Genomic DNA, 57,671 nt, shown 5'->3' on the forward strand with positions numbered 1-57,671 from the left:
ATGCGAAACTTCGTGAGAAATTTATAGAAGCACTTAAAGCTGTGCTGCCTATAGTTGCAATTGTTCTGATTTTGGGATTTACAATCGCCCCGGTTACACCGAGTGTACTTCTTTGCTTTCTGGTAGGAACTGTAATGGTAATGGCTGGAATGATGTTTTTTACATTAGGTGCGGAGATGTCAATGACGCCGATGGGAGAAAAAGTCGGTGCATGTATGACAAAAAGTAAAAAAATAGTATTCATTGTTATCATGTCATTTGTACTTGGCGTGATAATTACAATATCAGAACCTGATTTACAGGTTTTGGCTTCTCAGGTTCCATCCGTTCCCAATATGACACTTATATTGTCAGTTGCGGCAGGAGTAGGAGTCTTTTTGGCGATAGCTCTTATTCGTATGCTAATAGGAATTGCACTTCCGCCATTGCTCGCATTCTTTTACATTATAGTATTTATTCTTATGGCTTTTGTGCCTGAAAGCTTCAGGGCAGTAGCGTTTGATTCCGGTGGTGTTACAACAGGACCGATGACGGTACCATTTATAATGGCATTGGGAATTGGTATTGCTTCCATAAGAAATGATAAACATGCAGCGGATGACAGTTTTGGACTTGTTGCGTTATGCTCTATCGGACCTGTTCTTGCTGTAATGACACTTGGCATGATTTACAGACCGGCTGAGAGCAGTTACAGTGCTGCTGTGGTACCGGAAGTGGCTGATTCTGTGGAATTATGGCATCTTTTTGGGAGTGGTATGCCATCTTATATAAAAGAGATAGCAATATCAATGCTCCCTATTATAATAGTATTTGGAATTTTTCAGCTGGTTTCATTGAAACTTACAGGCAGAAGTCTCTTGAAAATCGTGATAGGACTTTTGTATACATATATAGGACTTGTACTTTTTCTTACAGGAGCAAACGTAGGATTTATGCCAGCGGGTAATTATCTTGGAAAGGTACTTGCGTCTCTTAATTATAAATGGATACTTGTCCCGATAGGTGCGTTGATTGGATATTTTATTGTTAAAGCAGAACCGGCGGTATATGTGCTTAATCATCAAGTTGAAGAAATTACAGATGGTGCAATATCAGCGAAAGCAATGGGAATAAGTCTTTCGGTCGGCGTTGCGTTGTCAGTGGCACTTGCTATGGTGAGAGTATTATGGGGGATTCCTATAATGTATTTTCTGATACCGGGATATGTGCTGGCTATAGGGATATCATTTTTTATACCAAAGATCTTTACGGCAATTGCATTTGACTCGGGAGGGGTGGCATCGGGACCGATGACGGCAGCATTCCTTCTTCCACTTGCACAGGGGGCATGTGCAGCTGTCGGAGGCAATATTGTTGAAGATGCATTCGGGGTTGTTGCAATGGTTGCAATGACGCCTCTTATTACAATCCAGATTCTCGGCGTTGTATACAAAATTAAACAGCATACGTCTAAAGGTGAAGCGGTATATGCTTATGAAGCCATGGATGAAGATGCAATTATTGAACTTTAGAAATGCACAAATAAGATTGACGGAGTGTAAATATGAGTGAATTATATCTGATGGTTACTATTATCAATCGTAATCTTACAAAAAAGTTTATGGATTTTTATACAGATACCGGACTTGAAGTATCCATGACGGCAGCGGGCAGCGGAACAGCCGCCAATGAAATACTTGATTATTTTGGGCTTGAAGGCAGTGAGAAAAGTGTATTATTTCATGTTGTGACAGATGGTAAGTGGAGTGAAGTGAAGCGAAAGCTTTCAAAAGAAATGAAGATTGACATTCCCGGAGTTGGGATTGCATTTGCAATCCGGATAAGCAGTATAGGGGGCAAGAAGACACTTAACTATCTGACATGCGGGCAGGAATTTGTGAAGGGAGATGAATCTGTATTGAAAGAGACAAAGTATGAACTTGTTGTAGTTATTGCAAATCAGGGATATTCTGAAGATGTCATGGATGCGGCAAGGAAAGTGCATGCGGCAGGAGGAACAGTTATTCATGCAAAGGGAACCGGTGCAAAAAAAGCAGAAAAATTTCTCGGAGTTACACTTGTTCCTGAAAAGGATATGATATTTATTGTTACAAAGACAGAGAATAAAAATGATATTATGAGAGCAATAATGGATGAAGCGGGATTTGAGAGCAAAGCCAAAAGCATCGTATTTTCAATACCGGTTACAGATACGGCAGGTATGAGGCTTATGGAAGAAATAGAGGAAAGCATGCACTTGACAAATAATAATACATAATATACAATATTATGAGTGCTTTGATGTTAATAACAGGCATCGGTTGTATATTTGCGGAAGTGTCGGAATGGCAGACGAGCAAGATTCAGGTTCTTGTGTGGATTATCCACGTGTGGGTTCAAGTCCCATTTTCCGCATTAATAATGTTTTGAGAAAGTCCCGTTAAGGGGCTTTTTTCTTATCACCGGGATGGGAAATATTAAAAAATAACATTGAATTGGTGGTGCATATGGCAGTTGATTATTCGAAGATTATTACGGATATATGTAAAGATATATTGAAACTGACGGATATGTTTCCTTATTTTATAATTGCAGCAGTTCTTATTACATGTTTTATATATACGATATTCAGATGGCATAAAAAATTAAAATTCGTATTGTGGTGTCTGTTTATATTTTATATTGAAGCATTATTGTGGATTACATTCTTTTCAAGGGAACCCGGAAGCAGAAGGGCAATTGATATGACATTTCTGTATACATGGGGATATACGGCTCAGGAACATGCTTTTTTTATAGAAAATATAATATTATTTGTTCCATTTGGCTTTATGATGCCATGCATTTTCAGAATGTTCAGGAAGATGCCGGTATGCGTTATGGGAGGATTTATATTCTCGGTTATGATTGAAGTTGTGCAATATATAACACAGAGAGGATACAGCCAGCTCGATGATGTTGTTACTAATACGGCCGGTGCACTGGCAGGCTGGATTGTGTGGGCTTTGATTGCAGGAATTATATATATGATAAAAAGAGTAATAAGAATATTGATGGGAAATATGTACAGCGTACATTCGCACAGAAATTTCAGAAGATATTAGGTACTTTTTACTTAACAGGTTTAGTAAAATTAGCACTTATTTACGTGCTGAATATGGCAGAAGTGCACAAAAATCAAAACAATTTTGATATATTTTCACGATTTTATTGACACATTTTTCTAAAGGTGGTATCTTAGTAGAGAACTAAAAAATACCATAAGAAAGAGAGATTTTATCATGAAGATTAAAAAGATTTCAGCTTTAGTATTATCTTTAATGCTCGTATTTGCTATGTCAATTTCAGCATTCGCAGCTTCTAAGGATGATATTATCAGCAAACTTCAGAGTGCAGGCGTTGCTACAGAGTATGTTAACGCTGCAAAGCAGTTCTTAGCAGACAACACAGTAAGTGATGCAGATGCTGCTTACGTTATCGCTAAGATTGATGCTGCAACAGCTACAGCTAATGGTGTAAAGGATATCGCTTCTCTTACAGCAGACCAGAAGTCAGCTATCATGGCAGATATCAAAGATGCAGCTGCTAAGCTTGGTGCTACAGTTTCATTTGATGCATCAACTAACACAATCACAGCTGTTAAGGATGGCAAGTCATATGTTGCTGCTCCTTCTGCTAAAGTAGTTAAGGATACAGGTTTCACAACAGCTGCTACAGTTGGTGTTGTTGCTGTATTAGCAATGGGATTAGTTGTTTGTGCATTCGTTAGCAAGAAGAAAGTTGCTTAATTGAATAATTATGCATAAACGTAAAAACGTTAAAAGAATACTGGCATATATCTATATGCCAGTTTTTCTTTCTTTAATTGGTTTTTTATTAGTTTTCATTTGCTTGTCACCATATATCAGTGCGGTATATTCAGTTATGTCGATTCTTTCAGGAGAGACAACTGAAACGACTGTTGATGTGTCAGGTGTTCCTGATTTTAAATTAGAGAATGCACAGAATCAGGAAGAGGAGATACCTTATTCATCTGATATGTATCCGGCTCTCGGTGAACTGTATGCACAGATTACATGTGAGAGACTTGGAATTAAAGAGAATATCTATTTTGGAGACAGCAGAACAGAATTAAGGAATGGTGTCGGTCAGTATGCCGGTACACCTATATTTGGTTTTGGTGCACCTATTCTTCTTGGCGGTCATCATGCCACTTCGTTTGCTCCTTTGGAATATGTTGAAATAGGCGATGTTTTTACAGTAGTTACTTCTTATGGAAAGTATACATATGAGGTATATGATACAAGAATTGCAGACCAGAATGACAGGTCAGCATTTGGTTTTGATAGTAATGAAGAGATTATAACGATGTATACATGTTATCCATTTACTCCACTTACTTCATATACACAGAGATTGTATGTATATGCAAGAAAAACATCCGGACCTAAGCTGGTATATTAGGAGGAGGTAGCATATGAAGAGAAAGTCAGAAAAGAAATCTAACTCAAAGAGAAAGTTTTATCCTTTGAGCATTATATTATCTTTTATATTAGCTGGTCTTCTTGCGATTGCCGGTTATCTTGTCGGAGCAAGCTTTGGGATATTCAGAAGCAATATCTTCCTTGAAAGTGCTGCAAAGACAGGATATTATGAGAGTGTCCATGAAAAATTCATTGAAAACGCAATGGATTTAGGTAAGCCGATGATGCTTCCTGATGAAGTATTTGAAGATATAGTGGATGTTGACAAGATGACATCTGATATAAAGCAGGTGTATAATTCAAGAATAGATAAAAAAGATATATCTGTTGACACAAGCAGTGTCAAAAAGAAACTTACAGATAACATATATAAATATGCACAGGATAATAATATTGCAATAGGCGACGAACAGAAGTCTGCTATTGAAGAATTTGTTACATCTATTGAAAAAGAGTATAAGACAGATGTTGATATAACATATATTAATTATTATGTCAGCTTCAGAAATATGTATAACAAGTTCTTTATCATACTTATTGTAATTCTGTTAGTGCTTGCTGTTGTAGACATAGTAATTACAATAAAAGACCATCATTATGTTCACAGAGGTCTTAGATATGTAACTTATGCTACGCTTGCAGCAGCTATAATGACAGGTGTGCTTCCGTTGTTTTTGTTTATTCAGGGCAGATATAAGCATCTTAATATCAAACCTGTTTATTTCTATAATATGTTTGTTGATGTTATTAATAAGAGTCTCTACTCATTTATGGCTGTATCAGTATTTTTTATACTTGTATCAGTAGGTTTGATAATAGCAACTGTTATATTAAGAAAAAAAGCAGAAAAAGGACATAATTAATAAAATAATAAATAACAAGAGCCGCACGGTATGATTGAATAATCAGCTGTGCGGCTTTTTTAAATGAACATTTTTTCAAATAAATAGTTTTTATAAAACTGTAGATAAAATGATACTATTTATTTGTCATTTTATGGAAATAAACAGAAGGGTAACTTCGTGAATCTTTTTCACACAACACTTACAAGATTTGGTGATGAATTTCTGGCATGTACAAAACAGACTATTTCGACACTTGACGGAGGTGTGGATTCCATACAGAGAGAAGCGAGAGGTGTTGGTGTTATAAGGGTAGGGTTTCTACGTGCATTTGGAACACAGTTTGTTCCACAGCTTGCGTCACAGTTTTTAAAAGAAAATAAAGATAATGAGATAGATTTTACATTTCATAGCGGAGCGACCAGAAAGCTGCTTAACGAGCTTGAACAAAAGAAGTATGACCTTGTATTCTGCTCAAAACCGCCGGCTGAGTATAGATTTACAAGTGTTGCGGTAGAATTTGTATTTGATAAATATAAAAAACATGAAAATTAAACTTTTTGCTTGAATAACGCATAAAAAGGTGGTAAAGTTTATTTTAAAGGAAATGAAAAGAATTAAAAATAAACTTTCTGATATGAAAATAAACTTTTGGAGGGCATTATGGCTGACGGAACACAATTTACAGAACGCTTTAATGAACTTTTAAAGCAAAAAAACATGAAGCAGGTGGATTTGCTTACTGCGGCGGCAAATGAAGGAGTTAAGTTGTCGAAAAGCCAGATAAGCCAGTATGTAAGCGGTAGAGCAGTGCCGAGAAGAAATATTGGCGAATTTATTGCGATGACATTTGGCGTTGATGCTGACTGGCTTTATGGAGAAAAAATAGCTGAGAAAGGAAATATTAATATGCGTGAATTCAAGAAATCATCAAAGTTAGATAATGTCTTATATGATGTGAGAGGTCCTGTTGTTGATGAGGCAAACAGGATGGAAGAAAATGGTACACATGTACTCAAGTTAAATATAGGTAATCCTGCACCATTCGGATTCAGGACACCTGATGAAGTTATATATGATATGCAGAGACAGCTCACAGATTGTGAGGGATATTCAACTTCAAAAGGACTTTTTTCTGCGAGAAAAGCAATTATGCAGTATGCACAGCTTAAAAATATACCTAATGTTTCAATAGAAGATATATATACAGGAAATGGTGTAAGTGAACTTATAAATCTAAGTATGTCAGCATTGCTTGACAATGGCGATGAAGTGCTGGTTCCGGCTCCTGATTATCCGCTATGGACAGCATGTGTAACACTGGCCGGTGGCAAGGCTGTTCACTACATCTGTGATGAGCAGTCAGAGTGGTATCCTGATATTGATGATATTAAGAAGAAAGTTACTGACAGGACAAAGGCTATTGTAATAATCAATCCAAATAATCCGACAGGTGCGTTATATCCAAAAGAAGTTCTTGATCAGATTGTTGAAGTTGCAAGAGAACATCAGCTTATAATATTTTCAGATGAAATATATGACAGACTTGTCATGGATGGCGAAGAACATATTTCAATTGCATCGCTTGCACCGGATTTGTTCTGCGTTACATTCAGCGGGCTTTCAAAGTCGCATATGATTGCGGGTTACAGAATCGGCTGGATGATTTTAAGCGGCAACAAGAGCATTGCAAAAGATTATATGGAAGGTCTTAACATGCTTTCTAATATGAGACTTTGTTCAAATGTTCCGGCACAGTCAATAGTACAGACAGCACTTGGCGGACATCAGAGTGTCAATGGATATATAGTTCCGGGTGGAAGAATTTACGAGCAGAGAGAATATATTTACAAAGCACTTAATGACATTCCGGGAATCAGTGCAGTTAAACCAAAGGCGGCATTTTATATTTTTCCTAAGATTGATACAAAGAAGTTTAATATATATGATGATGAGAAATTTGCACTCGACCTCCTTCGTGAGAAGAAAATTCTCATAATTCATGGTGCTGGATTTAACTGGGGCGAGCCGGATCATTTCAGAGTTGTATATCTTCCTAGAATTGAAGTTCTTAAAGATGCAGTAGAGAAGATGGAAGACTTTTTAAAGACTTATAAGCAAAGATAATACAGATTTTAATATGCTGTAAGAATATATTTATTTTAATTGCAGTGTGTATATGCCATATGGGTGTATGCACACTGCTTTTTTGCCGTATTAACAAATAGCTGAATTAACGGATATTAAAAAAGATTGATTAATTGTATTTTGCAGGGTATAATTTTTTATATGAAATAAGACTAATATTGCGGATGATCGGAGAAGACGGATATGAAAGGAAGTAATGAAAAAACTATAAAATCACTGCCAATTGGTATCTCGGATTATGTGCGTGCACAATCGGAATATTATTATGTTGATAAGACGCTGTTAATAAAGGAGTTTCTTGATAGGAGACCATTGGTGTCATTGTTTACAAGACCGAGAAGATTCGGAAAAACTTTGAATATGGATATGCTCAGGGTATTTTTTGAAATATCGGATGAAGATACCAGCAGATATTTTGCTGATAAAGCTATATGGAATTGTGGGGAAGAGTATCGGGCGTATCAGGGAAAATATCCGGTTATATTTCTTACTTTTAAAGATGTCAAATTTGATACATGGGAAGCGACAATAGATAAGATTCGCGGGCTGCTTCAGGAAGAGTATGGAAGACATCAGGAACTGCTTGATAGTGAAAAGCTTTCGCAATATGAAAAAATTTATTTTACAAAGATTCTGGATTCTTCTGCAAATGAGGTTGAACTTACTTCTGCACTTGAGAGATTATCAAAAATGCTTGCAGCGCATTATGGGAAAGCTCCAATTATAATTATTGACGAATATGATACCCCGATTCAGGAAGGATATTCAAAAGATTTCTATGATGAGATAATTGGCTTTATGAGGAATTTTTTTTCGGGTGCATTCAAGGATAATAAAAATCTGTCATATGGTTTTCTGACAGGAATATTACGCATTGCACAGGAAAGTATTTTCAGCGGACTTAACAATCTTTCTGTAAATACTGTGATGGATGAAGAATATGACAGTTTCTTTGGCTTTACCAGTGATGAAGTAAAGAAAATGCTTGAGTATTATGGAATGTCGAAAAAAGAAAGTGAATTAAAGGATTGGTATGATGGTTATTTATTTGGCAGCGAAGAAATATATAATCCATGGTCAGTAATTAATTATATTTCAAGAGGCGGTATTCCGCAGGCATATTGGGTAAATACAGGAAAAAATGAAATCTTGGAAGACCTCTTGAAAGTTGCGACTGATGATATAACTGAAAGACTTTATGCTCTTTTGCATGGAGAACGAATAATTGCACGTATAGATCAGAATGTTGTATACAGTTCACTTACTGAAGAGCCAGCCAATATTTATAGTCTGTTGTTGGTTGCCGGTTATTTGAAGGCACCAAAGAAAGAACTGCAGGCAGATGGTTCGTATCTGTGCGAGGTTTCGATTCCAAACAGGGAGATTGCGGCTGTCTACAAGAGTGAAATATTATCACATTTTTTACAGGTTGGAGTTATAACAAGGAATACGGCAAATAAAATTGCAGAAAGTCTTTATGCAAATGATTATAAGAAGTTGCAGAATTCCGTTGCCGAATATATGGATAAGTCTATCAGCTTCTATGATGGCGGCACAGAGGGATTTTATCATGGATTGATGCTTGGATTAATTGCATTGATGGATAATCAGTACAAAATTAAATCCAACAGAGAATCAGGAGACGGAAGATATGATATTTGTCTGATTCCGAGAGAAGAAAAATATCCGGGAATTATCATGGAATTAAAATGGAAAGAAAAGTTAAGCGAAGCAGCACTTGTGAGTCTGGCAGAAGAGGCGTTGGTTCAGATTGACGAATTGCGATATGATTCAGAACTGACGGAAGATGGAATTGCGGATATTATAAAGTTTGGAATAGCATTTTCTGGTAAAAAAGTATGCATAAAAACAAAATAATCACAGAGCTTTTGTGTAAAAATAAGTTCACGGCGTGCGTGTACCGTAAAGGTGCACACACGCCGTTTGCTGTCTGTGTCTGATTCTGCATAACTAAAAATAACAACCTGTTATTTTAGAGCGTGTATAATACGAAGAATACGTTCTTTATCATCATCCGAAAAAGTCTGGATTTCTTTAAGAATTTCTCTGTCAATTGACGAATTATCTGCGGTATATTCACCGGATAAAACATAATCAACAGTAACGCCTAAGGCGTTGCAGATATAGATAAGTGTAGGCAGTGAAACCTTCACATGGTTATTTTCAATATTGCTTATATGTGAAGTATTGACTTCGGCGGCACCGGCAACAGCGTCCTGCGGAAGTCCTTTTGATAAGCGAATCTCTTTTAATCTTTTACCAATCTTTTCAAAATCAATCTCTTTCATTAAATCCTCCACAAAAAGAGTCAAAATACTAATACATAATTGTAATATTGTTTTTGTAATGATATAATTATCTACAGCTAAAAGAAATTTAGTTGTAGATGATAAAAATGCCTAAATTGCTATAAAAAAATGCATTTTATGGACAATATGTGTCTATATAAACTGCTATCATTTAAGTATGCAAAAAATAACAGATTATGCAAATAAAATATTGGTAATTGTCATAGTAAAGTGATACACTGTTAGTAGATTAAAGCGTGAACAATTATGAGTATTGAAGTTGCTCAAAGGAGAAAACAGCATATGGAGAATGACTATAACGACAAGGTAAGCAGAGTACTGAATCTGTATCAGCGTTTTATGGATGGAGAGGTGATTAATAAAAATATTGAGGCAGAAAGGCTGGGCGTAAGCAGCAGGACAATACAGCGTGACATTGGTGCGATAAGAAATTTTCTTGATGAGGAAGTAGGAAAAAGCGGTGTTGTTAATTCAATTATATATGATGAAAAGCTGGACGGGCATCGTCTTGAGCAGATATATAAGATGAAACTAAGCAACAGTGAGATACTTGCAATATGTAAGATACTTCTGGACAGCAGGGCATTTACAAAGAGTGAGATGACAGGGATTCTTGACAGGCTCATTGAATGTTGTGTGCCAAAGACAAGCCAGCAGCTTGTGGAAAAGCTTATCAGCAATGAAGAATTTCATTACGTTGAACTTACGCATAAAAGCGAGATTATGGATAAAATGTGGGATATAGGACAGGCAATATACCAGAGCCGATATCTTGAGATGGATTACCGGAGAACCAAAGATGGAGCTGTTGTTAAAAGAAAGGTAAAGCCCGTTGCGATAATGTTTTCGGAATATTATTTTTATCTGACCGCATTTATCGATGATGAAGCTGTACGTGCGGATTTTGATGTTATAAATGATGCCTTTCCGACAATATACAGAATTGACAGAATCGAGGATTATCATGTTCTTGAAGAACATTTCAAAATCCCATACGGAGACCGCTTCAAAGAGGGCGAGTTCAGAAAACGTGTCCAGTTCATGTATGGCGGAAAGCTTCAGAAGGTAAAGTTTAAGTACAAAGGCAGCAGCGTTGAAGCTGTGCTTGACCGTCTTCCGACAGCCAAGATACTTGATAAGGGAGACGGCGTATATACCATATCGGCAGAGGTGTTCGGCAAGGGCATCGACATGTGGTTGCGGAGCCAGGGCGATATGGTGGAAGTGATAGAATAAGGTGGGGAAGTACTATGAATAGATTCGATAGATTGAGGCAACAGTCCGATGAAACATATAAAGTTAGCGATAAAGTTTTTAGAAAAGAAAGTGCATGTAGAGAGGCGTATGGAGGTACATTATATAAATATATTGAGATACGTGATTCATATATAAGAAATGGTTCGTCAAATTATGTTGGATATAAATTGGTGGATTTTTATAAAGATATAATAGAAAGTGATACTAATAAAATAATAGACTATATCAATATTAATAAATTTAATATGGACATGCAGGATGTTTTGGATATAAAAGATAATTACAAAAAGAATATAATAGAAACTTTTGATGAACAAATTAGGAATGTTGATACTTGCTTTAGATTAAAAAGTATATATGAATATATTTATAGATTGTCTATTGAGGAGACCACAGACTATATTGATACATTGTTTGGTGGAGAGAGAAGTAACAGTTTACGAAGAAGGTTATGGTTATGATTGTACTGAGGCGGTTAGTGATATGGAAGAGGAATTGATTGCGTTAATAAATTATGTTTCTATAGATATTTATAAATTGGTAAAAAGTTATATGGATAGATTATCATATATAGTAAATCAAATAAATGCTAATTTACAAAATTAAAAAATGAGATATATTTTAACATAATATTATTAGCTAAAAATTATATAGAATTTGGTGAAAATATGAATGAAGAAGAAATTGCTATTATAGCAAATAAAATAATAAAACATCCTAATTATGGAAAAATGAATCCAATAGATATAGGAATGGAATATGGATACAAAAAAGATGAAATGTTGAAATTTATTAACTATATTAAGCAAAAGAAAAAAGAGATTGAACCAGAATATGTATTTATGACTAATGAGCTGCATTATTCGGATGCCACAAAAGTGTATTTAGTTCGCATAAAAGATTATTCAGTTGTAAAATTCAAAGAGAGAGATAGTAACTACAGGACGATAACAAAAAAGAATATTTTAGTAGAATATGATAAATATGAATTGTTTTGGTATGATGCATGCTCTGAACAAAAAGAAAGCCATCATTTTGTGACTTATGCTAATTCAGAAATTATAGGAGTTTATATATTAAAGTCAGGGATATTGGTTAAAACAGAATTAGCTAAAACAAGAGAGAGAGAAGTGTTTTTATTATATTGGGATGGTAATGTTAGCGATAAATTTAAAATTTATGATGTGTCATATGCCTGTGAAAATAGAAATGGTATATATATTTTCTATAAATATTATGGTTCGGAATTAAAAAAATTTGTTGGAATTGAACATATAGACTTTATATTAGGTAAAATTGAAAAATTGTCCGATAAAACAGATGAATTAGATATATGGGCAGTAGAAGTGTTAGATGATGAAATTTATTATTATATTGATAAAAAACGTATAAATGCAGACACAGGAGAAAGGCAATATGTTGAAGATGCTAAATTGTTTAATTTTTACCATAGAGAAAAAGATTATATAGCGGAATTTAAAAATTTAAATGATTATGTAATATGTGAATTTGGAATAGTAAAGTATAAAAAACAAGTTTCCAAACACTTAGTGGATTTATGTTTTTCTGAAACCGAAAGTAATACGTATTCTGGCATTTTTCATGATACTGAATTTTATTTAAAAGATGCGGTGGCAATACCGTCAAGAAATTGTATTATAGGAGTTGTTAAAAGAGATAGAAAATGGTTTATTGCGGAACTTGATTTTGAAAACAATAGATATACAGAAATATTTTGTATAGAGTCACAGTAAATATTATTGTTGTTAGATAATGAGGTTAATGATTATGAATAAAAAAATAAAATTTCCATTGATTATGCCTGACGGAGTACAAGTTAAAGAATTGGAAGAATTACAGGAAAATTTTGATTTGGAAACTGTTATACGATATTTTGGCAGTGGGCAGCTGCAACAGTGGCTGGAAAATAATTATAATGATGAAATATTGGAAGAAATAAAAGAACTTACGGGGGATGAGGACGATTTTGTCCTAAAATTAACCTCTGCACTCGGTGTGGATTACAGTAATCAAAATATAGATATACAAGATGCGTTTATGAAGTCAAGATTGAAAAATGAATTGGCTGAATTGTACGAGTCTGAAAAGTTAGAAGAAATATTGGATTGTATAGTGGAAAATCAAAGCCAGTTAGATAAAATGCTGACAGATGGTAAAAGAAAAATATATTTATATGCCAATAAATTTGATATACACAGTAATGTTAAATATGTAAGTTTTTATGGAATAAAAAATCCTCAGGTAATTATAGAAAATTATGATGAAAAGAAGTTTTTGATGCGTGGGTTAAGCTTTAAAGATATTGAAATTATGGATTCAAACGGTGAACTTATAAAACAAAACAGTTATGTTGCAATAATGGATTCTGTTCTTGATATTTTTAGCAAGTTTGTAATGGGAGGCAAATCATAATGGATGAAGAAAAACTTAGACAATATATAGATGCTAATTTGCCGATTATATACATAGTTGGATATGATGAAGTAAGTATAATGGAATCTATATTAAATGTAACCGGAAGAAGAAAAGTATGGGAATGGAATTTGCTAAATGGGCTTGTTAATAGAAAAGAAATAAATGGTAAAGATATAGAATTCACAGAAGATATTATGGAGGATTACAATGAGATTTCATTAGAAGAAAGTATTGTTATGGGTGTTAGAGAACGTGGGTTTGACAGGAAAGTTATAGTTGTAAAAGATATAGCAGCTTTTTTGGATGATTCAAAGATTGTTTCTTTGTTTAAAAATGCTTGTGTAAAGATAGAAAACGGAGATTTGGATACTGTTTTTATATTTGTGTCACCTGTGCTTAATATTCCTAAAGAATTAGAAAAGTATATAACAATCTTGGAAGAAGGATTTTTGTCTGAAAATGAAATATACCAGCGAATAGACCAATTTGTATCAACGATGAATAATCCGGTATATAAGGGGTTGAAGAAAAAAATGGCTAATGCGTTTAAGGGGCTTTCTTCCATAGAAATTGATACTATATTAGCTCTCGGATATGCACAAAATGGTGAAAATGGAATTAATGAAGATATACTTGAACTTATCTCAGAACAGAAAATGCAGCTTATAAAAAAAGATGGTATTTTGGAAATGATTCAGGTAAAAGAGAGTATAGATGATATAGGCGGATTGGATACATTAAAAGATTGGCTTAAAAAGAAAGCAAAAGTAATTAATAATATGGAAAAAGCGGAGGACTTTGGTGTGGAAATGCCAAAAGGTGTTCTTATTGCCGGCGTTCCGGGCTGTGGCAAATCGCTTAATGCAAAAGCATCTGCAAAATTATTCAATATTCCGTTATTAAAACTGGATATGGGACGGCTAATGGGTAAATATGTTGGTGAGTCCGAAAGTAACATGAGAAGGGCTATAGCATTATCGGAAGCTATAGCTCCATGTGTGCTGTGGATAGATGAGTTGGAAAAAGCTTTTTCAGGAATCGGAGGAGATGGTGGAAGTGCAGAGGTAACAACAAGATTGTTCGGACAGTTTTTGACTTGGATGCAGGATAAAAATAGCTCGGTTTTTGTTGTAGCAACTGCTAATGACATTATGAAATTGCCGCCTGAGCTGATGAGAAAGGGCAGATTTGATGAAATATTTTATGTACAGCTTCCTAATGAAGAGGAACGCCGTAAAATATTTGAGATTCATATAAAAAAGCGTAGGGAAGAGGATTATAAAGATATAGATATAGATAAATTGGTTCAAAAAACAGAGGGATATAGCGGAGCCGATATTGAAGGGGTTGTCAGAGATGCTATAGAGAGTGCATTTGTAAGAGGTGATAGTAAGGTTGAGACACAGGATTTTCTGGATGCAATCCAGTCAACACATTCACTGAAAGAAATAATGGGAGAGTCAATTAAAAAACTACAGCAGCAGTACGAACAAAGAAAATTTAAGAGTGCTTCATAAGGAGAATATTTATGGAAAACCAGAATACAGATGAAATTACATTTGATGATTTGTCAGAAAAAGAAGTAAAAGAAGTTAATGAAATATACAAAAGATTCATAAAAAAATATAAAGAAAATAAAGACAGAAAAGTAGAGGAATGGCTTAAAGAACAGTTGCAGGAAGAAATGCCTGACATAGATAGTGATGAAGCAGAAAAGTTATCAAAAGACATTGTTAATTCAATTCAGGAATATGATAAGGATTATGCGGATTTAAATGAAAAAAGCAAACATGGTGTAACAAAAGAAAAATGGTTATCAGATAAAATAACAGATGCAACTAAGGGAATGGCTGTTAATTCTGTCGGGCAGCAGTTGGATGAAATAAATGCGGTTCTTGAAATGGGAAACAGACAGATGGAAAGAGTCGTTATGAACATGGATGGAAATATTAGTCAAAATCCGTGTTTAGATGGATATATGGCAGAGCAGTACCATGTTAACAGTTTTAATGCAAATGCTGTATTGGAAGGAAGTCAATACAGAGCAAGAGTTTGTGAGCCTGATGGGGCATATGGCAAGAATTCGGTTGATATAGCTGTTGATAATATAAAAACAGGAGAAAAAGGAATATTAAGGTATCAGTCAAAATATGGTAAGGATGCTGCTGCAACGGAAAAATTACTTGCTGAGGGAAATTATAATAATCAAAGATTATTGGTACCTGAAGAACAGTTAAAACAATTAAAAGAAAAATTTCCGACTAAATCGGTTACCGACAGAATTGGTGGAGTTGGAGATGTAAAAACGCAATCTAATCCGATAACAAAAGAAAAAATTAAGGAGTTACAAAAGCAGGTTCAAAATGAAAATAATATTCCAAAAGAAGATTGGAATCAATATAAAAATGAAAAACTTGCATTGGAATTAGGAAAAAAAGCAGGACAAGCAGGCGTAAAAGCAGCTCTGTTTGCTTCAGGCGTTGGAATAATATCAAAATTATATAAAGGTGAAGAAATAGAAGCAGATGAAGTTGTGAAAACAGCTTTGGAAACGGGTGCTGATACAGGAATAAAGGCAGCTGCCGGTGGAGCTTTAACAGTTGCATCTAAGAAAAAAATAATAAATATATTTCCTGAAGGAACATTACCGTCTACTATTGCTAAAGTTGCGTGTGTGGCAGTTGAGGATGCTAAGATAATGTTAAAAGTTGCAAAAGGTGAATTTACAATGACTGAGGCATTGGATAAGATGGGAAGAACTAGTGTGTCAATGTATGCAGGATTATCAGCATCAGCAGTTGGTACCGGAATAGGTGCTGCGGCATTAGGCTTTATTCCGATAGTAGGACCTATACTTGGTGGTGTTATAGGAGGAATGGTTGGCTATTCAGCCGGAACTAAATTTGGACAGAAAGTTTATGATGGAGCAAAGAAAGTTGTTGAAAAAGGAAAAGAACTAGTACATAAAGCTGCTGATAAAGTGAGAAGTATCGGACGGGGATTAAAAAATGCATTAACAAGCATATTTAGTTGATATTGGAGGTTAAGATTATGGAATTAAAAGCAAAAGATATTAATAAAATAATAGAATCTTATGAAAAGATACCGTTAAGAGAGACGAAGAGTGATTTGCAAAATGCAATGGATGATATTAAAGATATGTTAGATATATTGGAGAAGGATATTAATGGAAAATTGGATGGAAGTGAAAAAAACAGGCTTGAGTACAAAAAAGACGAATGGATTAACAGTATATATGTTATAAGAGAATATCTGTCCGAGAAAAATGATTAAAAATAGGCAGTTAATTTATAAAAAGTAAGAGGTTTATATTGATATATGAAAATTGAAAGCAAATATGATGAGATAATCGGCAAAGTTATAAGCGACGAATTTTATGGGAAAAAGAATCCTGTTGATATAGCAATGTATTATGGATATTCAAAACAAGATGCAGAAGATTTGATGGCATATCTTAAAAATATTAAATCATTTTATGAACCTGATATAGCTTATTTTGAGGCATCAGGTTCGATATATTCTGTTGATGTTAATACTTTGAAATGTGAAAAATTGCATGCTTCATATTGCATAGACGATTTTGCAATAAAAAGTATAAAATATAATTTATATTGTTGGTATAAACCGCGTTCAAAAGTTTTAAATTGGAAAATATTAGATAGTGAAAAAAATATTTTATTCTGTGAATTTGATAATGAAATAGAAAATTGTTTTATTACGAAAAATTATATAGTAGTTTGTACTAAAAATCATATGGAAAAATATGAAATTCATATTTTAAATTATAGCGGAAAATATGAGTTCAAAATGAATTATGATGAATACGACCAGGTGCTTGAGGTTGAAGAAAATGACAATGGCGTTTATGTTTTTATCTCTAAAACGCAACGTAATAATACAGGAATAATAAAAATAGAAAAGTCATTAAAAAAATATAATGTCTTGCTATCTGCATCAGGAAAAGAGGCAAGACATATTCCGTTTTTTATCGTAAATAAAGATGTTGTATTGTATTATTATGAAGAAAAGATATATGATGCGGATTCAGGAAAAGAATGTGGGGGTAATGCTGACATTATTGAAAAATTAAAATTGATTAATAATAATATAAAAAAGAAAAATTCAAGTACATGCGTTTTGTTTGATGATACTATATTTACATCTGCAGGAGTACCTTTATATGGAAATATAAATATATATAGTTGGTATTATTTATACTATGATGAATACAGAACCGATTTTTCTAATATATACGGTAGGAATATTAATTATAATACATTGAAACAAATAGTTTTAATACCGTCTGGAAATATGATTTTAGGGGTTAAAAATATGAATCCGGGTAAAATCGGTGAGTCAAATGAATGTATTTTAAAATTTGATTTGACTGATAATACAATTAGGATGTTGGATATGTAGAAATTTTAAATGAAAAACTAAAATGATTTTTCACCACTGACACATCCTGTCCACCCCAAATGCTATCCTTAATATGTACAAAACAACAGGCTGTATTTACAGTCAGTAACAACAGGCGGTTAATAAACGCCTGATATTACACATATGAAAGGAGACATAAAATATGGGATTTTTCTGGGCTAATGTAAAGGCAAATGTTGAAGGGGCAGTCGCAAATGCAAAGATGAGTGCGTATGAGGAACATTTAAGAGATGCCTATGATGACGACGAAGATGATGAGGAGGATGAAGATGAATATTGTGACGAAGAAGAAGATGAAGAAGAGAATGTATGTGGTGGTAAGATAATACGCCCGTTTGCGGGGATAAGAGAGATGATGTTAGGACACTCTAATAATACGTCATATTTCACACCGCTTTTTACGGATGATAAGTCAAGCGAGAACAAGCCGATTGTCAGTATCAGGGATAATTGGAAAGAAATTCTGGCGGTGCTTCAGACAGAATACAATGTTTCGGATGTGTCTATAAGGACGTGGATTAATCCTTTGAGGGTAGAAAGTCTGGAAGAAAATGTGCTGACTTTGCGATTCAGGGATACGGGAGACGGCGAGGATTCACGTTGTAAAAGTGCGGGATTTGTGCAGAAGAAATATTCCGAACTGTTGTCCAAAGCGATTTTTGATTATATGGACATACAATACACAGTAAGAATTATTTAATAAAATCCGGAGGCACGAAATGAATAGAAAAACATTAAAAGCATTGTTTGTGATTGTGACGTCGGCGGTTGCTTTTACAGGATGCCGTAAAACCAATAACCTTGATTATGACAATGTTGCGAATCAGGAACAGCAGAAAGAAGAGTCAAAAGAACAGGAAACGGTTGAACTTACATATGATATATACAAGGACATCAAAAATGGTGCGTTGTATGTCAATTCAGACGGAAGGATTACAGACATTAATGGGCATTTAATTGATTATTATAAGGATGTAACCAGAGACGGCAACGGAATGTTGGTTAAGGACGGGATAAATCCTTTTGGTAATTATATCATTGATAAAAATGGTAAGGTGTGCATCAATGAGGCTCTTGCGTCAGGGGCAAGCGACGAGACGATTGCCACATCAAAAAAGGTATTGAAAGCTAATCCGTTAAATGTTGACAGAAGAGTTGTCGGACCTGTTGGAAACGGTAAGTACGAAGGTCTCACATTTATGGAATATGATGGAAATGTACTTGACGAACTGCTATCGGGAGCATGGTTTGACAGTAGCGGTAATCCTCTGGCAGAATGTTTACCTGAAAGAATTTCAGATACGTTTCCATTGCCAACAGTTATGGCAAAATATTTGAGGAATTTTACATTTGTTGATGGCAAAAAATGCACAATGCAGCAGATGCTACGCAAGTCGCCGTCTTACGATTATTCATATGCCCTGCTTATAAAAAATATTGATAAGCAGGTTACGGTTGGTGGTGCCCGTTACAATTATGCAACCGAATATTATTCAGGAAAAAAGATTATGTTTACAGGTGACTTTACAAAAATGCTAAACGGTGATTCGGCGATAATGTTTGGTATATACAAGGGAACAGATATTAATGATATTCCCGGATTTGACGCTTATTTTTTGGAATTTCACAATGGAGATTTCTAGAAGATATACAATTTTGTGAGATTTTTTGTGGAATTATACATAATGATTTGAAAGGAGATACATATGATTAAAAGAAAGTTAATCAGTTCCGCATTGATATTGGCTCTTGTTATGACTGTTGCAGGATGTGGTAATGCAAAAAATAAAAGTAACAGTGAACAAAATAATTCACAGATAGCACAGGAAACGACACAGGCGGCTGCTGAAACAGCAAAGGCAGAAGAAAAGACTACCGGAGAGACAAAGCCGTCGGTTGATTATTCACCATATGATGAATTGATAAAAAAAGCTGCCAATATACTAAAAAACGGTTATTCAAGTCAGGATAAAGTTGATATATCACCTGTGTTCTTTTATAAGCAGTCAGGATATGAGACACTTGGATATACCAAAAAAGACCTTGATAATGATGGTATAGACGAGCTGATTTTTGGCGGAACAGTGAATGAAGATGGAACAACAATAATCTATGATATATTTACAATTCAGGATGGCACGGATGTTCATGCTGTTGCAGGCTGGGAACGCAATACATATTATCTGTGTACAGACGGAACAATCGCTAATGAAGGTTCAAGCGGTGCCGCATATTCCAATTGGACATATTTTAAGTATTCCAATGCAAAGCTGGATATGAAAGAAACTGTGTATACAGATGACAAGGTGCCCGGACAGAAGTATTATTATGCTACTGATGTTGCTTTAAAAACAGAAAAGCCTATAAGCGAAGAACAGGCAAAAGAAATCAGGGGAAAATATACATACGAAAAACTTCAGTTTACTCCGTTTGTAAATTAATTTAAAACTAAATATTTAAAGATATTGTAAAACGATATAATAAAATATGCGGGATATTCACGGCTGTGAATATCCCGTTAGTTTTTCCCTAAAATTCCCACCCATTTTTATAAAATATTAATTTGAACAGATGTAAGTTATATGATATATTTATTAGTGCAAACTAACAAAAGTTCGCTGCAAAAGAAGAAAGGAAACTTACATTTATGATGATTAATAAAAGGCTGATTGGTACAGTCAAAGAAAGTAAAAAGTATATAGCATTCAATGTTGCGATACAGTGGTGCTCGCTTGCTGCCAATGTTGTCATGATGGCGGCAATATCCGTGCTTCTTGCATCTATGGCAGAAAAAAATGTCACAAGGACAAGAATCTATACAACTATAATAATAGCGGCGGCAGCGGTTGTCATAAGATTTCTGTGTTCGGTCGGGATGTCCAAGATGAGTTATCTTTCATCAAAGGCAGTAAAGAAAACACTGCGTGAAAAGATATATGAAAAGTTATTAAAGCTTGGAACTTCTTATCAGGAAAAGGTCCAGACATCAGAAGTTGTACAGGTTGCGGTAGAGGGTGTTGACCAGCTTGAGACTTATTTTGGTGCGTATCTGCCGCAGTTTTTCTATGCAATGATTGCACCGCTTACTTTATTTGTGATTTTATGTTTTATAAATGTTCCGTCTGCGGTTGTGCTTCTTATATGCGTTCCGCTTATACCTGTTGCGATAGCGGCTGTGCAGACATGGGCAAAAAAACTTCTCAGTAAATACTGGGGCAGATATACGGCACTAGGCGATACTTTCCTTGAAAATCTTCAGGGACTTACAACATTAAAAATCTATCAGGCAGATGAATTCAAACACAAACAGATGAATGAGGCATCTGAAGAATTCCGTAAAATTACTATGAAAGTGCTCACAATGCAGCTTAATTCGATTACGATAATGGATTTAATCGCATATGGCGGTGCGGCACTTGGAATTGTAATGTCTGTTACTCAGTTTAAGGCAGGGCATATCGGTCTTGCCGGGGCGATTCTTATAATACTTCTTTCGGCTGACTTTTTCATACCGATGAGACAGCTCGGAAGCTTCTTTCATATTGCAATGAATGGTATGGCATCAAGTGATAAGATATTTAAACTTCTTGATTTGCCGGAAGATAATAATGAAAACGGAAAAGAGTGTCCGCAGGATGGAGATATAGTGTGCAAAAATCTTGCATTTTCATATGATGATGGCAGGGAAATATTGCATGGAATTGACATGGCATTTAAAAGTGGCAGCTTTACAGCTGTTGTCGGTGAGAGCGGCTGCGGAAAGTCAACAACTGCGGGAATTATTATGGGACATATGAAAAATTATACGGGAAATGTGGCAATAGACGGCAATTCACTCTCGCAGATAAGCGAAGCAAGCCTTATGAAGCATATTACATATGTAGGGCATAACAGCTATCTTTTCAAAGGAACAGTAAGGCAGAATCTTCTTATGGGAAGTCCGGATGCCAAAGATGACAAACTATGGGAAGTGCTTAAAGAAGTTAATCTTGCAGATTTCCTTAAAGGTGAGGATGGACTTGATACTAAGCTTCTTGAAAAAGCATCTAATTTTTCCGGCGGGCAGTGTCAGAGACTTGCACTTGCAAGAGCATTGCTGCATGACAGTCCTGTATACATTTTTGATGAGGCAACTTCTAATATTGATGTTGAAAGTGAAAATGAAATAATGGAAAGAATATACGAACTTGCAAAGTCAAAGACAGTAATTCTTATTTCACACAGACTTGCCAACGTAACAGGAGCAGATAATATTTATGTTCTTGAAAGCGGCAATGTGGCAGAGTGCGGAACACATGAAGAACTCCTTGACAGACACGGAGTTTATGAGAAACTCTGGAATGCACAGCAGGAACTTGAAAGTTTTGGAAAGGAGACAGCATGAATACAAATAAAAAAAGAAGCGGATTTAAAGTCATGACAAGTCTTATCGGACTTGTTAAACCGATGACAGGATATATGATTCTTGCAATTCTGATGGGACTTATGGGACATCTTTGTGCATCATTTATAACGATTTCGGGCGGATTTGCAATATTAAGTGTCTTAGGAAAAAATAGTCTGCATCTGGCTGTTATATTTGCAGCAATGGCAGGCATGGCGGTACTCAGAGCTGTGTTAAGATATGCGGAACAGTCATGCAATCATTTTATTGCATTTAAGCTTCTTGCATTAATAAGAGATAAGGTATTTGGAGCATTGAGAAAGCTCTGTCCGGCAAAGCTTGAAGGACGAGACAAAGGTGATTTGATTTCTGTAATTACATCTGATATAGAACTTCTTGAAGTATTCTATGCACATACGATTTCACCTGTTGCGATAGCAGCACTTTTTACGGTGATAATGTGTATTTTTATCGGAAGCTATAATCCTCTGCTCGGTGTTATTGCACTTGCAGCTTATATTACAGTAGGTGTTATAATTCCAATTGCAGTTTCAAAGTTAAGCGGTGACATGGGACTGGTTTTTCGTACAAAATCAGGTGAATTATCAGCATTTGTGCTTGACAGTCTCAGAGGACTGCCGCAGATACAGCAGTTTGGAACAGGCAGAAAACGTCTTGCACAGATGAGTGAAAAAATGGAAGAACTCAGTGAAAATGAAGCAAAGATGAAGCGTTTTTCGGGAAGAAATACGGCGGCTACTAATACAACAATTTTAATTTTTGACATATTGATGCTTTTTGCAAGCGGAATGTTATTTGTAAACGGAGCGGTTGGATTTGATGGTGTGTTGATTCCTGTTATTGCACTTATGAGTTCTTTCGGACCTGTTGTTGCACTTGCGGCACTTGGAAGCACATTACAGAACACATTTGCAGCAGGAAACAGAGTCCTTGATATTCTTGAGGAGAAGCCGGTTGTAGAAGAGGTCAGCGGAAAGCAGAATATAGAATTCAATGGGGCATCATCAGAAAATGTTACATTTGCATATGGAGATGAAACAATTCTTGATAATGTGTCAGTTGATATACCGAAAAATTCTGTTATAGGAATTGCAGGACGAAGCGGAAGCGGAAAATCGACATTTTTGAAGCTTTTTATGCGTTTCTGGAATGTGGATAACGGAAGCATTAATATTTCCGGGAAAAATATTAATGATGTAAATACTTCAAATCTTCGAGATATGGAGAGCTTTGTTACACAGGAGACACATCTTTTTGCGGACAGCATTAAAAATAATATTAAAATAGCAAAACTTGATGCAACAGATGTGGAAGTTTATGAGGCATGTAAAAAAGCGTCTGTGCATGATTTTATAATGGGACTTCCAAAAGGATATGACACACCTGTAGGAGAACTTGGCGGAACGCTTTCAGGTGGCGAAAAACAGCGAATCGGGCTTGCAAGAGCATTTTTACATAATGCGGATATGATGCTTCTTGATGAACCGACAAGTAATCTTGACAGCCTTAATGAAGCTGTAATTCTTAAATCTCTTCATGAAGAGAGAAACGGAAAGACAATTGTGCTTGTATCGCACAGAAAATCAAGCATGCGTATGGTTGACCGTGTATACAGCGTGGAAAATGGAAGGATGAGCTGATGAAAGATAAAGAAAGTAAAATGTCAGCAGAAAAAATACAGTCAAAAAGGGAGCAGGAAAAAGAGGTTGTCTCCCTTATGATTGGTTTGTACTGTAAAAAGAAACATAAAACAAAAGGAGTGCTTTGTGATGAGTGTAAAAAGCTTGATGATTATGCAAAGTTAAGAAGTGACAAATGCCCGTTTATGGAGACAAAGACATTTTGTTCTAACTGTAAAGTTCATTGTTACAAGCCGGAAATGAGGGAAAAAATACGTGAAGTTATGCGTTTTTCTGGTCCGAGAATGATTTTTCACCATCCATATCTTGCAATAAAACATGTAATAGAAAGCAAAAAAGAAAAAAAGCGGCTTGAGGTTGACGAGTGTAACAAGATAAAGTAAAATAGAAAGAAGAATTTTTAGCTTTTTTTCTTTGCACCATTAAGGCGGCATTGAATCAAAACAGGAATGGAGGAAATTATGGCTAAAGTTGGTATTGTTATGGGAAGTGACTCTGATATGCCTGTTATGGCAAAAGCAGCAGACATCCTTGAACAGTTGGGTATTTCTTATGAGATGACTATTATCTCTGCACACAGAGAACCGGATGTGTTCTTTGAGTATGCAAAGACAGCAGAGGAAAAGGGATTTAAGGTTATTATTGCAGGTGCAGGTATGGCAGCACATCTTCCGGGTATGTGTGCAGCAATATTCCCTATGCCGGTTATCGGTATCCCGATGCATACAACATCTCTCGGAGGCAGGGATTCACTTTATTCAATAGTACAGATGCCATCAGGTATTCCTGTTGCAACAGTTGCAATTAACGGTGGTGCCAATGCAGGACTTTTAGCAGCAAAGATTCTTGCAACATCAGACCCGGAACTCCTTGTTAAGTTAAAGGATTACAGCAAGGGCTTAAAAGAGAGCGTACAGAAGAAGGACGCTCGTCTTCAGGAAGTAGGATATAAGAATTATTAATTTCTTTATGTGTTAATTAATTTTAATTAAAAATAAAATAAATTTTTGCATGAAATGCATAATATGGAGGAAAAAATGGATTACAAAAAAGCTGGTGTTGATATTGAGGCAGGTTACAAATCGGTAGAGTTAATGAAGGAACATGTTGCAAAGACAATGAGACCTGAGGTACTTACAAATCTTGGTGGATTTTCAGGTGCGTTTTCTATGGAAAAGTTCAAAGGCATGGAAAAGCCTACACTTGTTTCAGGTACTGATGGTGTTGGTACAAAGTTAAAGATTGCATTTACAATGGACAAGCATGATACAGTAGGTATAGACTGTGTTGCCATGTGTGTAAATGATATTGCATGTGCCGGTGGCGAACCTTTATTCTTCCTTGACTATATTGCCTGTGGCAAGAATGAGCCTGAGAAAATTGCTCAGATTGTTAAGGGTGTTGCTGACGGATGTATTCAGTCAGAATGTGCGTTAATAGGTGGCGAGACAGCAGAGATGCCTGGTTTTTATCCTGTTGAGGAATATGACCTTGCCGGTTTTGCAGTAGGCGTTGTTGATGAGAAAGATCTTATAACAGGCAAAGATATCAAAGCAGGAGACACTCTTATCGGTATTGCGTCAAGCGGTGTCCACAGTAATGGATTTTCACTTGTAAGAAGTGTATTTACTATAACAGAAGAATCACTTAATACATATTATGATTCACTTGGAAAGACTCTCGGTGAAGCATTACTTGCTCCGACAAAGATTTATGTTAAGACATTAAAGGAAATCAAGAATGCAGGTGTTCGTATCAAGGGATGCAGCCATATCACAGGCGGCGGTTTCTATGAAAATGTTCCTAGAATGTTACCAGAAGGTGCACATGCTGTAATTAAGAAAGACAGCTATGAAGTACCACCAATCTTCAAGATGCTTCAGAATGACGGTGAGATTGAAGAAAAGATGATGTATAACACATTCAACATGGGTATCGGTATGGTACTTGCAGTTGACAGTGCAGATGTTGATAAGGTTCTTGCAGCAGTAAAAGCAGCCGGTGAGACAGGTTATGTAATCGGCGAAGTAAAGGCTGGCGAGAAGGGAGTTACAGTATGCTAAGAATTGCGGTGATGGTATCCGGAGGCGGAACTAATCTTCAGGCAATTATTGATGGTATTAAGGATAAGACAATTACCAATACGGAGATTGCTGCTGTAATAAGCAATAATGCAGATGCTTACGCACTTACAAGAGCAAAAGATAATGGAATAGAAGCAATATGTGTTTCTCCTAAGTCATACGAGACAAGAGACGAGTTTAACAAGGCTCTTCTTGAGAAGGTTAATTCACTTAATGTTGACCTTGTTGTTCTTGCAGGATTTCTTGTTAAGATTCCTGAAGAAATGGTACATCAGTATTCACACAGAATTATTAATATACATCCATCACTCATACCATCATTTTGCGGAGTTGGTTTTTATGGACTTCATGTTCATGAGGCTGCACTTGCAAAAGGCGTAAAGGTGACAGGTGCTACTGTTCACTATGTTGATGAGGGAATGGATACGGGCGAGATTATATTCCAGAAAGCAGTTGAAGTTAAAGAGGGCGATACGCCTGAGATTCTTCAGAAAAGAGTTATGGAAGAAGCTGAGTGGAAGCTTCTTCCGGCTGCCATTAATATGATTGCCAATAAAGAAAGGAATTAGATATGAAAGTACTTGTAGTTGGAAGCGGCGGACGTGAACATGCTATCTGCTGGAAGATTTCACAGAGTCCTAAGGTTGATAAGATATATTGTGCTCCGGGTAATGCAGGAATTTCACAGATCGCTGAATGTGTTGACATCAAGGCGATGGAATTCGATAAGCTTGTTGCATTTGCTAAAGAAAAAAATATTGATTTAACAGTAATTGGTATGGATGACCCGCTTGTCGGCGGTATTGTCGATGTGTTTGAAGCTGAGGGATTAAGAGTATTCGGACCGAGAAAGAATGCGGCTATCCTTGAAGGCTCAAAGGCATTTTCAAAAGATTTGATGAAAAAATATAACATTCCTACAGCTGCATATGAGACATTTACATCAGCTGATGATGCAAAGGCATATCTTGAAAATGCTGAGTATCCTATCGTATTAAAAGCAGACGGACTTGCACTTGGAAAAGGCGTTCTTATCTGTCCTACAAAGGAAGAGGCACTTGCTGGTGTTGATGAGCTTATGCTTGATAAGAAATTTGGCTCAGCTGGAAATACTATTGTTATAGAAGAATTTATGACTGGCCGTGAGGTATCAGTTTTATCATTTGTTGATGGCAATACAATTAAGATTATGTCATCTGCACAGGATCACAAGAGAGCAAAAGATGGCGATCAGGGGCTTAACACAGGCGGTATGGGTAACTTTTCACCGAGTCCTTTCTATACAAAGGAAGTTGATGATTTCTGTCAGAAATATGTATACCAGCCTACGGTTGATGCCATGAAAGCAGAAGGAAGGCCATTCAAGGGTGTTATTTTCTTCGGACTTATGCTTACACCTAAGGGACCAAGAGTCCTTGAGTACAATGCACGTTTCGGTGACCCTGAAGCACAGGTTGTTCTTCCGAGAATGAAGAATGATATAATTGATGTATTTGAGGCCTGCATCGACGGAACACTTGATAAGATTGACCTTCAGTTTGAAGACAATGCATGTGTATGTGTTGTTCTTGCTTCTGACGGATACCCTCTTTCTTATGAAAAAGGATTTGAGATTACAGGTATGGATAAATTCCATGATGATGAAGGATATTTCCTTTTCCATGCAGGAACAAAGTTTAATGAAGAGGGCAAAGTTGTAACTAATGGCGGACGTGTACTCGGTGTTACAGCACTTGGCAAAGATTTAAAAGAAGCCCGTGCGAACGCGTACCGTGCTACGGAATGGGTTGATTTTGCAAACAAATATATGCGTCACGATATAGGAAAAGCTATAGACGAAGCAGACGTTTAAGATATTATGAGAAGCATGCCCATATGTGTGTGCTTCTCATATTGTATAAATAAGAGGCTGCGTTATCGTAACACCGGTTTTTGGCAGTAAGTGCCACAATTTTAAATTATTATTAAGTAAAAGGAAAGTTTGAAAATGAAAATTACATCAGTAAAGGGAACTAACGATTATCTTCCTAACGAAGTGGAGATTCGTGATTATCTTCAGGAAAGAATTCTTAGTGTATATAAGGAAAATGGTTTTGAACATATCATTACACCTGCAATAGAAGATATTGAAAATCTTGATAAGAGCGACGGTGGTGAGAATCTTAATCTTATATTTAAGATTATGAAGCGAGGAGATAAGCTTGACAAAGCACTTGCTTCAGGAGTTACTGCTGCAAATGAAAACGAACTTGCGGATATGGGTTTAAGATATGACCTTACACTTCCGTTGAGCCGTTATTATGCCAACAACAAAGATAAGCTTACACTTCCGATGAAGTGTATACAGATTGACCGTGTATACAGAGCCGAGAGACCTCAGAAGGGAAGACTTCGTGAGTTTATTCAGTGCGATATTGATATTATCGGTTCAGAGTCTACGGATTCGGAGATTGAACTTATTCTTACAACAACAAAGGCTCTTGATGCAATCGGTCTTAAAAATTATAAGGTTAAGTTAAATGACAGAAGACTTTTACGTGCTGTTCTTCAGTCATTTGGATTTGCTGAAAATGATTTGGACAGTGTATGTATCACATTCGATAAAATGGACAAAATCGGTCTTACGGGAGTTGTTGAAGAACTTACAGAAAAGGGTTTTGCAAAGGATGCTGTCGATAACTTTGAAAAGTTCTTATCAGAGGGCGATTTTACTCTTGAAAGCTTAAAATCACGTCTTGAGGACAAAACTCCGGCAGAAAGCCTTGAACATATCATTGACACTGTAAATGAACTTACAGGCAATGCGTTTGAACTTGTATTTGATTTGTCGCTTGTAAGAGGACAGGGATATTATACAGGAACAGTATTTGAAGTTGAGAGTATTGATTTCAAGGGAGCTGTTGCAGGCGGTGGAAGATACGACCACCTTATCGGCAAATTCCTCAATGAAGATATTCCTGCTGTAGGTTTCTCAATCGGTTTTGAGAGAATATTCGGAATTCTTATGAATAACGGAATCAGTATTGAACAGAGAGCCGACAAGATTGCGGTTGTATATGAGGACGGACAGTTAAAAGATGCTGTCAAGGCGGCTGATGCTTTAAGAGCACAGGGGAAAATCGCGTCATTATACATCAAGCCTAAAAAACTCGGCAAGTTCCTTAACAAACTTGAAGAACGCGGTTACGACGGATTCCTTAATGTCGGCGTGAGCGAAGAAGTGAGCATGTTTGAGAAGTAAGCAGGGCATAAATAGCATGTAAGACATGAAAACAGGTGAGCTTGAGAAGTAAAGAACAAAAGATGAAATATTATGGAGGGTTAAATGGGCAGAAAAAAGAAAAATATAATTATTATAATATGTGTATTGAGCATAGTCATTGTATATTTTTTAATTAACTTTCTGATATGGGGGATTGTACCGCCTAAGAAGACAATATATTTTTTAAACAATGAAGTGTCATTAAAGTACGAAAGAAAAAAACGTAATAATGGAATTATATCTGTTGTGTATAAAGATTCTGCGGGGAATGATTATATATTTGACAGAAACGGAAAATTGACGGGATATTACGATGTCGGCGGAGGAGCTGATTTTCCGGGTTATGATGCGGCTGAAATAAATCCGTCTGATGACAGTGATGAAGCATTGATATATTCTTTGGGACAGAAAGCGAAAACTGTTTTTGAAGAATTGATTATCGATAAGAGCAGAATTTCACAATATGAGTTAATTACTTCCGAAACATTTACTTCATATGGGGTGTGCCAATTCTCGTTTGTGAAGAGTATTAACGGATTTAATACTAATGATACGTTAAGTATTGCGATTGACAGAGACGGAAAGATAAAATCATACACAGGCAGTCGTCAGGGGATATTTGATAATCTTACAGTCAATGCAGATAGGTCTGACATAGAGAAATTTATAGATGAAAAAGTGAATTCGCGGTATAAAAATCAGACTGTGAAATATAACGTGAACAGCATGACTATAGATAAGAAAAAGAATAAGTTTTATATCAGATGTTTTGTCGGCGTTGAAACAGAAGAGTATATTACCGGGGACGAATATGAATACAGGCTTAAATAGTGCCACATTTTTAAGATAAGAAAATTTTAAGATAGGTAAAACAGTGCTGCCGCATATTAAAGGACATTAGTCTTTAGATATGCGGCAGCACTGTTTGTTAATTTATTTCGCCCCTGTTACAACAGCTTTGTCAAGGGCGGTTTTTATGCCGGAGAGAATCATGCTTGAAGTGTATTTGCTGTCGGCACTGTAAGTTATATTCTGCGTGCTTCCGTTTATTTTTACGGCAGAAGCGATTTCTTCAAAATTATCATTTAACATAGGATACATTGTTGTTACGCTGTCAGACAGATTGACAAGCTCTATATTATTAATATTATTTTTATCAAGAGTTACTTTTATATCTACAGGATTTCCATCAAGCATAATAGAAGCAGTGTATACACCGGGCGTGTAGGTTACCGGTGAATTTTTGTATGTAGAATTCCTGACATCTGAGGAATCAGTATCCGCAGCGGATTTTACATCGGTAGATGTCATCCTGGCATTGCCGGATGATGAGCCGGAATCATTTTTTCCCATATTGAAATATAATACAATGCCGGCGATAAGGACAATTGCGGCAATAACGGCAATGATAAGCCATTTCATACGGATTACAACAATTTTTGTCTGAGAATTCATAGTCATTTACCTCGTTTTTTGTTATTATAAAGATATGCGGAATCAGTATGAAATATGAATGGAGGAAGTAAAATGTCACTTCAGATTGTAGCAGGTGGTTCGGGGGCAGGAAAATCAACATATATATACTCGGATGTAATTGAGAAATCCATGAAATATCCTGAAAAAAACTATATTGTCGTAGTTCCTGAACAGTATACGATGGCAACACAGAAGAAGCTTGTTGAGAGCCATCCGCGAAAAGGAATTCTTAATATAGATGTTGTGAGTTTTGAGCGTCTTTCTTATAAGGTTTTTGAAGAAATAGGCGGACAGAATCATCCGGTTCTTGACGATACAGGTAAAAATCTTATTGTCCGTAAAGTCCTTGGCGATAACAGGGATAAGCTGAGATATTTTGGCAGCAATATCAACAAGACGGGATTTGTCTCAGAATTAAAGTCGGTTATATCGGAATTTCTTCAATATGATATAGACGTAAAAAGACTTGGTGAGATTCGGGAAAGAGTGGAAGACAGCAGACAGCTTTCAGCCAAGCTTGATGACATTTCGGTTGTATATTCTGCATTTAAAGAATATCTGGCTGATAATTATATAACTTCAGAAGAGATATTATCTGTTCTTTGCAGTGTTATTGACCGTTCGGAAAACATAAAAAGAAGCGAGATTATACTTGACGGATTTACAGGATTTACACCGATACAGTACAGACTTATTGAACTTCTTCTTATATATTCAGGTAAAGTTACAGTTTCAGTGACGGCAGATTCAAGAGAAAAACTTAATGTCAATGAGGGGATACAGCAGCTTTTCTTTATGAGTAAAGAGATGGTATCAAAGCTTTATAGAATATGCGATGCAATACATGTTGACGTGTTAAATCCTATAATACTTGACAATGAAAAAAATCCGAGATTTGTTTCGGATGAGATAGCTTTTCTTGAAAAAAATATTTTCAGAAATAATAATCAGTCATATAACAAAAAATGTGAAGATATAAAAATTATTACTGCACAGACACCAAAGGAGGAACTGAATTACTGTATCAGTGAGATTTTAAGGCTTACAAGATACGAAGGATACAGATATCGAGATATAGCGATAGTTTCGGCTGATATGGCTTCATATGGAATTCTTGCCGGAAATATATGCAGACAGAACAGGATTCCGTGTTTTGTCGATAACAAGAAGCCTGTAACCGACAATCCATTTGTCGAGTATATAAGAAGTGCACTTGAAATAATTGAAAAGAGCTTTACATACGATTCGATGTTCAGGTATCTGCGTTCGGGAATGTCGGGAATAAGCCGTGAAGATGTTGATTTGCTTGACAATTACTGCCTTGCAGTCGGTATACGTGGTTCAAAGCAGTGGCATGGCACATGGGTAAAAAAAGGCAGAGGCAGAAGTGCATATCCGCTTGATTATCTTAATGAACTTCGTGAAAATATTATGAAGCCGCTTGAGATACTTGAGAAAGCATTAAAAGATAAAGATTCACTTGTAAAAGATTATGCAAGAGGGCTGTACGAGTTTATAAAAGCGTCTGATTGTTACAAAAAGATTAATGAATACGCAGATATGGAAGATACGGGAGCCGAGTATGAGCAGTTATATAAAAAAGTTATCAATTTTCTTGATAAAATAGTCGAACTGCTTGGTACCGAAAAGATTGCAATAGCTGAATTTAACAGGATTGTTGATTCTGGCTTTGCTGAGATAAAAGTCGGACTTATACCGCCGTCATCAGACTGTGTCCTTATCGGTGATATAGAAAGAACGCGTCTTGATGATGTAAAAGTCATGTTTTTTGTCGGTGTAAATGATGGGCTTATACCAAAATCAAATGACAAAGCCGGGATTTTGTCAGAGACTGACAGAGATGTACTTGAAAATGCAGATGTGACATTGTCACCCGGTGCAAGGCAGAAGGCTTTTGTTCAGCGATTCTACCTTTATATGATACTGACAAAGGCTTCGGACAGGCTTTATATAACATATTCATCAAAGGGTGATGACGGAAAAGGCAGACTGCCGTCATATCTTATAAGAAATATAAGAAAGTTGTATCCGTCGATAGGTATTTATCCTGCATTACAATTTACATCGCAGATGTCATATATAAAGATTCCGAAAGCGGAAATTGCATACAGTGATGAAAATTATATAAAAGTGATTGGTGAAAATATTGCAGCGTCACTGTTTGGCGGTGAAATTACAGGAAGCGTTTCATCATTTGAGACATTTGCATCATGCCAGTTTGCATATTTTCTAAGATATGGACTGGGACTTGAGGAACGTGAAAAGTATACATTTGAAGTCGCAGATTTTGGTACTGTGCTTCACAGTGTGCTGGAAAGAATCAGTTCACATTTAAAGCATGAGAAAAAGCCGATAGCAAGTCTTTCTGATGAGGAGAGAAGAAAGCTCGTATCGGAGACACTTGGAAATATCAGTGCGGATTATGCCGATACAATCCTTAAAGATTCGGGAAGAAATGAATTTCTTATAAGAAGGATGGAAGACCTCGCTGACAGAACTTTGTGGGCTGTCGGAAAGCAGCTTGAAAAAGGTGTATTTGCACCTGACGTATTTGAGATGCCGTTTATCATAGATGAACATGAGATAAGGTCCGGCGAAAATACCGGAAGAATGGTGATAAAAGGAAAGATAGACAGAATTGACATCTGTGAGGATGATGACAATGTCTATGTAAGAATTGTCGATTACAAGTCAGGAAAATCTGATTTTGATCTGCTTAAAGCATATTACGGAATAAAGATGCAGCTTGTTGTATATATGCGTGCGGCAATGCAGATAGAGAAAAAACGCCACCCTGACAAGAATATTATTCCGGCAGGACTTTTGTATTATAATATTGACAATCCGATTGTGGAACTGGACAGCACGGCAAGTGATTTGCCGGATGATGGGACATCAGTTGAAAAGATGATATTTGAAGCACTTGCAATGAAAGGTGTTGTCAACTGTGACGGTAACATAATTAAAAATATGGATAGTTCTGATGTGAAAAAATCTGATGTTATTCCTGTAAGTTACAAAAAGGATGGCACAATTGATTCACGAAGCCATATTTTAAATACGGATCAGTTTATTTCACTTGATAATTATATTGCAAAGAAAACTTCTGATGTGGGTAAAAAAATATATTCGGGAGCTGATAAGATAAATCCGTATAAAGATGGCAATTACAGCTCATGTTCATATTGTCCGTATAATGAGGTGTGCGGATTTTCACAAAATCTTGGTAATATAAAGTTCAGGCAGATTCAGAAATTCGATGATGCACAGCTTTGGGAAAATATAAAGGAAGGAGTTGACGAGGATGGCAGCAAACTGGACTGATAAACAAAAACAGGCCATTTACGTTTCGGGCAGAAGTTCACTTGTGGCTGCCGCCGCAGGCTCAGGAAAAACAGCTGTATTAGTTGAACGTATAATAAAAAAAATTACAGATGAAAATCATCCTGTCGATATAGACAGGCTTGTTGTTGTTACATTTACAAAAGCGGCAGCAGCCGAGATGAGGCAGAGAATCCGTGAAGCACTTGATAATATCCTTGAGAGCAGTCCGGGAAATGAAAATATCATAAGGCAGCAGTCACTTATACATAATGCAAAGATAACAACTATTGACAGCTTCTGTCTTAATATTGTGAGAAATTATTTCTCGGATATTGATGTTGACCCGGGATTTCGTACTGCGGATGATGGCGAAATCAAGCTCCTTGAAAATGATGTCATGGATGATATGCTTGAAGAATACTATTCTTCTGGAAATGAAGATTTTCTTCAGTTTGTCGATGCTTACGGAACAGGCAGGGATGATTCTAAAATTGTTGATATTATAATGAAAATATATAATGCGGCAAGAAGCTGTCCGTGGGAAGATGAGTGGTATGAGGAATGTCTTGAAAATTATCTTGTGACAGAAAAATCAATGGACTCCAATCCTTGTATACAATATTTATTTAATGATTTAAAGAAAAGTCTTGAAGATTTTGACGGTATATTTGATAAGCTTGAAAAAATATGTCAGAGTCCGGATGGACCTGCAGGCTATCTTGCGACAGTAAGCGAAGACCATCAGCTTATAAAGATGCTTATCAATTCTGAAAATTTTGAGATGCTTGTAAAAAGGATAAATCTTTCTTCATTTGGAAATATCGGAAGATGCAGTAAAGGTGTTGATGAAGAAAAGAAGAATTATGTGAAACAGGAAAGGGATAATTTTAAGAATTTCCTGACAAAAGATGTTAAAGGAAAGCTGATAACGGGGGATATTAATAAGATTTATAAGGATATCGTGGATAACACTCCGGCAGTGAGAATGATGGTTCATCTTGCTCTTGAATTTTCGCAGAGGATGAGCGGGGAAAAGAAGAGAAGAAATGTTATTGATTTTAATGATATGGAACACATGGCTCTAAATATTCTTATAAAACGTGAAAACGGACAGAAAATCCGAACTGATGCGGCTAAGACGCTTGCCGGCTTTTATGAGGAAATACTTATTGATGAATATCAGGACAGTAATCTTTTGCAGGAAGTGATTCTTACAGCTGTTTCAAAAGATGGACAAAACATTTATATGGTAGGTGATGTCAAGCAGAGTATCTATAAGTTCAGAATGGCATGTCCGGAACTTTTTATTGAAAAATATAATTCGTATGATGTATATAACAGCGATTTACAGACTGATTCTGCGGAATCTTTAGATGCAGTAAAAATAGAGCTTCAGACTAATTTCAGAAGCCGCAGGAATGTACTCGAGTGTACGAATGATGTATTTTACAGGCTTATGAATGAATCATACTGCGGCATGGCATACAATGATGAAGTAAGGCTTAATACAGGACTTGTATATCCCGAGTGTCCGCCTGATGTTATTATTAATGCAAAAAAATATACGACAATGAATTTTGGCATGGATGATAAGACAGAAATATATGCTTTTGAATCTGATGATGATACGGATTCGGGCAGCCATGAGACTGAGGCGGGAGCTGTTGCTGATATTATAGAAAATCTTATGAACCGCAAAAATGGCAGAGTATATATGGTGTATGATAAAAATGCTGATGGTGGATACAGACCTTTAAGATACAGTGATATTGTTATTCTTACAAGAACTGTTTCCGGATGGGCACAAAGTTTTGTCAATACGCTTATGAGCAGGGATATTCCGGCATATTCTGACACATCACAGGGATATTTCAGTGTAAGGGAAATACAGATTTTAGTAAGTTTTCTTACAGTAATTGATAATCCGCTTCAGGATATACCACTGTCGGCTGTTATGCTTTCGTATTTTGGAAGATTTGATACGACAGAACTTGCCACTATAAGGCAGACTGATAAAAAGACAAGACTTTATAATCAGCTTACATCATTGGAAAATAATGAAAAGGTTGCGAAATTCCTTAAACTTCTTAACTCATACAGGGTAAAAAGTGAGATTATGTCTGTGTATGACCTTTTGTGGGATGTTATTTACAACACAGGATACTATGATTATGTAAAGACAATGCCGGCCGGGGAGAGAAGGCAGGCAAATCTTGATATGCTTCTTTACAGGGCTGCACAGTTTGAAAAGACAAGTTACAGTGGATTATTTAACTTTTTAAGATACATAGAGCGTATGAAAAAATTTGAAGTCGAGATAGGTGAAGCGTCGCTGCTTGGCGAAAATGATAATCTTGTGCGTGTAATGAGTATCCATAAGAGCAAAGGCCTTGAGTTTCCTGTTGTTATTCTTACGGGAATGGGTAAAAAGATAAATAATAAAGATGCTGCCGGAGATGTTGTAATCGACAGGGAACTTGGAATAGGTACTAATGTTGTGCGTGTTAAAGAAAGAACAAAGAGCCAGACAATTATAAAGAGTGCAGTTTCTAAAAAGATTATCCGTGATAATATAAGCGAAGAGATGAGAATTCTCTATGTTGCGATGACGAGAGCAAGAGAGAAACTGTTTATCACAGGAACTGTAAAAGATGAAGGAAAGGCAGAAGAGACATGGCATAGCAAATCCATATTTCTTGCTGAAAAAGGGATATTTGACTATGCTGATGATGCGTCATGCCAGAATTATTTTGATATGGTAATGCCGCAGGCACTCATGGATGAGAGTGTTAATAATGGAAGATTTTTTGTCACATTTGGTAAACCGCAGGACTTTTTTGATACAAGCGGGGCTTCATATATGGATGACTTTGTGCAGACAGATGATGTCACACAGACAGATGCTGCTGTTGTGGCGGATGAATCGATAGAAAATGATTATGATGAAAACCCACAGGAGGATTTTGAAACACAAAATCAGGAAATTGTGGAACTTCCAGAATATCCGTATGAAAATGATACTGAAAGAAAAGCAAAAGTTACGGTATCCGAACTTAAACAGATGCAGCACGATTCGGATTTTGATGAAAAATCACAGATGCATGAATCTATTGCAGGTATTACGGATACAGAAGAAGATGATGAGCCTGTTCCGTCATTTATGAGTGATGAAGAAGCGGTTCTTAAAGGAAGCAGGAGGGGAAGTGCATATCACAGGATTATGGAATGTATTGATTATGGTAAACTTCCTGATAATGAAGATGAAATGATTGATGCCATAAAAAGTGAAATCGCAGACATGCTTTCTGATGAAAAAATTGACAAATCACAGAAACAATGCGTAAAAGTGCGGGATATCGCAGCATTTTGCACTTCACAGATAGGAAAACGTGTAAAAAATGCGTCAATGGCAGGCAAAGTCTGGCGTGAGCAGCCTTTTGTGTTCGAGATGACTGATGAAAATGACCAGGCATTTGGACAGCTTATACAGGGCGTAATTGATTTGTATATAGTTGAAAATGATGAGATTACAATAGTCGATTATAAGACAGACAGAGTTTTAAAAGGCAAAAAGGGCGAAGAGGAACTCAGAAGCCGCTACAGTATACAGCTTGATTATTACGCAAAAGCATTAAGCCGTCTTACAGGATTAAATGTAAAAGAAAAAATTATATATTCATTTACGCTTGGATATGCAATAGATGTATGATTTTTAGTTAAATAATTGTTGCCCTGTTGATAATATTGATATATAATACAATATGTATTCGTGCGTAAATCAGTTACATGGAGGAATAGAATCATGGTTAGAACTTATAGTGTTAAGTATAAGAGCAAGAGCAAAATGCTTACAGATGCAGAAAAGGTTGAAGCAGCAAAGAAAGCTATTTTAGATGAAACAGTAGCAAAGTCTGTTGAGATCAAGGATGATGGACAGATTGTAAGTATTGAAGCTGAGGAAGATGAATTCACTGAAGTTATGAATACCGTAGTTAATGTATTCAGAAAAATTGATGATAAGTCAGAGGTTTCATATAAGTTTGCACTTAATATGAACAGATAGTCTTTTTAAGACGGTTGTGAGAAGCCTGTGATGCAGCCGCATCATAGGCTTCTTGCTGATTATTATGATGACAGGTCAAAGCCTGTGTCTGCACGAAAATAATCAAAGTATAGAATACTTTGTAAAAATATATTTTATTATAAAGATTTATAGTGAGGAAAATTTAATGCCTGATATTAAAAGTGAAATAGAAAAAAGACGTACATTTGCAATCATATCCCACCCGGATGCCGGTAAGACAACACTTACAGAGAAGTTTCTTCTCTATGGTGGTGCTATCAATCTTGCCGGTTCTGTAAAGGGCAAGAAGACGGCAAAACATGCAGTTTCTGACTGGATGGAGATAGAAAAAGAAAGAGGTATTTCTGTAACTTCTTCTGTTCTTCAGTTTAATTATGGCGGATATTGCATTAATATTCTTGATACTCCGGGACATGAGGATTTCTCGGAAGATACTTATCGTACACTTATGGCTGCCGATTCAGCAGTAATGGTTATTGATGCATCAAAGGGTGTTGAGAAACAGACAATTAAGCTTTTCAAGGTATGTGTAATGAGACATATTCCTATTTTTACATTTATTAATAAGATGGATAGAGAGGCAAACGACCCATTTGAACTTCTTGATGAGATTGAGAGCGTGCTCGGCATAAGCACATGCCCTGTCAACTGGCCTATCGGATGCGGCAAGGAATTTAAGGGCGTTTATGACCGCAATGAGAGAGAAGTTTCTCTTTTTAAGGCGGCAATGAATGGTCAGAAAGAAGTAGATACTAAGAATATAAGCATAGACGATGCTGCTTTAAAGGATGAAATTGGACAAGCTTTTTTTGATAAGCTGAATGAAGATGTAGAGCTTCTTGATGGTGCAAGTGCAGAATTTGACCTCGAAAAAGTGCAGGCCGGTGATCTTACACCTGTATTTTTTGGTTCAGCACTTACTAATTTCGGCGTTGAGACATTTTTACAGCATTTCCTTAAAATGACAACACCTCCGCTTCCAAGAAATTCTTCTGAGGGAATTATTGATCCGGTAAAGGAAGATTTTTCGGCATTTGTATTCAAAATACAGGCCAATATGAATAAAGCACATCGTGACAGAATTGCTTTTATGAGAATCTGTTCCGGCAAATTTACGGCTGGCATGGAGTCATTCCATGTGCAGGGAGGCAAGAAGATAAGACTTTCACAGCCACAGCAGATGATGGCACAGGAAAGACATATTGTTGAGGAAGCATATGCCGGTGATATTATCGGTGTATTTGACCCGGGCATTTTCTCAATAGGTGATACAATCTGCAATTCCAATAAAAAGTTTGCATTTGAAGGAATTCCGACATTTGCACCTGAACATTTTGCGAGAGTACGCCAGATTGATACGATGAAGCGTAAACAGTTTATAAAAGGTATCAGCCAGATTGCACAGGAGGGTGCAATTCAGATTTTCCAGGAGTTCAATACAGGAATGGAAGAGATTATTGTTGGCGTTGTCGGTGTTCTTCAGTTTGAAGTATTAGAGTACAGATTAAAGAACGAGTACAATGTTGATATTAAGCTTGAACCGCTTCCATATGAGCATATCCGCTGGATTGAAAATCCTGAAGAAATCAATATGTCAAGAATTGTTGGTACTTCAGATATGAAGAAGATTAAAGACCTCAAAGATAACCCGCTTCTCTTGTTTGTAAACAGCTGGAGTGTTAATATGGTATTAGAGCGTAATGAAGGACTTAAACTTTCTGAGTTCGGTAAAAATAATTAGTTTTTATCGTAAGATATATGAATTAAGGTGGTTTAATGAATAAAGATAAAAAGATACTATTTTCATGGAAAAGAATAATTGCGGTATTTATGCTGTTTACAATGCTTGCAGCATCAATTGCCGGAGTGTCGCAGTATTTCGGACCTGTTGCTGTAAGGGCCGAAAATGCAGTCGCCACGGGACATGTGAATTCAGGTGTTTCCGGGTTGCGTGTGCGTACACAGCCTGATACGCAAACAGGACAGATTATAACGGTTGTCGATGATTCTTTTACATTTGACATTTATGAAACAGTATACACAAGCGATACTTATTATTGGTACAAAATAGGTTTTGACTACAATGGTTCATATACTTATGGTTATATAAGTGGTGAATATACTTCAAAAGATAATTCTTATTCGGAAGATATGGATTTTGAAAGCTATCTTAATGAGCAGGGATTTCCGGATTCATATAAGGATGGGCTGCGTCAGCTTCATGCGGATTATCCCAAATGGGTTTTTGTTGCAGATCATGTCGGAAAAGACTGGAATGAAGTTATTGACAATGAGAATGTTATAGGACGAAGCCTTATATATGGCAGTGCAAAGAGCTCATGGAAGTCTGTTGAATCAGGATGTTATAACTGGAATTCGGGCGAGTGGACAGAGATGGACAGTGGTGGCTGGGTTCAGGCTTCAAGAGAACTTATCGAGTACACAATGGATCCACGGAATTTCCTTTCAAATCCATATATATTTATGTTTGAAAGTCTTGCATATGATTCTTCTTTGCAGAACGAATCCGGTGTAGAGCAGATTATATCAGGAACATTTATGGAAAATTCAGATCATGATTTGAATTTTGAGGAAAATAATTATACATACGCATCAGGACTTATGCTTGCGGGCAGACAGTCAGGTGTTAGTCCTTATCATCTTGCAACACGTATTTTACAGGAGCAGGGAAATACGGGATACGGTTCATGCATTTCCGGTAATGTTGCAGGATACAGAGGATATTATAATTATTATAATCAGGGAGCTGTAAAGAGCGGAAATATTTCAGCTGTTGTAAATGGCATGAAATATGCAAGCCGCTCGGATTCTGATTCGCTTCGTCCGTGGAACACACGAATGAAATCAATTGTCGGCGGTGCAAAGATGATTGGCAGCAGTTACATAAACCGCGGACAGAGCACGATTTATTATGAAAAATTTGATGTTGTTTCATCGTCACCATACTGGCATCAGTATATGACTAATGTTATGGCACCTAGAAGTGAGTCGCAGAAAGCAGCAAATGCTTATTCAGACAGCACAAAATATAATACAGGTCTTGTATTTACAATTCCTGTATACGATAATATGCCGCAGGAGACATGTACAGCACCTGATGGCGACGGAGATCCTGGTAATCTTTTATCAGATATGTATGTTGACGGACATTCAATTACACCGTCATTCAAGAAGTATACTCAGGATTACAGCCTTATCGTTGACAATAATGTTGACAGAATAAATATTAATGCATCTGCAATATCAGGTTCATCATGGATTGACGGAGCAGGCGAACACAGGCTTAATGTCGGTGAAAATAATATAGAAGTTACGGTACATGCAGAAAATGGTTCTGACAGGACATATTATCTTACAGTAGTAAGAAAAGAGCCGTCAGAAAATCCAAATCCTCCATCACCTGATCCGGCACCGGAAAATCCGTCATTTGATACAGGATATAATCTTGACAGTGACAATATGTATATTTCGGGCGTAAAAGCTGGTGACAATGCAGGAACTGTTCTTGGTAATGTGAGGACACAAAATGCCACAGCTTATATCTGTAACAGAAATGGAGACAGAAAAGGCGATGGCGATATAATTGCAACCGGCGACCGTCTTGTCATAAATGATAATTCAGGTAATGAATATGCTTCTTACACATTTGTTGTCTATGGAGATATCAATGGCGATGGTGAAATTGACCTTATAGATATTGTTAAGATTAAGAGACATATTCTTGAATTATCACAGCTTAAGGGAGAATTCCTGCGTGCTGCGGATATTAACAGGGATGGTGAGATTGACCTTATAGATATCGTTGCTGTAAAGAGGCATATTCTTGGAATGAAAGAGATTACACAGTGATTTTTCTGAGAGATTGGAGAATGTTAATGAATAAGATTAAAAAATATACAAGTCTGGCTGTCGTTATGATTGTTATAATGACACAGTTTCTTGCATTTAAACAGAAAGTTAATGCAGCACCTGCTGTAGGCACAAGTGTCAGTTCAGCAAGCGGAAATGTCGGCGATGTAGTAAGCGTTACAGTAAATATATATGCTGATTTTAAGCTTGGTGCATCAAGAATGTACTTGAGTTATGATGCCGATATGCTTGAATATGTAAGCGGTGCTGATGCCGGTGGTGCAGGAAGCGTCAATTGGCTGGATACAGGTGATAATCCTGTTAGTAAAACTATTAATTTTAAGATTATAGCTTCCGGTTCTTCTTCAGTGAGTGTAATAGGTTCATCTTATGTTGTTGGACTTGATGAATATTCGGATGAAAAGATTCAGGTAACAGGCTCTTCCGGAACTGTTTCAGGAAAGACAGGCGGTAATTCAGGCAATGATGATAATGGTGGCAATTCCGGCAGTGACGATAACGGTGGCAATCAGGGAGAAGATGATAATAACGGCGGTGAAAGCTATTCGTCAGATAATTATCTTTCATCACTTGAAATAAGTCCGGGAAGTCTTTCTCCGGCATTTTCAGTCGGAAGAACATCTTATTCGGTTTCAGTCGCAGATGATGTTACTAAGCTTATTGTAAGTGCCGATACAAGAGATGGTAATGCCAATGTGAGAATTTCAGATACAAGTCTTTCAGCCGGTCAAAATACGATTTACATAACCGTTACAGCCGAGAATGGCGATGAGAGAACTTATACATTGAATGTAACAAGAGGTGGGACCCAGGAGTCATCATCTGATTCGGAAAACAGCTCAAATCAGCAGAATGAACCACAATATACAAAAGTGACAATGAACGGAACGGATTTCGTTATTTCTGATGATTTTGGTGCATATCCACTTCCTGATGGATTTGAAGAGACAGAGATTGATTATAACGGAACAAAAGTTAAGGCGGCTAAAGGTTATGCTGGAAAAGTTACTATAATGTATCTTGATGCTGTGCTTTCTCCTGAGAAATCAGGATATTACATTTATGACAGCGTCACAAAGACATTTTCAAAATATATCCAGATTGCACAGCCTTCAATATCATATGTGATATTAAATATCACATCTTCAATGGAAATACCGGCAGGATATAAACTTAGTGAAGAACAGATAAACGGTATGGATGTGATAGTGCTTAAAGGAAGCAGTGACCAATACTGCCTGTTTTACGGAGTGAGCAGTGACGGTGTGACAGGCTGGTATTGTTATGATTATAAATATCAGACAATCCAGAGATTTTTTGCACTTCCGGATTCTGTAAAAACTGTTGCCGGTATATCTGAAAATGTGTCAGGCGGCACGTTATTATCAGGTACTTTTATCTGGAAGATTATAAGTGCGGTATGTGCTGTTGCTGCAGTGGCGGCTGTAATCTGTGCAGGTGTATTTGCTTCCAAATCATCTAAAAATAAAAAAATTGCAAGAGAACTTGTCGGAAACCAGTTTGATGAAGATGAATTTGATGATGAAAATGAACTTGAAGATGATGAAGATGATGAAGATGATGAAGATATGCCTGATTCTGACAATGACAGCATTGTCATAGATGACGATACTGTTGAGACGCTGGATATTACAGAGGTTATGGATTCGGATGATGATAAATAACTGACATAATAAGTTTAACGATTTTACTTGAAATAATTTAATAAATGAAGTAATATTATATTATTAAAAATCTTGAAACTAAAACTAAGGAGATTCACGTTATGTTTGGACAATTATTTGGAAAATACCTTGTAAAAGAAAATATTCTGGATGAAGAGACACTCAATAAGATTTTAAGTGCACAGTTACAGATAAGAGTTAAGCTCGGAGTTATAGCTGTTGCTGACAAGCTTCTTACAACTGAGCAGGCAGATGAGATTAACAGAATCCAGCAGCAGGAAGATAAGAGATTTGGTGACATTGCTATCGAAAAAGGATGGCTTACAGATGCACAGATATCTGAACTTCTTGAAAAACAGGGTAATCCATATATGCAGTTTTTACAGGTCCTTGTTGAAAACAGCAGCATTAAGATATCTAAGATTGATGGATATATTGATGATTTCCAGAAAGAACTTGGACTTAATGATGAACAGATGGCTGCACTTAAAAAGGATGATGTTGATGGCGTTGTAGGTGCATTTACAAAGGATGCGCAGGGTTATGCGGCTAAGATTGCAAGCCTTGTATTAAGAAATATAACAAGATTTGTAAGTAATAATTATTACATTGATAATATGAAAAAGATTGACCACCTTGATTACAGATGTATGGCAGCCCAGAAGAGCGAAGGTGCACATGATTTCTGCATTGGTTTTGCGATGAAAGATATCAATGAAACATTTATTAAGGTTGCAGAAGGATATACAGGTGAACAGTTTAATATGACAGGTGTTGAAGTAAGCGATGCAGTCGGAGAATTTGTCAACTGTATAAGTGGTCTTTTTGCTACAGCAATGGCAAAGGATGGCATGGAATTAGAGATTCTGCCACAGGTTGCATATGAGAATCAGGTTGCCAAGGGTGAAGCATATGTTATGCCTATATTTATTGATGGTGAGGAGCTTGATTTGTATGTTGCAATTGACAGCAATGCACAGCCAGGCAGCATGCCTATCATTGGAAAGATGAGGGTAAACCAGACGCAGTCAGATATAAAAGATGCAAAGGGCACTGTAGTTATTGTTGATGACTCAGGTATGTCAAGAAAGATGCTTAGAAATATTCTTGAAGAGGCAGGATTTGCAGTTGTTGGCGAAGCTTCTGACGGAATAGAAGGTGTTCTTGCATACAAGCAGTTCAGTCCGGATGTAATTACACTTGATATTACAATGCCTAATATGGATGGTACGGAAGCATTAAAGCAGATAAAAGATTATGATGAAGATGCAAAGGCTGTTATGATTACAGCAGCCGGCCAGCAGAATAAAGTCATAGAAGCATTAAAGATTGGTGCAGAGAAGTTTATAACAAAGCCTTTTGATAAAGAAGAAGTTGTTAAAGCGGTTACAGAACTTGCAGCAGAATAATAATAAATAACAATGAGCTGTTCGCTTGTATCATTAAGATTTGGCGTGACAGCTCTATTATTTTGTGCATAATATTATGTATGAATGACAGATATATTAATGATTTATGAAAATTATAAAAGCAATACAATAAAGATGATATATTCGTATGAAGAATTAAAAGAGAATTTATAAATTACAAAAAATTACAAAAAAAATAAAAAAAGTGTTGACAGATGTCACATATAATGATATTATAACTAAGCGTTGTGAGTGCAACGGCAAAACATAATAAGCAGTCGTGGCGGAATTGGCATACGCGCTAGACTAAGGATCTAGTCCATATTGCTTGGGTGCGGGTTCAAGTCCCGCCGACTGCACTGAGTAAGAACGGTAGAGCATTTTGCTTTACCGTTCTTTTCATATATACAAATAATAATGTGCATATAATAATCCGGTATAAAAACATTTTTTAAAAAATAGTAGACAAAACACAAATTATAGTGTAATATATCATTTGTTGTTACGAAACAGCTTAAACAAAGGTTTTGCTGTGAAACAATTTAATGAGCAGTCGTGGCGGAATTGGCATACGCGCTAGACTAAGGATCTAGTCCATATTGCTTGGGTGCGGGTTCAAGTCCCGCCGACTGCACTACTGTAAGAAGCGGTGAAGCATTTTGCTTTGCCGCTTTTTTATTTTGCAGGTGGCTGGCCGGAATTCATGAGAGCATGGTAAAACTGGTGAATGCCGCGAATTAAAAAGGAGGCTATATGAAGAAAGTTTTAACGATTGCCGGAAGTGATTGCAGCGGCGGTGCCGGAATACAGGCTGACTTAAAGACTATGATGGCACATAAAGTCTATGGGATGAGTGCCATTACGTCACTCACAGCACAAAATACTACAGGTGTATATGGAATAAGTGATGTGACACCTGATTTTCTTGCAAATGAGCTTGAATGTATATTTGATGATATATTTCCTGATGCAGTAAAAATTGGAATGGTATCCAATTCAGAACTTATAAGGACTATTGCCGATAAATTGAAAAAATACAAACCGAAAAATATCGTTTTGGACCCGGTTATGGTTTCAACAAGCGGGTCAAGACTTTTGGAAGAAGAGGCTAGTGCATCATTGATTAACATTCTTATGCCGCTTGCAGATATAATTACGCCAAATATACCTGAGGCTGAGGTTTTATCATCAATGAAGATAAGCAAGTCAGAAGATATGATGGAAGCTGCTAAAGTTATAAGCGATAAGCTTGATGGCAGGACAGCGGTGCTGGTAAAAGGCGGACATGATCTTAATACGGCGAATGATCTGCTTTATTGTGACGAAAGAGCAGTCTGGTTTGAGGGTGAGAGAATAAATAATGATAATACTCATGGAACAGGCTGCACATTATCATCTGCGATAGCATGTAATCTTGCAATGGAAAATGATATGGCATCTGCTGTAGAAAATGCAAAGAAATATATATCAGGTGCTTTAAAGGACGGACTTAATCTTGGAAAAGGCAGCGGACCTTTAAATCATGCTTTCTGGCTTGATATCAACAGATAATAAAAAACAGAGGAAAATAATATGGATAGTTTTATATACAGCATTAATTCAACTGTTCCGATATTTCTTGTCATGATACTTGGATGGGTTATAAAACGGCTTGGTATAATTGATGACAATTTTGCTTCTAAAGCAAATAAATATGTATTTAAGGTGGCACTACCGGTGCTTTTATTCCGTGATTTGTCAGCTACAGATTTTAAAAGCCAGTTTGATGCAAAGTTTGTGATTTACTGTATGGTGGTTACAATTCTTATGTTTTCAATAATATGGATTTTAACAGAGATTTTTATGAAAGATGAATCTATGAAGGGGGCATTTGTTCAGGCATCATTTCGAAGCAGTGCGGCAATTCTTGGCATGGCTTTCATACAGAGCATGTATTCAAGCACAGGAATGGCACCTCTTATGATTGTTGCTGCCGTGCCGCTGTTTAATATATTTTCTGTTATTGTTCTTACATTTAAAGCAGTACCTGAGAATGCAGATGGCAAAGCAGCTGAAAAAGATAGTGCATCAAATATAAAGAAAGCATGTATTAATATAGCCAGAAATCCGATTATTATCGGTATTGTACTTGGATTTCTTGCGTCGGTTGCAGGGCTTAAACAGCCGGTTATCATGCAGAAGACGATTCAGTCGGTTGCCCAGACAGCGACCCCGGTTGCTTTAATATGTATCGGTGCCGGATTTGAGGGCAGCAAGGCTATAAAGAAGATAAAACCTACGCTTACAGCAACATTTATCAAATTGGTAGGTATAGCGGCCATAGCTATACCGGTGGCAGTTATGATGGGATTCAGAAATCAGGAACTTGTCGCAATTCTTATAATGACTGCCTCTCCATCAACAGTAACATGTTATATAATGGCAAAGAATATGGATAATGACGGTGTTCTTTCTTCAAGCATTATTGTTCTTACAACACTTCTTTCAAGCATAACATTAACAGGGTGGATTTTTGTGCTTAGGAGTTTGGGCTTGATTTAGAGAGACGGACATGTTATAATTATCGATAGTTTAAAAACAGAAGGAGGAATTGTCGTGAAGCATATTAAGACAATCAGCAATCGTGTATTAAAAGATACAATGAAGCATGGCGGATGTGGCGAGTGTCAGACATCATGTCAGTCAGCATGTAAGACATCATGTACAGTCGGCAACCAGAGCTGTGAGAATAAGAATAACTAAGTAACAGTTGTTGTGTTACAGCAGTAATCAGTAGAAAAGGAGAGCGTGTTAAGCATTTTCGACACGCTCTTATTTTCTTTAAAAAAGATTTGGACAGGAACGGAGAACAAATGGTACACCAGTATAAAAATAACGGATATAATATTGTTCTTGATGTAAACAGTGGTTCGGTTCATGTTGTAGATGATATGGTATACGATATTATTGAACAGTATGAGAACCATTCATTGGATGAAATCATAGAACTTCTGGAGAATAAGTATCCTGAAAGTGATGTGCGTGAAGCATATAATGAGATAGAGCAGTTAAAAGAAGATGGACAGCTCTTTACAGAAGATATTTATGAACCATATATAGATTCATTTAAGGACAGGCCTACAGTTGTAAAGGCATTATGCCTGCACATTGCACATGACTGCAATCTTGCCTGTAAGTATTGTTTTGCCGAAGAGGGGGAATATCATGGAAGAAGAGCTATGATGAGCTTTGAAGTCGGCAAGAAAGCACTTGACTTTTTAGTTGCTAATTCGGGTTCAAGACGCAATCTTGAAGTTGATTTCTTTGGCGGCGAGCCTACAATGAATTTTGAGGTTGTAAAGCAGCTTGTAGAGTATGGAAGAAGTCTTGAAGAGGCTAATAATAAAAAGTTCAGATTTACACTTACAACTAACGGAATTCTTCTTGATGATGATATTCTTGAATTTGCCAATAAAGAGATGGGAAATATTGTTTTAAGTATTGACGGACGTAAGGAAATCAATGATTTAATGCGTCCTACAAGAAACGGACATGGCAGTTCATATGATATTATAATGCCTAAGTTTAAGAAGGTAGCAGAGAGCAGAAATCAGAATAATTATTATGTAAGAGGTACATTTACACATAATAATCTTGATTTTGCAAATGATGTTCTTCATCTTGCTGATGAAGGATTTGAACAGATTTCGGTGGAGCCTGTTGTAGCACAGCCTACAGATGATTATGCAATAAGACCGGAAGATGTACCTTTTATATGTGAACAGTACGATTTACTTGCAAAAGAGCTTGTAAAGCGTAAAAAGGCCGGTAACGGATTTAACTTTTTCCATTTTATGATAGACTTAAACGGCGGACCATGTGTTGCAAAAAGACTTTCAGGATGTGGTTCGGGATGCGAATATCTTGCGGTGACACCATGGGGCGATTTTTATCCATGTCATCAGTTTGTAGGAAATGAAGATTTCCTTATGGGTAATGTGGATGATGGTATTACCAGAACAGATATACGCGATATGTTTAAGAATAGTAATGTTTATTCTAAGGAAAAGTGTAAGAATTGTTTCGCTAAGTTTTATTGCAGTGGTGGGTGTGCTGCAAATTCTTACAATTTCCATGGGAATATTAACGATGCATATGACATCGGCTGTGACTTACAGAGAAAAAGAATTGAGTGTGCTATTATGATTAAAGCAGCACTCGCAAATGACTAAAAAAGAAGGGAGTTTTACTAAAAAAATGAAGTACAGCAAAGCTAAAAAAATAGTGTATTCAATTGTGATACTCGCTATGATTATCGGCTTTACACTGATTTCTGTTTTCGGTATTGACGAAAATGGTTCAGGAAGTGCCAAAGATATTAATCTTGGACTTGACCTTGCCGGTGGTGTAAGTATTACTTATGAAATACAGGAGGACAATCCAAGCAGTCAGGATATCAAAGATACAATCGCAAAGCTTGAAAAACGTGTGGAGGGCAAGAGTACAGAATCACAGGTTTACGAAGCAGGCGACAAGAGAATAACAGTTGAGATTCCTGGTGTTACAGATGCTAATGCAATTCTTGAAGAGCTCGGTACACCTGGTTCTTTGGAATTTCTTGACAGTACAGGATATACAGCATGGTCAAAGGGAGAGGAATATACGCCACTCCTTACAGGTTCTGATGTAAAGGGAGCACAGGCTTATACAGATACAAGCTCATCATCATCAACATCATTTGGTGTTCAGCTTACATTTACTGATGATGGAGCAGCAAAGTTTGAGCAGGCAACAAGAGATAACCTTAATAAGATTATCTATATTGTTTATGATGGACAGGTAATAAGCTATCCGACAGTAGAGTCTGTAATTTCAGGCGGAACAGCTTCTATTACAAATATGGAATCATTTGAATCAGCTGATAATCTTGCAGTATTCATAAGAATAGGTTCAATTCCTCTTACACTTAACGAGGTAAGTTCTAATGTAGTTGCTGCACAGCTCGGACATAATGCAATCCGTACAAGTGTTATTGCAGCTGCAATCGGTCTTATTGTACTTTGCATTTTTATGATTGTTTCGTATAGAATTCCTGGTGTTGTTGCAACACTTGCATTATGGATTTACACAGCACTTGTACTTGTACTCGTAAGCGTATATGATATAACACTTACACTTCCGGGTCTTGCAGGTATTATTCTTGGTATAGGTATGGCTGTGGATGCCAACGTAGTTATCTATTCAAGAATACGTGAGGAAATCGGTGCAGGAAGAAGTGTTGAGTCGGCTATTCAGGCAGGTTATTCAAAAGCTACATCAGCAATTGTTGATGGTAATATAACAACTCTTATTGCAGCAGTAGTTCTCTACATATTTGGTACTGGTCCTATCAAGGGATTTGCCATGACACTTGCTCTTGGTATTGTTGTATCAATGTTTACAGCACTTGTAATCACAAGAGTAATCATGAAGCTTTTCTACAACTTTGGTATTACAGATGTAAAATGGTACGGAAGAACTATTCATACAAAGAAGTTTAATTTCCTTGGCATCAGAAAATGGTGTTTTATCGGTTCGGCAGTAGTTATTCTTGCTGGTTTTATCGGTATGGCAGGATTTAAGGCATCAGGAAACAGAGCTCTTAATTACAGTCTTGAATTCGTAGGTGGTACAACAACTACTTACACATTCCAGCAGGAATATTCACAGGAACAGATTGAAAATGAAATTATTCCTGTAATCAGACAGGCTGCCGGTATTACAGAAGTACAGCAGCAGAAAGTTAAAGACAGCACAAAAGTAACATTTAAGACAACAGATCTCACACTTGACCAGAGAGAAGCAGCGGAAGAAGCTGTAAAAGCTAAGTTCCCTATTCAGGATGGAACAATTGTTGAATCAGATACAATCGGTTCTTCAGTTAGTGCTACAATGAAGCAGAGTGCATTTATTTCAGTTATTATTGCAACAATCTGCATGCTTATTTATATCTTTATCAGATTCAGGGATATCAAATTTGCACTTGCTGCAGTTATCGCACTTGTTCATGACTGTCTTGTTGTACTTGCATTCTATGCCCTTGCAAGAGTTCAGGTAGGTACAACATTTATTGCATGTATGCTTACTATTGTAGGTTATTCAATCAACAGTACAATTGTCATTTTCGACAGAATCAGAGAAAGCTTAAAGAATGCTAACAGAAAGACTAATATTGCTGAGCTTGTAAATGAAGCAATTGGTAATACATTTACAAGAACATTCAATTCATCTCTTACAACATTTATCATGCTTCTTTCATTATTTATTTTTGGCGTGACATCAGTAAGAGAATTTGCACTTCCACTTATGGTTGGTGTAATTGCCGGTGCATATTCATCAGTATGTATTACAAGTGCATTATGGTATGTTCTTGGCGGTAAGAAAATCGGAGCACAGGCTGAGGAAGCAGCAAAGGAAGAAAAGAAGAAAAAAGCTGCTATTGGCGAAGATGGCTCACAGGTTTAAAAAGTATATTCAATTGGAATATTGAGTGATTATTGAAAGGGGGGAGCTTGCTCTCCCTTTTCTTTTATGGAGAAAAATTATGAGTAAATGGATGGTTTATGCCAAAAAGGCTGACTTTAAAGCAATTGCGGCCAGATATGGAATTGACCAGGTTATAGCCAGAATTATAAGAAACCGTGATGTATGCACGAATGAAGAGATTGATATGTATCTTGGCGGAGATATATCAAGTATGCATGATGCACATTTATTAAAGGATGCAGACAAAGCGGCGGATATTATTATTGATAAAATAAATCATAGAAAACATATAAGAATAGTTGGAGATTATGATATTGACGGCGTATGCTCTGTTACGATATTATTAAAGGGTCTTAAAAAAGCAGGAGCAGATGTAGATTACACAGTGCCTGACAGAATAGCTGACGGATATGGAATTAATGAAAATATTATTAATCATGCCATTGAAGATGGTATAGATACAATTGTGACATGTGACAATGGAATTGCAGCAATACCACAGATAAATTATGCTAAAGACAATAACATGACAGTAATTGTAACAGACCATCACGATATACCTTTTAAGGAAGAAAATGGAGAAAAAGTATTTCTGGAATCTGATGCAGATGCGATAGTTAATCCAAAACAGAAAGAGTGTAAGTATCCTTTTAAAATGCTTTGTGGTGCAACAGTTGCATACAAACTCATAGAGATTATTTATGAGCGTCTTAATCTAAATCCGGAAGACTTAAATGAATACAGGCAGCTCGCAGCTATTGCCACAATCGGAGATGTGGTTGACCTTGAAGATGAAAACAGGGTTCTTGTAAAATTTGGACTGTCAACATTGAAAAATACGAAAAATACAGGAATACGTGCTTTGGTAGATGCATGTCAGATTGAGATAGCCTCTCTTTCATCATATCATATTGGTTTCGTTATAGGCCCATGTCTTAATGCTGGCGGACGTCTTGAAACAGCAAGGCATGCGGTAAGTCTTCTTTTGGAAGAAAATCCAGGCGAAGCCAGAGCCAAGGCAGAAAAGTTACGTTCACTTAATGAAGAACGTAAGGATATGACAGAAAAAGAAGCTGCAAAAGCTATTGATATGGTGGAAAATACGGAACTTATCAATGATAATGTTTTAGTTGTGTATCTTCCGGAGTGTCATGAGAGTGTTGCCGGAATAATCGCCGGAAGAGTGAAAGAATATTTTTACAGACCGACGTTTGTTATAACTGATGCAGCTGAGGGAGCAAAAGGTTCAGGCCGTTCCATAGAGGGCTACAACATGTTTGAGGAGATAACAAGATGTGGTTATCTTTTAAATAAATTCGGAGGTCATCCGATGGCGGCAGGAATATCACTTGACAAAGAAAATATTGATGAATTCAGGTGGCAGCTTAATCATAACCAGAAACTTACAAAAGAGCAGCTTACACCTGTTACATGGATAGATGTTCCAATGCCTCTGGGTTATGCAGGATTTCCGCTTATTGAGCAGTTAAAGCTTTTGGAACCATTTGGCAAAGGAAATGAAAAACCTGTATTTGCAGATAAGAATCTTAGGGTAAGACAGGCTTCAATAATAGGGAAAAACAGGAATGTTTTAAAAATGGTGCTGGAAGATGCAAATGCATATTCGTATGATGCTATAATGTTTCGTGCTGACAGCATGAATGTTCCAAAGAGGGAGCAGAATATTTCAATTGTTTATTATCCATCCATCAATGAATTTAATGGGAAAAAGACTATTCAGTTTGTTGTTACGGAGTGGAAATAAAATAGGGAAGTTGAAAAGGAGAAAGAGAAAATGAAAAAGAAACTCATGGCATTGATTTTATGTATGGTAATTGCACTTGGGCTTACTGCGTGCCGGATGCCTTCTGACGGTAAAAGAGATGCAGACAACAGTGATGTGACACAATCACAGACACAGAGCTATGAAGCAAAAGATATTACAGTTGCTGCCTTGAAGGGACCTACAGCGATTGGAATGGTTAAGCTTATGGAAGATTCAAAAGAAAAAAAGACAGCCAATAATTATGATTTTAAGATTGCCGCATCTGCTGACGAATTCAGTTCGCTTCTGATAAAAGGAGATGTGCAGATAGCAGCATTGCCTTGTAATGCGGCTGCAACACTTTACAACAAAAGCAATGGCAAAATCAAGGTGCTTGGCATAAATACACTCGGTGTGCTTTATATCGTCGAAAAAGGAAACACGGTGCAGAATGTAGCTGATTTAAAAGGAAAAACAATTTATACAACAGGAAAAGGCACAACACCAGAGTATACACTTAAATATCTTTTGAAAAAGGCAGGGCTTGATGCTGAAAAAGATGTGAATATTGAATTTAAGTCAGAGGCTTCAGAGGCAGCAGCAATGCTTGCTTCATCAGATTCAGGTGCAGTTGCAATGCTTCCGCAGCCATATGTTACAACTGTTATGGCGGCAAACAGCGATGTAAGAATTGCACTTGATGTAACAAAAGAATGGGAAAATCTTTCAACAGACGGAAGCACTGTTGTTACTGGAGTTATAGCTGTTAATGCAGATTATTATGAAAAGAATAAAGCAGCAGTTGCCAAATTTATGGAAGAGTATGAAAATTCAGTTGATTTTGTAAATTCAAATGTTGATACAGCAGCAGAATATGTTGAGAAATTTGGTATATTTAAAGCGGCAGTTGCCAAGAAAGCAATTCCATATTGTAATATCACATTTATCAAGTCAAATGAAATGAAAACACGCATAAATCAGTATCTTACAATACTTTATGAGTCAAACCCTTCATCAGTGGGCGGCAGTATGCCGGATGACAATTTTTATGCGGAATAAATAGAGTGTTTTCAGTCGGAATAAACAGATTAAATAAAAGCCGGTATCAGACAAAAGATGAAAATCGATAATGTCTGATACCGGTTTTTTATAATGCACTAAAGAAGTGATTTATGTTATTTTAAGAAGAATGTCTGTTAATGAATTCGGTTCTGTATTTTGAATACATGATTTTCTGGCTGTTATAGAGACTATAATAACCTGAGAGCAGATAGCTTAAAGCAATACATAACAGGCAGTATTTCAGACTTTCGCTGCCAAACATCTCTATTGAGAGAAGCAGAGATGTGAGAGGGCAGTTAGTTACGCCGCAGAATACCGCAACCATGCCGCATGCAGCACATATGCCTGTAGGAAGTCCGAATATCGGAGCGAGGAAGCTTCCAAGTGTGGCACCGACAAAAAGTGTAGGAACAATTTCGCCGCCTTTAAATCCGCCGCCAAGAGTGACAGCTGTAAAAATCATTTTCAAAAGGAATACATACCATGCACTCTGTTCGACAAAGCTGCGTGCAATTATGTCTGTACCGGCACCAAGATAATCAGTAGTGCCAAATAAAAATCTCATAATAATAACCAACACGGCTGCAACTATGATACGAACGTACTGGTTTTCAAAATGAGCAGTGAAAAAATGTGAGGCTTTGTGCAAAACAACACATAAAAGTATGCTTGCTACTGCAAAGATGAGTGACAGGATGAAAAATTTTATACCATTAGGAATACCAAACTGAGGGATTTCTTCTACAGTAAAACGTGTGGCGGCAAGGCCTGACATTGAGGAAATGCTGCTTGCTATAAGTGCAGCAACAGTACATGGAACGAGTGCTGCATAATACATTATGCCGACGCTGATAACTTCCATTGAAAAAACAGCTGCGGCTACAGGAGTTCCGAAAAGTGCAGAGAAGCATGCACTCATTCCGCACATTATCATTATTCGAGTGTCTTTGTCATCAAAGTTAAATAGCTTTGCAAAAGCGTTGCCTAAAGAACCGCCGACCTGAAGTGCTGCACCTTCTCGTCCTGCTGAACCACCGCATAGGTGAGTAAGGATTGTCGATACAATAATTAAAGGTGTCATTTTTAGCGGAACTTCTTCGTTGGACTGAATAGCTGTTATAACAAGGTTTGTGCCTTTACTGCTTTTACATCCGGAAAGGCGGTATATAAAAACTATGATAATACCTGATATTGGAAGCAAAAACAGTATCCATGGATGTGCAATTCTTATTTCGGCGGCAAAGTCGAGGAGTGAATGGAAAAAAGCTCCTATAAGACCGATTACAATACCTGATGCAATTGAGCATAACATCCACTTTATGAGAGTAAGGATGGCAAGACGCAGTCTCTGCAAAGTTGTTTTAATATACTCTTTATCAATAAAAGGTTTCATTTTACTCTCCGTTTCCAGTGTTAATATGGCTTACATCAAGCATGCTCATATTACTGTTATGATACATTTTGTTCATTGTTACGTCTTCTTTAAACCATGCCGGTGGATTGTAGCGTTCGGCTTCTTCAACAGAATCAAATTCAACTTCGGCAAGGATTGTTCCGCTAAAAACACCTTCAAATATATCAAGCTCAATAGTATGTCCGCTGTTATCAGGAATTTCATAGCGTTTTTTTGTTATTATATTGCCATCAGCCTTTTGAATAAGATGTTCATATGATTCTTTTGTGAGTGGAAGATTATATTCTTCTCTTGCGAGTAAACCTTTTCCCTTGTATGTAAGATAATATTCGTCGTTGTCCATTCTGACACGTACAACTGGAGAGGTTGAAAGATAACCCTGCTCGATTTTGCGGCATTTGTATTGTGGCAGATTGTCAGGAAGTTCCGATACAAGATATTTTTTTTCGATTTCCATTGCAGATATTCTCCATTTTATATTTAGTAAATGGCAAAGTGGTGGACTTTGCCTGTATGTTGCAAAAATAAAAGACCATGCTGGGAGAGCATATTAGAAAATGCAAACACATCATGGTCTTAAATCTTGCTTATTATAGATTATACTATATGATTAAGCGTTTACAGAATCCTTTAAAGCCTTACCAGCCTTAAACTTAGGAGCTTTGCATGCAGCAATCTTAATCTCAGCACCTGTCTGTGGATTCTTGCCTGTTCTTGCTGCTCTGTCAGAAGTCTCAAATGTACCAAAACCTACGAGCTGTACTTTTGAGCCATTCTTTAATTCATCTGTCACGGCCTCAATAAAAGCGTTTAATGCCTTTTCAGCATCCTTCTTTGATAATTCAGATTTTTCTGCGATAGCAGATACTAATTCTGTTTTGTTCATTATAGGAACATCCTCCTTAGATAAAAATATATTATACTTCTTTATACTCCATAAGGACTTATTTGTCAATAAGTTCTTCGGATAGCTCTTCCCATTTTTCGTACAATTCATCAAGCATTTCAGAGAGAGAAGTGCGTTCATTGTGAAGTTCGACAAGTTTTGCTGTGTCACTTGCAATATCAGGATTGTTATATTCTTCATCAATTGCACTGATGCGTTCTTCAGTCTGGCTGATTTTGTCTTCCGTGCGTTTCAGCTCATTTTTAAGTTTTTTAAGTCTTGCAGCTTCTTCTTTTGACTGCTGCCATTCTGCCTTTGAAGACCCCTGTGCTGATGACGGTGTCTGACAGGCTGATGGCACCATGCTGTCATTAATGGCAGCTGTAGCATCAGTAAGTGCTTTTGGTGTAAGTATATCCTTTTTTTCGATATAATAATCGTAATTGCCGATATAATTTACAATTGTATGCCCTGTAAGTTCAATAATTCTTGTGGCTGTTGTGTTGATAAAATATCTGTCATGTGAGACATAAAAAACAGTTCCGGTGTAATTATTGAGTGCATTTTCAAGAATTTCCTTTGAAACTATATCAAGATGGTTAGTTGGCTCATCAAGAATCAGAAAGTTGGCGTTTGAAAGCATAAGTTTTGCAAGTGATACACGTCCACGTTCGCCACCGCTCAAATCCCTGATATACTTAAATACTTCGTCACCGGTAAATAAAAATGCGGCGAGAGTGTTTCTTATCTGTGTGTTGTTAAGGTCAGGATAAGCATCCTGAATTTCCTCAAACAGAGTCTTATCAGGGTCGAGAACGTGAT

49 protein-coding genes and 3 tRNA genes (2 of these 52 cut by a window edge) are annotated in these 57,671 nt (G+C 36.7%); 46 read left to right on the forward strand and 6 right to left on the reverse strand.

Translation table 11 applies throughout. From position 1 onward, the window contains the following. From WMO38_RS00510 to WMO38_RS00555, 10 genes are all read left to right on the forward strand, one after another. Positions 1 to 1,511 carry the 3' portion of a DUF1538 domain-containing protein gene (locus tag WMO38_RS00510; RefSeq protein ID WP_349160945.1) on the forward strand. 13 nt of this gene lie to the left of the window's left edge, so 1,511 of the gene's 1,524 nt are visible here — the last part of the coding sequence; its start codon lies beyond the left edge, outside the window; its stop codon occupies positions 1,509 to 1,511. A gap of 32 nt (positions 1,512 to 1,543) precedes the next feature. Next, complete coding sequence (locus WMO38_RS00515; RefSeq protein WP_349160947.1) at positions 1,544 to 2,257, forward strand: P-II family nitrogen regulator; 714 nt, start codon at positions 1,544 to 1,546, stop codon at positions 2,255 to 2,257. A gap of 53 nt (positions 2,258 to 2,310) precedes the next feature. Further along, a tRNA-Leu gene (locus tag WMO38_RS00520) sits at positions 2,311 to 2,394 on the forward strand. A gap of 92 nt (positions 2,395 to 2,486) precedes the next feature. Continuing rightward, the gene (locus WMO38_RS00525) at positions 2,487 to 3,083 is read left to right on the forward strand and encodes a VanZ family protein (protein WP_186836282.1); all 597 of its coding nucleotides are present in this window, start codon (positions 2,487 to 2,489) and stop codon (positions 3,081 to 3,083) included. A gap of 177 nt (positions 3,084 to 3,260) precedes the next feature. Next, positions 3,261 to 3,767, forward strand: coding sequence for a hypothetical protein (locus WMO38_RS00530; protein ID WP_349160949.1), 507 nt, complete (start codon positions 3,261 to 3,263; stop codon positions 3,765 to 3,767). A 136-nt stretch (positions 3,768 to 3,903) separates the two neighbouring features. Continuing rightward, positions 3,904 to 4,443 carry a class D sortase gene (locus tag WMO38_RS00535; protein ID WP_186836280.1) on the forward strand — a complete coding sequence of 180 codons (540 nt, stop codon included), beginning with the start codon at positions 3,904 to 3,906 and terminating at the stop codon, positions 4,441 to 4,443. Between the two features lie 13 nt (positions 4,444 to 4,456). Next, positions 4,457 to 5,326: a hypothetical protein gene (locus WMO38_RS00540; RefSeq protein ID WP_349160951.1), complete on the forward strand. Its 870-nt coding sequence runs from the start codon at positions 4,457 to 4,459 to the stop codon at positions 5,324 to 5,326. A gap of 159 nt (positions 5,327 to 5,485) precedes the next feature. Then, positions 5,486 to 5,860 carry a LysR substrate-binding domain-containing protein gene (locus WMO38_RS00545; RefSeq protein WP_349160952.1) on the forward strand — a complete coding sequence of 125 codons (375 nt, stop codon included), beginning with the start codon at positions 5,486 to 5,488 and terminating at the stop codon, positions 5,858 to 5,860. Positions 5,861 to 6,214: 354 nt separating this feature from the next. Then, a complete protein-coding gene (locus WMO38_RS00550) occupies positions 6,215 to 7,432 on the forward strand; it encodes an aminotransferase class I/II-fold pyridoxal phosphate-dependent enzyme (protein WP_349161188.1) in 1,218 nt (405 codons plus the stop codon). 204 nt (positions 7,433 to 7,636) lie between these two features. Further along, the gene (locus WMO38_RS00555; RefSeq protein WP_349160953.1) at positions 7,637 to 9,331 is read left to right on the forward strand and encodes an AAA family ATPase; all 1,695 of its coding nucleotides are present in this window, start codon (positions 7,637 to 7,639) and stop codon (positions 9,329 to 9,331) included. Positions 9,332 to 9,441: 110 nt separating this feature from the next. Here WMO38_RS00555 and WMO38_RS00560 read toward each other — a convergent pair whose 3' ends face one another. Then, on the reverse strand, positions 9,442 to 9,762 hold the full coding sequence (locus tag WMO38_RS00560; RefSeq protein WP_349160954.1) for a helix-turn-helix domain-containing protein: 321 nt from the start codon (positions 9,760 to 9,762) through the stop codon (positions 9,442 to 9,444). Positions 9,763 to 10,065: 303 nt separating this feature from the next. Between WMO38_RS00560 and WMO38_RS00565 the strand changes: the two genes are divergently transcribed. The 20 genes from WMO38_RS00565 (at position 10,066) to WMO38_RS00660 (ending at position 30,159) form a co-directional block, all read left to right on the forward strand. Continuing rightward, complete coding sequence (locus tag WMO38_RS00565) at positions 10,066 to 11,019, forward strand: helix-turn-helix transcriptional regulator (RefSeq protein WP_349160955.1); 954 nt, start codon at positions 10,066 to 10,068, stop codon at positions 11,017 to 11,019. Positions 11,020 to 11,033: 14 nt separating this feature from the next. Continuing rightward, complete coding sequence (locus WMO38_RS00570) at positions 11,034 to 11,501, forward strand: hypothetical protein (protein ID WP_349160957.1); 468 nt, start codon at positions 11,034 to 11,036, stop codon at positions 11,499 to 11,501. 207 nt (positions 11,502 to 11,708) lie between these two features. Further along, the gene (locus tag WMO38_RS00575) at positions 11,709 to 12,794 is read left to right on the forward strand and encodes a hypothetical protein (protein WP_349160958.1); all 1,086 of its coding nucleotides are present in this window, start codon (positions 11,709 to 11,711) and stop codon (positions 12,792 to 12,794) included. A gap of 34 nt (positions 12,795 to 12,828) precedes the next feature. Beyond that, positions 12,829 to 13,473 (forward strand): hypothetical protein, encoded by a 645-nt coding sequence (locus tag WMO38_RS00580; protein WP_349160959.1) that lies wholly within the window; start codon positions 12,829 to 12,831, stop codon positions 13,471 to 13,473. Then, a complete protein-coding gene (locus WMO38_RS00585; RefSeq protein ID WP_349160960.1) occupies positions 13,473 to 14,993 on the forward strand; it encodes an AAA family ATPase in 1,521 nt (506 codons plus the stop codon). The genes WMO38_RS00580 and WMO38_RS00585 overlap by 1 nt, the downstream gene beginning before the upstream one ends. A gap of 11 nt (positions 14,994 to 15,004) precedes the next feature. Next, positions 15,005 to 16,510 (forward strand): MntP/YtaF family protein, encoded by a 1,506-nt coding sequence (locus WMO38_RS00590; RefSeq protein WP_349160962.1) that lies wholly within the window; start codon positions 15,005 to 15,007, stop codon positions 16,508 to 16,510. A gap of 17 nt (positions 16,511 to 16,527) precedes the next feature. After that, complete coding sequence (locus tag WMO38_RS00595) at positions 16,528 to 16,770, forward strand: hypothetical protein (RefSeq protein WP_349160964.1); 243 nt, start codon at positions 16,528 to 16,530, stop codon at positions 16,768 to 16,770. A 45-nt stretch (positions 16,771 to 16,815) separates the two neighbouring features. After that, entirely contained in the window at positions 16,816 to 17,916 is a 1,101-nt protein-coding gene (locus WMO38_RS00600) for a hypothetical protein (RefSeq protein ID WP_349160966.1), read from the forward strand. A 163-nt stretch (positions 17,917 to 18,079) separates the two neighbouring features. Next, on the forward strand, positions 18,080 to 18,637 hold the full coding sequence (locus tag WMO38_RS00605) for a hypothetical protein (RefSeq protein ID WP_349160967.1): 558 nt from the start codon (positions 18,080 to 18,082) through the stop codon (positions 18,635 to 18,637). A gap of 19 nt (positions 18,638 to 18,656) precedes the next feature. Beyond that, positions 18,657 to 19,580 (forward strand): hypothetical protein, encoded by a 924-nt coding sequence (locus WMO38_RS00610; RefSeq protein WP_349160968.1) that lies wholly within the window; start codon positions 18,657 to 18,659, stop codon positions 19,578 to 19,580. A 63-nt stretch (positions 19,581 to 19,643) separates the two neighbouring features. After that, positions 19,644 to 20,378 carry a hypothetical protein gene (locus WMO38_RS00615; RefSeq protein WP_349160970.1) on the forward strand — a complete coding sequence of 245 codons (735 nt, stop codon included), beginning with the start codon at positions 19,644 to 19,646 and terminating at the stop codon, positions 20,376 to 20,378. Between the two features lie 206 nt (positions 20,379 to 20,584). After that, positions 20,585 to 22,321: an ABC transporter ATP-binding protein/permease gene (locus WMO38_RS00620; protein WP_349160972.1), complete on the forward strand. Its 1,737-nt coding sequence runs from the start codon at positions 20,585 to 20,587 to the stop codon at positions 22,319 to 22,321. Then, positions 22,318 to 23,982, forward strand: coding sequence for an amino acid ABC transporter ATP-binding/permease protein (locus WMO38_RS00625; RefSeq protein WP_349160974.1), 1,665 nt, complete (start codon positions 22,318 to 22,320; stop codon positions 23,980 to 23,982). The genes WMO38_RS00620 and WMO38_RS00625 overlap by 4 nt, the downstream gene beginning before the upstream one ends. Next, entirely contained in the window at positions 23,982 to 24,365 is a 384-nt protein-coding gene (locus WMO38_RS00630; RefSeq protein WP_349160975.1) for a nitrous oxide-stimulated promoter family protein, read from the forward strand. Before WMO38_RS00625 ends, WMO38_RS00630 begins: the two co-directional genes overlap by 1 nt. Before the next feature lie 78 nt (positions 24,366 to 24,443). Next, complete coding sequence (gene purE / locus WMO38_RS00635) at positions 24,444 to 24,944, forward strand: 5-(carboxyamino)imidazole ribonucleotide mutase (protein WP_186836267.1); 501 nt, start codon at positions 24,444 to 24,446, stop codon at positions 24,942 to 24,944. A 75-nt stretch (positions 24,945 to 25,019) separates the two neighbouring features. Then, entirely contained in the window at positions 25,020 to 26,045 is a 1,026-nt protein-coding gene (gene purM, locus WMO38_RS00640) for a phosphoribosylformylglycinamidine cyclo-ligase (protein WP_021865451.1), read from the forward strand. After that, the gene (gene purN, locus WMO38_RS00645) at positions 26,039 to 26,635 is read left to right on the forward strand and encodes a phosphoribosylglycinamide formyltransferase (protein WP_021865450.1); all 597 of its coding nucleotides are present in this window, start codon (positions 26,039 to 26,041) and stop codon (positions 26,633 to 26,635) included. The genes purM and purN overlap by 7 nt, the downstream gene beginning before the upstream one ends. 2 nt (positions 26,636 to 26,637) lie before the next feature. Beyond that, entirely contained in the window at positions 26,638 to 27,918 is a 1,281-nt protein-coding gene (gene purD / locus WMO38_RS00650; protein ID WP_186836266.1) for a phosphoribosylamine--glycine ligase, read from the forward strand. A gap of 135 nt (positions 27,919 to 28,053) precedes the next feature. Then, a complete protein-coding gene (hisS, locus tag WMO38_RS00655; RefSeq protein ID WP_349160979.1) occupies positions 28,054 to 29,307 on the forward strand; it encodes a histidine--tRNA ligase in 1,254 nt (417 codons plus the stop codon). Positions 29,308 to 29,391: 84 nt separating this feature from the next. Next, a complete protein-coding gene (locus WMO38_RS00660) occupies positions 29,392 to 30,159 on the forward strand; it encodes a hypothetical protein (protein ID WP_349160981.1) in 768 nt (255 codons plus the stop codon). A gap of 102 nt (positions 30,160 to 30,261) precedes the next feature. Here WMO38_RS00660 and WMO38_RS00665 read toward each other — a convergent pair whose 3' ends face one another. Next, the gene (locus WMO38_RS00665) at positions 30,262 to 30,783 is read right to left on the reverse strand and encodes a hypothetical protein (RefSeq protein ID WP_349160982.1); all 522 of its coding nucleotides are present in this window, start codon (positions 30,781 to 30,783) and stop codon (positions 30,262 to 30,264) included. A 72-nt stretch (positions 30,784 to 30,855) separates the two neighbouring features. On the opposite strand from WMO38_RS00665, the gene WMO38_RS00670 reads away from it, so the two are divergent. The 16 genes from WMO38_RS00670 to WMO38_RS00745 all read left to right on the forward strand — a co-directional run bounded on the left by WMO38_RS00670 (position 30,856) and on the right by WMO38_RS00745 (position 54,546). Next, positions 30,856 to 34,149 carry a PD-(D/E)XK nuclease family protein gene (locus WMO38_RS00670; protein WP_349160984.1) on the forward strand — a complete coding sequence of 1,098 codons (3,294 nt, stop codon included), beginning with the start codon at positions 30,856 to 30,858 and terminating at the stop codon, positions 34,147 to 34,149. Further along, positions 34,130 to 37,858, forward strand: a complete 3,729-nt coding sequence (addA, locus tag WMO38_RS00675; protein WP_349160985.1) for a helicase-exonuclease AddAB subunit AddA — start codon at positions 34,130 to 34,132, stop codon at positions 37,856 to 37,858. The genes WMO38_RS00670 and addA overlap by 20 nt, the downstream gene beginning before the upstream one ends. Before the next feature lie 93 nt (positions 37,859 to 37,951). Then, positions 37,952 to 38,212, forward strand: a complete 261-nt coding sequence (locus WMO38_RS00680) for a hypothetical protein (RefSeq protein WP_021866983.1) — start codon at positions 37,952 to 37,954, stop codon at positions 38,210 to 38,212. Between the two features lie 166 nt (positions 38,213 to 38,378). Then, positions 38,379 to 39,974: a peptide chain release factor 3 gene (locus tag WMO38_RS00685; RefSeq protein ID WP_349160987.1), complete on the forward strand. Its 1,596-nt coding sequence runs from the start codon at positions 38,379 to 38,381 to the stop codon at positions 39,972 to 39,974. A 35-nt stretch (positions 39,975 to 40,009) separates the two neighbouring features. Further along, a complete protein-coding gene (locus WMO38_RS00690; RefSeq protein ID WP_349160988.1) occupies positions 40,010 to 42,103 on the forward strand; it encodes a dockerin type I domain-containing protein in 2,094 nt (697 codons plus the stop codon). Between the two features lie 26 nt (positions 42,104 to 42,129). Next, on the forward strand, positions 42,130 to 43,809 hold the full coding sequence (locus WMO38_RS00695) for a cadherin-like beta sandwich domain-containing protein (RefSeq protein ID WP_349160989.1): 1,680 nt from the start codon (positions 42,130 to 42,132) through the stop codon (positions 43,807 to 43,809). A 101-nt stretch (positions 43,810 to 43,910) separates the two neighbouring features. Further along, complete coding sequence (locus tag WMO38_RS00700) at positions 43,911 to 45,218, forward strand: response regulator (protein WP_349160990.1); 1,308 nt, start codon at positions 43,911 to 43,913, stop codon at positions 45,216 to 45,218. 274 nt (positions 45,219 to 45,492) lie between these two features. Further along, a tRNA-Leu gene (locus tag WMO38_RS00705) sits at positions 45,493 to 45,577 on the forward strand. 190 nt (positions 45,578 to 45,767) lie between these two features. Then, positions 45,768 to 45,852, forward strand: a tRNA-Leu gene (locus WMO38_RS00710). Between the two features lie 119 nt (positions 45,853 to 45,971). Beyond that, on the forward strand, positions 45,972 to 46,769 hold the full coding sequence (gene thiD, locus WMO38_RS00715) for a bifunctional hydroxymethylpyrimidine kinase/phosphomethylpyrimidine kinase (protein ID WP_349160991.1): 798 nt from the start codon (positions 45,972 to 45,974) through the stop codon (positions 46,767 to 46,769). 21 nt (positions 46,770 to 46,790) lie between these two features. Next, positions 46,791 to 47,759: an AEC family transporter gene (locus WMO38_RS00720; protein ID WP_349160992.1), complete on the forward strand. Its 969-nt coding sequence runs from the start codon at positions 46,791 to 46,793 to the stop codon at positions 47,757 to 47,759. A 54-nt stretch (positions 47,760 to 47,813) separates the two neighbouring features. Further along, entirely contained in the window at positions 47,814 to 47,960 is a 147-nt protein-coding gene (gene scfA / locus WMO38_RS00725; RefSeq protein ID WP_012739622.1) for a six-cysteine ranthipeptide SCIFF, read from the forward strand. Positions 47,961 to 48,070: 110 nt separating this feature from the next. After that, positions 48,071 to 49,429, forward strand: coding sequence for a thioether cross-link-forming SCIFF peptide maturase (gene scfB / locus WMO38_RS00730; protein ID WP_021866990.1), 1,359 nt, complete (start codon positions 48,071 to 48,073; stop codon positions 49,427 to 49,429). Beyond that, on the forward strand, positions 49,422 to 51,701 hold the full coding sequence (gene secD / locus WMO38_RS00735; protein ID WP_349160993.1) for a protein translocase subunit SecD: 2,280 nt from the start codon (positions 49,422 to 49,424) through the stop codon (positions 51,699 to 51,701). Before scfB ends, secD begins: the two co-directional genes overlap by 8 nt. Positions 51,702 to 51,780: 79 nt before the next feature. Then, complete coding sequence (recJ, locus tag WMO38_RS00740; protein ID WP_349160994.1) at positions 51,781 to 53,487, forward strand: single-stranded-DNA-specific exonuclease RecJ; 1,707 nt, start codon at positions 51,781 to 51,783, stop codon at positions 53,485 to 53,487. A gap of 30 nt (positions 53,488 to 53,517) precedes the next feature. Beyond that, positions 53,518 to 54,546 carry an ABC transporter substrate-binding protein gene (locus tag WMO38_RS00745; protein WP_349160995.1) on the forward strand — a complete coding sequence of 343 codons (1,029 nt, stop codon included), beginning with the start codon at positions 53,518 to 53,520 and terminating at the stop codon, positions 54,544 to 54,546. A 121-nt stretch (positions 54,547 to 54,667) separates the two neighbouring features. Here the strand turns inward: WMO38_RS00745 and WMO38_RS00750 are convergent, their stop codons facing one another. The 4 genes from WMO38_RS00750 to WMO38_RS00765 all read right to left on the reverse strand — a co-directional run. After that, positions 54,668 to 55,942 (reverse strand): chloride channel protein, encoded by a 1,275-nt coding sequence (locus WMO38_RS00750; RefSeq protein ID WP_349160997.1) that lies wholly within the window; start codon positions 55,940 to 55,942, stop codon positions 54,668 to 54,670. Position 55,943: 1 nt separating this feature from the next. Beyond that, positions 55,944 to 56,420 (reverse strand): CYTH domain-containing protein, encoded by a 477-nt coding sequence (locus tag WMO38_RS00755; protein WP_349160998.1) that lies wholly within the window; start codon positions 56,418 to 56,420, stop codon positions 55,944 to 55,946. A 153-nt stretch (positions 56,421 to 56,573) separates the two neighbouring features. After that, positions 56,574 to 56,849, reverse strand: coding sequence for a non-specific DNA-binding protein Hbs (hbs, locus tag WMO38_RS00760; protein ID WP_021866997.1), 276 nt, complete (start codon positions 56,847 to 56,849; stop codon positions 56,574 to 56,576). Positions 56,850 to 56,907: 58 nt separating this feature from the next. Continuing rightward, a protein-coding gene (locus tag WMO38_RS00765; RefSeq protein WP_349160999.1) for an ABC-F family ATP-binding cassette domain-containing protein crosses the window boundary here: on the reverse strand, positions 56,908 to 57,671 show its 3' end. It continues 1,195 nt past the right edge of the window; 764 of the gene's 1,959 nt are visible here — the last part of the coding sequence; its start codon lies beyond the right edge, outside the window; the stop codon is at positions 56,908 to 56,910.

Source organism: Lachnospira hominis (ex Hitch et al. 2025) (assembly GCF_040096395.1).
Taxonomy (GTDB): domain Bacteria; phylum Bacillota; class Clostridia; order Lachnospirales; family Lachnospiraceae; genus Lachnospira; species Lachnospira hominis.

Coding starts and splice junctions, on each gene's coding strand:
- addA (WP_349160985.1), top strand. CDS start 34,130: ATGGCAGCAAACTGGACTGATAAACAAAAACAGGCCATTTACGTTTCG.
- WMO38_RS00665 (WP_349160982.1), bottom strand. CDS start 30,783: ATGAATTCTCAGACAAAAATTGTTGTAATCCGTATGAAATGGCTTATC.
- WMO38_RS00595 (WP_349160964.1), top strand. CDS start 16,528: ATGGAATTAAAAGCAAAAGATATTAATAAAATAATAGAATCTTATGAA.
- WMO38_RS00700 (WP_349160990.1), top strand. CDS start 43,911: ATGTTTGGACAATTATTTGGAAAATACCTTGTAAAAGAAAATATTCTG.
- WMO38_RS00585 (WP_349160960.1), top strand. CDS start 13,473: ATGGATGAAGAAAAACTTAGACAATATATAGATGCTAATTTGCCGATT.
- WMO38_RS00720 (WP_349160992.1), top strand. CDS start 46,791: ATGGATAGTTTTATATACAGCATTAATTCAACTGTTCCGATATTTCTT.
- purM (WP_021865451.1), top strand. CDS start 25,020: ATGGATTACAAAAAAGCTGGTGTTGATATTGAGGCAGGTTACAAATCG.
- WMO38_RS00600 (WP_349160966.1), top strand. CDS start 16,816: ATGAAAATTGAAAGCAAATATGATGAGATAATCGGCAAAGTTATAAGC.
- WMO38_RS00590 (WP_349160962.1), top strand. CDS start 15,005: ATGGAAAACCAGAATACAGATGAAATTACATTTGATGATTTGTCAGAA.
- WMO38_RS00680 (WP_021866983.1), top strand. CDS start 37,952: ATGGTTAGAACTTATAGTGTTAAGTATAAGAGCAAGAGCAAAATGCTT.
- recJ (WP_349160994.1), top strand. CDS start 51,781: ATGAGTAAATGGATGGTTTATGCCAAAAAGGCTGACTTTAAAGCAATT.
- WMO38_RS00670 (WP_349160984.1), top strand. CDS start 30,856: ATGTCACTTCAGATTGTAGCAGGTGGTTCGGGGGCAGGAAAATCAACA.
- WMO38_RS00560 (WP_349160954.1), bottom strand. CDS start 9,762: ATGAAAGAGATTGATTTTGAAAAGATTGGTAAAAGATTAAAAGAGATT.
- thiD (WP_349160991.1), top strand. CDS start 45,972: ATGAAGAAAGTTTTAACGATTGCCGGAAGTGATTGCAGCGGCGGTGCC.
- WMO38_RS00745 (WP_349160995.1), top strand. CDS start 53,518: ATGAAAAAGAAACTCATGGCATTGATTTTATGTATGGTAATTGCACTT.
- purE (WP_186836267.1), top strand. CDS start 24,444: ATGGCTAAAGTTGGTATTGTTATGGGAAGTGACTCTGATATGCCTGTT.
- WMO38_RS00575 (WP_349160958.1), top strand. CDS start 11,709: ATGAATGAAGAAGAAATTGCTATTATAGCAAATAAAATAATAAAACAT.
- WMO38_RS00550 (WP_349161188.1), top strand. CDS start 6,215: ATGCGTGAATTCAAGAAATCATCAAAGTTAGATAATGTCTTATATGAT.
- hisS (WP_349160979.1), top strand. CDS start 28,054: ATGAAAATTACATCAGTAAAGGGAACTAACGATTATCTTCCTAACGAA.
- WMO38_RS00755 (WP_349160998.1), bottom strand. CDS start 56,420: ATGGAAATCGAAAAAAAATATCTTGTATCGGAACTTCCTGACAATCTG.
- WMO38_RS00615 (WP_349160970.1), top strand. CDS start 19,644: ATGATTAAAAGAAAGTTAATCAGTTCCGCATTGATATTGGCTCTTGTT.
- WMO38_RS00610 (WP_349160968.1), top strand. CDS start 18,657: ATGAATAGAAAAACATTAAAAGCATTGTTTGTGATTGTGACGTCGGCG.
- WMO38_RS00540 (WP_349160951.1), top strand. CDS start 4,457: ATGAAGAGAAAGTCAGAAAAGAAATCTAACTCAAAGAGAAAGTTTTAT.
- WMO38_RS00690 (WP_349160988.1), top strand. CDS start 40,010: ATGAATAAAGATAAAAAGATACTATTTTCATGGAAAAGAATAATTGCG.
- WMO38_RS00580 (WP_349160959.1), top strand. CDS start 12,829: ATGAATAAAAAAATAAAATTTCCATTGATTATGCCTGACGGAGTACAA.
- WMO38_RS00660 (WP_349160981.1), top strand. CDS start 29,392: ATGGGCAGAAAAAAGAAAAATATAATTATTATAATATGTGTATTGAGC.
- scfB (WP_021866990.1), top strand. CDS start 48,071: ATGGTACACCAGTATAAAAATAACGGATATAATATTGTTCTTGATGTA.
- purN (WP_021865450.1), top strand. CDS start 26,039: ATGCTAAGAATTGCGGTGATGGTATCCGGAGGCGGAACTAATCTTCAG.
- WMO38_RS00695 (WP_349160989.1), top strand. CDS start 42,130: ATGAATAAGATTAAAAAATATACAAGTCTGGCTGTCGTTATGATTGTT.
- WMO38_RS00565 (WP_349160955.1), top strand. CDS start 10,066: ATGGAGAATGACTATAACGACAAGGTAAGCAGAGTACTGAATCTGTAT.
- WMO38_RS00605 (WP_349160967.1), top strand. CDS start 18,080: ATGGGATTTTTCTGGGCTAATGTAAAGGCAAATGTTGAAGGGGCAGTC.
- WMO38_RS00515 (WP_349160947.1), top strand. CDS start 1,544: ATGAGTGAATTATATCTGATGGTTACTATTATCAATCGTAATCTTACA.
- hbs (WP_021866997.1), bottom strand. CDS start 56,849: ATGAACAAAACAGAATTAGTATCTGCTATCGCAGAAAAATCTGAATTA.
- WMO38_RS00525 (WP_186836282.1), top strand. CDS start 2,487: ATGGCAGTTGATTATTCGAAGATTATTACGGATATATGTAAAGATATA.
- WMO38_RS00625 (WP_349160974.1), top strand. CDS start 22,318: ATGAATACAAATAAAAAAAGAAGCGGATTTAAAGTCATGACAAGTCTT.
- WMO38_RS00570 (WP_349160957.1), top strand. CDS start 11,034: ATGAATAGATTCGATAGATTGAGGCAACAGTCCGATGAAACATATAAA.
- WMO38_RS00530 (WP_349160949.1), top strand. CDS start 3,261: ATGAAGATTAAAAAGATTTCAGCTTTAGTATTATCTTTAATGCTCGTA.
- WMO38_RS00620 (WP_349160972.1), top strand. CDS start 20,585: ATGATGATTAATAAAAGGCTGATTGGTACAGTCAAAGAAAGTAAAAAG.
- WMO38_RS00555 (WP_349160953.1), top strand. CDS start 7,637: ATGAAAGGAAGTAATGAAAAAACTATAAAATCACTGCCAATTGGTATC.
- WMO38_RS00630 (WP_349160975.1), top strand. CDS start 23,982: ATGAAAGATAAAGAAAGTAAAATGTCAGCAGAAAAAATACAGTCAAAA.
- secD (WP_349160993.1), top strand. CDS start 49,422: ATGACTAAAAAAGAAGGGAGTTTTACTAAAAAAATGAAGTACAGCAAA.
- purD (WP_186836266.1), top strand. CDS start 26,638: ATGAAAGTACTTGTAGTTGGAAGCGGCGGACGTGAACATGCTATCTGC.
- WMO38_RS00535 (WP_186836280.1), top strand. CDS start 3,904: ATGTCGATTCTTTCAGGAGAGACAACTGAAACGACTGTTGATGTGTCA.
- WMO38_RS00750 (WP_349160997.1), bottom strand. CDS start 55,942: ATGAAACCTTTTATTGATAAAGAGTATATTAAAACAACTTTGCAGAGA.
- WMO38_RS00685 (WP_349160987.1), top strand. CDS start 38,379: ATGCCTGATATTAAAAGTGAAATAGAAAAAAGACGTACATTTGCAATC.